Genomic DNA, 57,671 nt, shown 5'->3' on the forward strand with positions numbered 1-57,671 from the left:
TCCGGTACGCCGGCTCCAGCGGCGGGGTGGCGACCGCGCTGGCCGGATACTGCCTGACCGGCGAGCGGATGGCCGGGGTACTGCACATCGGCGCCCGGTCCGACGTGCCGTACCTGAACGAGACCCGGCTCTCCCGCACCCCGGCCGAACTGCTCGACAACGCCGGCTCCCGGTACGCCCCGGCCAGCCCCTGCGACCGGCTGGACCTGGTCGAGTCGGCCGAGGCGCCGTGCGTCTTCGTCGGCAAGCCCTGCGACGTGGCGGCGGTCCGGATGGCCCGGCAGGTCCGGCCGGAGCTGGACCGCAGGCTCGGACTGACCATCGCGATCTTCTGCGCCGGCACCCCGACCACCCGGGGCACCCTGGAGATGCTGGACCGGCTCGGTGTGACCGACCCGACCCGGCTGGAGTCGGTGCACTACCGGGGGGCCGGCTGGCCCGGCTCGGCCCGGGCCCGGCTCACCAACGACCCACCGGACGAGCGGCGCGAGCTGAGCTACGCCGAGTCCTGGGGCGACATCCTCCAGAAGCACCGGCAGTGGCGCTGCTACCTCTGCGCCGACCACACCGGCGAGTTCGCCGACGTGGCGGTCGGCGACCCGTGGTACAGGCCGACCGGCGACGACCCGGGCCAGTCCCTGGTGCTGGCCCGCACCGAGCGCGGCGTACGGCTGGTCGAGGCGGCCATCGCCGCCGGGGCGCTGGTGCTGACCCCGGTGACCGCCGACATCCTGCCCGCCTCGCAGCCCAACCTGCTCCGGGCCCGGGGCGCGGTGTGGGGGCGGCTCCGCACGCTCCGGGCCGCCGGCCTGATGACGCCCCGGCTGCGCCACCTGCCGATGGCCGGGATCTGGTGGCGGCACCTGTCGACGGTCGAGAAGCTCCGCTCCACCCTCGGCACGCTGCGCCGGATCGGTCGCAAGCGGCTGCGGGAGCCGGCCGTGCTCAACCCGTACCAACCCAAGTAAGGAAGGGCCCCTTCTTATCGCTTTCGGTAGATGCGGGGGCCCTTCCTAACGGGTCAGACCACCGGCTGACCGTTGTCGAAGTAGACGTTGGTGGCGCGCTCCCAGGTGACTCCGGCGCGGTTCCAGCCGGAGACCACCCCGTACCGGTAGTCGCGGCCGTACTTGTTGTTCCGGAACAGGATGCTGGAGCCGATCAGCCGGGGACTGATCCCGATCGAGTAGTTCCCGCCGTTGCAGTAGTTGTCCTCGAAGGTCAGGTTCGTCAGCGACGGGGCGGTCTCCGAGCCGATGGTGAGGCAGGAGTTGAACGGGTCCCGGGTCACCGGGTTGTACGACAGCAGCGTGTTGTGCCGCACGATGATGTTGTTGCCGCCGGTGCTCTGCAACACGTCGTTGTGCGAGCCGACGACCCGGGCCAGGCTGTGCAGGTACGAGTCGAAGATCCGGGTGTTGCTGGCGAGCCGCGGGCCGTCGATCATGTTGTAGACGTTGCCCCGACGCAACGTGTAGTCGCCGCAGCAGATCGAGGCCGAGTTCGTGGCCGTGCCGTTGATCTCGACGTCCTGGACCAGCAGGTTGGTCGCCCCGGTCAGGGTCCGGATCGAGTAGGTGGGGCTGTTGCAGGTGATCCTGGACTTCAGGATCTGCACGTTGGCGGCGGCGACGGTGACGCAGCCGACGATGTTGAGCCCGGTCACCACCTGCCCGGCGGTACGCAGGCTGAGTGATCCGGAGTTGCGCAGCGCCGTACCGGCCGGCACACCGGTGTTGGCCGGCCCGGGCCAGTACGTGATCGGCGTCGGCGGGGCGGCGGCCGGCGCGTACGGCGGTCTTTCCGCCATCGCCCGGGAGTCGGGGTCGGGAGCGGGCGGCGGTACCGGCCCGCTCGGCACCCCGCCCGAGTACGGTTTCCCGTCCTGCGAGGCCTCCACGATGGTGGCCGGGTTGGCGTCGGTCTGCCGGAACGCCTCGCGGCAGCCGGTGACCCGGACCCGCAGCGCCGAATATCCGCCCGGCGCCACGCCGTCGGTGCCGGCGGAGGTGCAGCGGATCTCGGTGTCCTCGATCAGGGTGCCGACCACCCCGGGCCGGATCACGATTGCGGCGGTGCCGCCGGTGCGGACCTTCACCCGCCGGATGGTGACGTTGTCGGCCGCGACCTCGATCGGACGGTTGACCGTCTGTCCCCAGAGGACGGTCGCGGGCTGGTCGAGCACCATCGGCGCGGCCCGGACCGGCTGTCCGGCGACGTTGAGCACGAGATAGCCGCTGGCGGCGAGCAGAGCGGCCGTGGCGCCGAAGGTCGCGGCGATGGTGGCGCGGCGACGATTGCGGTGTGGCGGGCGGGCGAGGCTCGCTGGCTCGATCGGAGGTCCGGCGTTGGTGTCGGTCACGGCTACCCCCCACGGGCGCGTCGCACACGAGCGGGGGCCACCGCTCCTGCGCTCCGAGGCGCCCACCGCCGATTTCGGCCTGTCGGCGTCGACTCCCCCCGAGTCGACACGATCGTGCGGTCGAGGCACCTTCCCTGGTCAGGAGGGGTGCGATCCCGATCGTCTCGATCTACCGGCCATGAATGAATACTACAAGCCGTATTGAAGGGGTTACTATTCTCGATTCAGACGGATTGCGGACAGAAGTTGCCGGTCTGGCGGGTCAAGATCCCCACTCTGCGCCGGGCGGAGTCGCCTCGGCGGGCAGCGGAGGGCACTCGATCCGGGAAGCGTCCGGCCCGGATGCGGCGGGCGGGCCGGGTCAGCGGTGTTGTTGGCGGGGGAGGACCACCTCGCGGAGGACCAGTTGGATCGCCGCTACCGCCGGGATCGCCACCAGTGCGCCGATCACCCCGAAGAGAGCCACCCCGAGCAGGGCCGCGACGATCGCCGCCACGTCGGCGACCTGCACCGAGCGGCGCATCACCCGGGGATAGACGAGGTAGTTCTCCAGCTGCTGGTAGATCAGGAAGAAGACCACGCAGCCGATCCCGGTCGGCACGTCGGTGGCGAAGCCGACCAGGCTGACCACCACCGCCCCGATGGTCGCGCCGATCTGCGGGATGAGGTCGCAGATCGCCACCACCACGGCGAGGGCGAACGGGTACGCCAGGCCGACGACGACGGCGAAGACGAAGGTGCTCACCCCGGCCAGCAGCGCGATCGCCAGCGCACCCACCATGTAGGCGCCGACCTTGGCGAGGATCTCGTCGCCGATCAGCCGGACCCGGTCCCGCCGACTCGCCGGGACCAGGCCGTAGCCGAGGTCGCGGAGCCGGTCGAAGGTGGCCATGAAGTAGATGGTCAGCACGATCACGGTGACGATGTTGAAGACCGCGCCGAAGATGAACCCGGCGGCCCCGAAGACCCCGCCCAGGGCCCGGGTGATGTTCTCGGTGGTGGCCGCCGACTCGATCTTGCCCGCCAGGTCGTACTGCTCGATCAGGTCGTTGACGGTGCCGTTGCGGCGCAGTTGGGTGACGTAGTCCGGCACCTGCCCGATCAACTCGCCGGTCTGGCTGACGACCGGCGGGACCAGCGCGTACACCGCGCCGGTGATGATCGCGAGCAGGGTCAGCGTCACCGCCGCCACCGCGAGGCCCCGGGGCAGCCCCCAGGAGCGCAGCCGGACCACCGCCGGGTGCAGCCCGATCGCCAGGAAGAGCGCGATGAAGACCAGCACCAGCACCGAACCCGCGTTGCGGACCGCGAGAAAGATCGCGTACGCCACCAGCACGCCCAGCCCACCGGTGAGTCCGACCAGGAACGGGCTGAGTCGCAGCGGCTGACCGGGCCGGCCGAACCGACCGCTCCGGTCACCGGTCGGCTCGGCCGGGTCGACGGGGCCGGCTGGACGCCCGGTGCCACCCGGGCGCGGCCGTGGTGCGGTCGGCTCCGGACCTGACGGAGCGTCGGCGGAACCGACGGCTGCGCCGTTCGGCGCTACCGGCTCCGGCCCGGCGGCCTTCTCGGCCGGGTGGTCCGGCTGCTCGCCCCGCGACGCTGGCTGCTCGCTTCCCACTCCGGGCCTCCCGCCGATCGATTTCGGCAGAGGTTATCCCGACCGTCCGCGACAATCCGCACCCCCGGCACGTGTTACCGGGTCGCGGTCCGCCCCGCGACACCAACCGGGAGGTCAGGTGGACGTGATGGGGAAGCTCGGTGAGCCGACTTCGGGGTTGGCCCCGCCGACCGGCCCGAACCGGACGCCAGCGGCGGCCACGAGTTCGACGAGGTCTACCACGCGCACTTCCGGTCGCTGACCGTGCAGCTCGCCGCGTACTCCGGCGACGTCGGTCAGGCGCAGGACCTGATGCTGAACGGACGGGACCCGGATCGAAATTCGTCGCAACGATCCGCCGACCCTGGGGCGTGATACCGGGGTGGCTCCGACGGGGCCGGTAGGGGAGGACGAATGAGCAGCAGGATCGCGGAGCGGCGCCGGGTCGGCGCGGCACTCGCCGTGACGGTCGGGATGGGGCTCGCGACGCTGGCCCGGCAGCGCCGGCAGCGGCGGAGCCGACGACCGGACGCCTCGGGATCAGCGCCACCCCGCCGGTGTACGGGCCGGCGGACGCGAACGGCGGACGCTACTCCGAGTCGACCGTCACCTTGTTCGACTTGGTGCCCTGGTCCTCGACGGTCGGCTTGCCGCTGCGCTTGCCGGAGTCACCGGTACTGGTGATCCGGGTCGGCATCGGCTCCCGCCCACCGGTGCCAGGCACCGCCGCCACGGTCGGCTCGCCGTCGATGCCGCCACCGTCGGCCCCGCCGGTCACCGGCTCGGTCACCCGGTTCGACCCGGTCTTACCGCCACCTGCCGCGTGCTGGTCGGCGGCGACCTGCTCGGCGGCGGCCTCGACGATCTGCTGCATGTCCGCCTCGGCCTGCGCGAGCTGCTGCTCGGCCTGCTGGGCCGACTGCTCCGTGCCGGTCAACCGGTCTCGCTCACCGGCGAGCTGGTCCCGCGCGGCGGCGAGTTGCCGCTGGATCCGGTCGGACTCCTGCCGGGACGCGACCGTCTCCTGCCGGATGTCGGCGAGCGACTGCTGCGCCTCGGCGATCTCCTGCATCACCTCGGCCAACTGCTGCCGGCCGGCGGCCGCCTCCTGCTGGGTGCTCGCCAGGTGCTGCTGGGTGGTGGCCAGGTGCTGCTGCGCCGTGGCCATGTACTCCTCGAACTGCCGGCGCGACGTGGCGGCCTGCTCGTCGGCCTGCCGCTGCAACTCGGCGAGACGCTCCTCGGCCTCCCGCCGGACCTCGACGGCGTGCTCGTCGGCCTCCCGGCGCACCCGCTCGGCGTACTCGTCGGCCTCCTGGCGGACCCGGTCGGCACCGCCCTCGATCTCCGCCCGGCGGGTCTCGTACGACTCCTCCAGCTCCGCGCGGCGCTGGTCGAACTGCTGCTCCAGCTCGGCCTGCCGCTCCTGGAACTGCTGCTCCAGCTCGGCCTTGCGCTGGTTGAACTCGCGGTCGGCTCCGGCCCGGTAGGCGGCGAGTTCCTCCTCCAGCGCGGCCCGGCCGGCGGCGAGTTCCTGCTCGGCCGCGCTCCGCTGGGCGGTGATCTCCGCCTCGGCCGCGGTACGGCGCCGGTTCACCTCCTGCTCGACACCGGAGCGCCAGGCGCCCAGCTCCTGCTGCGTCTCCGCCCGCACCTTCTGGGCGTACTCCTCGACCTCGGCCCGGGACTTGCGGACGTACTCGGCGGTCTCCTCGTTGATCCGGGCCGCCTCCTGCTGGGCCTTGGCGTGCGCCGCCTGGCCGGCCTCGCGGAGCTGGGTCGCCTCGTGCTTGGCCTTCGCGTGCAGTCCCTGCCCGGCCTCGCGCAGCCGGGTGGCCTCCTGCTTGGCCAGCTCGATCATGCGGTCGGCCTCCTGGCTCGCCGCGTCGGTGAGCCGCTGCGCCTCCTGCTGGGCCTTGACGTGTGCCGCCTGGCCGGCCTCGCGCAGCCGGGTCGCCTCCTGCTGCGCCGCGTCGCGCAGCCGGTTCGCCTCGTGCTGGGCCGCGTGCCGCAGCCGGGCCGACTCCTGGCGGGCGCGCTCGACGACCTGCTGGCTCTCCCGCTCGGTCCGCTCGGTCAGCTCCTGAGCCTGTCGGGCGGTCAGCTCGGTGAGCCGGTTCGCCTCCTGCTCGGCGGTGTCCCGAAGCTGCTTCGCCTCCTGCACGGCCTTGGCGTGTGCCGCCTGGCTCGCCTCGCGCAGCCGGTTCGCCTCCTCGGCGGCCCGGTTGCGCAGCTCCGAACCCTCCTGCTTGGCCTTCTCCAACGCGGCCTGCGCGGCCTCGCGGAGCCGGGTGGCCTCCTCGGCGGCGGCGGTGACGGCGGCGTCCGCCTCCGCCCGGCGGGCCGTGTTGACCTTCTCCTCCTCCGCGCGGCGGGCCGCGAGGGCGAGTTCGAAGTCGCGCAGCGCGTCGGCGGCCTGCGTCCGGGCGTCCTCGAGCACCTGCTCCGCCTCGGCCCGGCGGGCCTCGATCTCCTGGAGCGTGTCCCGGTGGATGATCTCGGCCTGTTCCTCGGCGAGCGTCAGGATCTGTTCGACCACCGGACCGAGGTGCCGGAACGACGCCCGGTCGACCACGCCGACCTGGCGGCGTACCGCCGTCAGGTCACGTTGCAGCACCTCGACCTGGCCCGCCAGGTTGTGGATCTGGGTGTACGCGTGCTCGCGCTGGGCCGCCAGGGTGGCGATCTCGTTCTCGGCGCGAGCGACGTATCGGTCCACCTGCCCCTTGTCGTAGCCCCGAAAGGCCGGCTCGAAGCTCGGCTCCGTAGCCACGTCCCCGTTCAGGGCAAACAGTTCCTCGCCGTGCGACATGCTCCCATCCTCACACGCGGTGGCTGGTTCTGCGGCGATACCCGGCGGGGCTGATGGGACGAAGCTCACTGTTGTTGACATTGGCAGATCTATCGGACCGTACGCCGCGCAGCACTCGGGGCCGTACCGGAACTTCCGGTACGGCCCCGGCCGTGCTGCTGCCCCGCAGTCCGACCCGCGCCCGTCGTCGGGTCAGCTCGTCGCGTCGGCGGGGACCCGCTCCTCCGCCTCGGTCTTCTCGGCGGCGGCGGCCGGCTTGGCCTCCGCCTCGGGCTTGGCGGCCGCCCCACCCACGCCCGGCACGATGCCGGCCAGGCCGGAGAGCATCTGGCCGAGCTGGGAGGTGACGGCGTCCTTCTGCCGGGTGAGGTCCTCGACCTCGCGGCGGGCCGCCTGCGTGGTCAGGTCTGCCTCGGTACGCGCCTCGGTGAGCAGGCGGTGCGCCTCGGCGCGGGCCTCGTTGAGGGTCTTGTCAGCGAGCGCCTTCGCCTTGTCGATGGTCTCGTTGGCGTTCCGCTCCGACTCCACCCGACGGGCCTCGGCGCGCTGCTCGATCTCCTTGGCGCGGTCCTGCGCCGCCCGGGCCCGCTGCTCGGCCTCGGCGACCAGCTTCTGGGTCTGGGCCACCTGTGCGGCGTGCCGCTCCGACTCCTCGCGCTCGGCCTTCTCCCGGCGCTCGGCGAGCTGGAGCTCCAGTGCCTGGAGGTCCTTGTCGCGCTTGTCCCGGGCGTCGGTGAGCAGCTTGGTCGCCTCGGCGCGCTTCTCCTCGGCCTCCCGGGCCGCCTTGGCGCGCTGCTGGGTGATCTCCCGCTCGGCGGTGGCCCGGAGGGTGGCGACCTCCCGCTCGACGGTGGACTTGAGTTCGGCGACCTCGTGCGCGGTCACCGTACGGAGCTGCTTGGTCTCCCGCTCGGCGTCGGCGCGCAGGGTGTCCGCCTCCCGGCGGGCCTGCACCCGGACCTCGGCGGCCTCCCGCTCGGCGGCGGTGCGTACGCTGCCCGCCTCCCGCTCGGCGGAGGCCTTCATCGCGGCGGCCTCGGCGCGGGCCTTGTCGGTGATCTCCCGCGCCTCCAGCCGGGCGGCCGAGAGGATGCCCTCCGACTCGCGCTTGGCCTCGCCGCGGTGGTCGTTCGCCTGCTCCTCGGCGAGGCGGAGGATCTGCTCGACCCGGGTGCCCAGGCCGGAGAGGGTGGGGCGGTTGTTCTCCTCGAGTTGCTTGTTGGTGTCGGTGAGCTTCTGCTCGACCGACGCGAGGCGCTGCTCGGCCTGCCGGAGTCGACGCTGGGCGTCGTTCATCCGCTGCTCGGCCTCGGCGCGGGCCTGCTCGGACTGGTTCAGAGCGGCGTTCAACCGGCCCAGGTGGCTGTTGACCTGCTCACGGTCGTAGCCGCGCAGGGCAACCGTGAAGTCTGGCTGCGAGTTCGCGTTGTCGAAGAACGCGAGAGGGGAGGACTGCTGCTGGGGCATTGGGACATACTTGCAGACTTACCGGGGTGCTTCGCAAGGGCCGAGCCGTACTATCGCGCCCAGTTCACAAGGTCAACTCAACCCGCCGGACGGCGCCGCTGTTTGCCGGATCTACTGTGCTCGAAGCGCCCCCGGAGAATCTCGAGGCGACTCCGGAGAACGTCGTCGTCGCCGGGTCCGCAGGCCCCACCCGCGGCCGGAATCCGCCGCGTTCATCGTCCCGCCAGCCGGGCCACGATCGGTGCGGCGGCGTCCAGGTTGCCGCCGAGGTGCAGATAGCTGACGCCGTACCGGTCGCGGAGCGCGAAGAGCTTGTCGACGCACTCGTCCACGCTGCCGTGCAACACCGCTGGCGAGCCGGCCAGCGCGGCCGGGTCGACCTTCCGGGCGTGGCTGGACGAGGCCCGGTGCTCCACGCCCCGGTGCAGCACCCGTACGTCGAACATCCGGGACTGGAACTCCAGGTCGGCCGGATCCCGCCCGGCGGCCGTCGCGGCGTCCCGGGCCCAGGCGACCTTCCGGGCGAAGCGCTCCGGACTCAGCTCGGCCAGCGCGGCCAGCGGGTCGACGTCCGGGGCGAGTCGCGGGTTGATCCCGACGATGTCGGCACACCGGCCGGCGAGTTCGAGGATCCGCCGGCTGCCGCCACCGACCAGTAGCGGCGGCCGGGGGCGCCGCACCGGTGCCGGCAGCCCGAGCAGTCCGGTGATCCGGTAGTGCCGACCGGTGAAGTCCACCGGCTCGTCGCCGAAGAGCCGCAGCAGGATCTCGATCGACTCGGCGAGCCGCTCCACGCGTACCCCCGGGGGGTCGAACGGCAGTCCGGCCGCGTCGTGGTCGGCGCGCAGCCACCCGGCGCCGAGCCCGATCTCCACCCGGCCGCCGGAGAAGACGTCGAGATTGGCCAGCGCCTTGTGCAGGAGTACCGGATGCCGGAAGTCGTTGCAGAAGACCATGCCCAGCACCCTGAGCCGGCTGGTGGCCTCGGCGGCCACCGTCATCGCCACCAGCGGGTCCATCGCCCAGCCGCCGGTGAGGTGGTCGGAGACCGAGACCGAGTCGAAACCGAGGTCCTCGATCCGGCGGATCTCGTCCCGCCACCGCGCCGCCGGCCGGTCCAGCCCGGGCATCGCGGCGGTGAACCGGAACGGGCGTACCCCCGCGGGGCCGGGGCCCGGTGCGGCGGACGACCCGGTACGCGGTGGCGGCGACGCCGGTGCGGCGGTGGGCGCGAGGGGCTGCGCGGGCGGCATCGCCCGACTCTATTGGTCGCGGGGCGCCGCACCCGGCGTTCCCGGCCGGTCACCGGGGCGAAGTCGGATTGTCGACACCGGCGCCGGCCCGACCGGACGGCGCATTCCGGGCCGTCGGCCGGCGGCCTACCGTGACCGCTGCGCAGACCCAGCGTGACCCGCTGGGCCCAGACCTACCGGGAGCTACCGCAGGAGGCCGCAGTGACGGTGCTGCACTTCGACTCGCCGATGTCCGACGACGAGCGTCGGGCACGGCTCTTCGCCGGGGACCTGTTCGTCTACTCGCCGACGCCGCACTCGATGGCGCTGGTCGCCTTCGCCCGGCAGATGACCGAGACCGCGTTCGCGCCGCACTTTCCGCCGGAGGCGCAGCACCACCTGGCCGGCCCGGACTACGTCTCGGTGCTGGCCGAGCTGAAGCCCAGCTTCATCAACCACCCGCGCAGCGCCGAACTCGTCCGGGGGCTCCTGTCCGACCTCGGCGCCGACCCGGTGCAGACCTACTTCGACGTACCCCGGCTGCGCTCGATGACCAGCGAGTACCTCAACGCGGGACTCACCCTCCAGTTCGAGTCGCACCGGGACACCTGGTTCTCCGCACCCATGTCCCAGCTCAACTTCTGGATCCCGGTGTACGAGGTGACCGGGGCGAACGTGATGGCCTTCCACCCGAGATACTTCGACACCGGGGTGCGGAACAGCTCCCGGGACTACAACTACGCGCAGTGGGTGGCGCACGGCCGGAGCGCTGCCGCCGCGCAGGTGCACGCCGAGACCCGCAGGCAGCCCGGGCTGGAGCAGGAGCTGGAGCGGGAGCCCGACCTGCGGGTACTCACGCCGCCCGGCGGAGTCCTGGTCTTCTCCGGTGCCCAGTTGCACACCACCGTGCCGAACACCTCGGGCCGGACCCGGTTCTCCATCGACTTCCGGGCGGTCAACCTGCGCGACGTACGGGCCCGGGCCGGCGCCCGCAACGTCGACTCGGAGTGCACCGGCACCACCCTCGGCGACTTCCGCCGGGCCACCGACCTGGCGCCGATGCCGGCCGAGCTGGTCGAGGCCTACGACACCGTGCCCGCCTGAGGTGTTAGGAAGGGCCCCCGCTACAACAGAAAGCGATAACGGGGGGCCCTTCCTTACACCTCGTCCTTAGGCTGGTTCGACCAGTTCGACGAGTACGCCGCCGGCGTCCCGGGGATGCACGAAGTTGACCCGGGAGCCGGCGGTACCCCGCTTCGGCGTCTCGTAGAGCACCCGTACGCCCCGGTCGCGCAGCGCGGCGCAGGCGGCGTCGACGTCCGCGACCCGGTACGCGACCTGCTGCACCCCGGTCCCGCTGCGGTCCAGGAACTTCGCGATGGTGGAGTCCGGGGTCAGCGGCGCCAGCAGTTGCACGCAGCCGCCGTCCGGTGTCGGGCCGACCTGGAGCATCGCCTCCCGGACCCCCTGCTCGGGGTTGGTCTCGGTGTGCACGCAGCGCATCCCGAAGACCCGCTGGTAGAACTCGATCGCGGCGTCGAGGTCGGCCACCGCCACCCCGACGTGATCGATGCCGAGCAGGCCGATGCCTGTGAGATAGTCGGCAGCCGGGCTGTCCGGCTTGTCGTCGTCCACCAGGATAGTCTGACCTAACCGACGTTAAGGCGCTCCGCCAGGTCCCCCCGGAGGCGACAGTTCCCATGGCATCCGTGATCGTCAACGGCGCCCGTACCCCGATGGGTCGGCTGCTCGGCAACCTCAAGGACTTTTCGGCGACCAAGCTCGGTGGCATCGCCATCCGGGCCGCCCTGGAGCGCTCCGGGGTCGCCGCCGACCAGGTGCAGTACGTGATCATGGGGCAGGTGCTCCAGGCCGGTGCCGGCCAGATCCCGGCCCGGCAGGCGGCGGTGGAGGCGGGCATCCCGATGTCCGTGCCGGCGCTGACCATCAACAAGGTCTGCCTCTCCGGCCTGGACGCGATCGCCCTGGCCGACCAGCTCATCCGGGCCGGCGAGTTCGACATCGTGGTGGCCGGCGGCATGGAGTCGATGACCAACGCCCCGCACCTGCTGCTCGGCCAGCGGGCCGGCTACAAGTACGGCGACGTGACCGTGAAGGACCACATGGCGCTGGACGGGCTCACCGACCCGTGGGACTGCTGCGCGATGGGCGAGTCCACCGAGCGGCACAACGCCCGGCACGGGATCAGCCGGGCCGAGCAGGACGCGTTCGCCGCCGCCAGCCACCAGCGGGCCGCCGCCGCGCAGAAGAACGGCGCCTTCGCCGAGGAGATCGTCCCGGTGACGGTGCCGCAGCGGAAGGGCGACCCGCTGGTGATCGCCGAGGACGAGGGCGTACGCCCGGACACCACCGCCGAGTCGCTGGCCCGGCTCCGCCCGGCGTTCACCCCGGACGGGACGATCACGGCCGGCAGTTCGTCGCCGATCTCGGACGGCGCCTGCGCGGTGGTGGTGATGAGCAAGGCGAAGGCGACGGAGTTGGGGCTGACCTGGCTGGCCGAGGTCGGCGCGCACGGCAACGTGGCCGGTCCGGACAACTCGCTGCACTCGCAGCCGGCGAACGCCATCGAGCACGCGCTGCGCAAGGCCGGGCTGACCGTGGGCGACCTCGACCTGATCGAGATCAACGAGGCGTTCGCGCAGGTCGGCGTCAAGTCGGCCCGGGACCTCGGCGTCTCCGACGAGATCGTCAACGTCAACGGCGGTGCGATCGCGCTGGGCCACCCGATCGGGATGTCCGGGGCCCGCCTGGTGCTGACCCTGGCGATGGAGCTGCGTCGCCGGGGCGGCGGCACCGGTGCGGCCGCGCTCTGCGGCGGCGGTGGCCAGGGTGACGCGCTGATCGTGCACGTGCCGGTACAGCCCGGCGGGCGGGAGTGACGGCGGAGTCCGCCGCGGACCGGCCCGAGTCGGAACCGGCCGGGTCGGCGCGGCCCGAGTCGGAACCGGCCGGGTCGGCGCGGCCCGATCCGGAGCCGGCCGGGTCGGCGCGGCCGGAGCCGCAGCCGGCCGGGTCGGTGCGGCGCAGCCGGGACGTGCCGATGCTGGTCGACCGGGCCCGGCAGGGCGATCCCCGGGCGGTGGCCCGGCTGATCACCCTGGTCGAGTCCGGTGACGAACTGCTGCCGCAGGTCGCGGCGGCGCTCGCGCCGTACACCGGGCGGGCCCAGGTGATCGGGCTGACCGGTTCGCCCGGGGTGGGGAAGTCGACCACCACCAACGAACTCGTCCGGGCGTTGCGGGCCCGGGACCACCGGGTCGGTGTGCTCGCGGTCGACCCGTCCAGCCCGTTCACCGGCGGCGCGATCCTCGGCGACCGGGTCCGGATGCAGGACCACGCCACCGATCCGGGGGTCTACATCCGCTCCATGTCCAGCCGGGGGCACCTGGGCGGGCTGGCGGCGGCGACCCCGCAGGCGGTCCGGGTGCTGGAGGGGGCCGGCTGCGACGTCGTACTCGTGGAGACCGTCGGGGTAGGCCAGGCCGAGGTGGAGGTCGCCTCGCTCGCCGACACCACCCTGGTGCTGCTGGCGCCCGGGATGGGTGACGCGATCCAGGCGGTCAAGGCCGGCATCCTGGAGATCGCCGACGTCTTCGTGGTCAACAAGGCCGACCGGGACGGCGCCGACGCCACCGTGCGGGACATCAACGGCATGATCGCGTTGGGTGAGCGCGGGCCGGGGGAGTGGCGACCGCGGGTGGTGCGCACGGTCGCGACCCGGGGTGAGGGGATCGACGACCTGGTAACGGCGGTGGAGAAGCACCGCGGCTGGCTGGTCGAGCACGGCGAGCTGCGCCGCCGCCGCGAGGCCCGGGCCGCCGCCGAGGTCGAGGCGATCGCGCTGGGCACCCTCCGGGACCGGATCGGTTCGCTCCGCGCGGGTACGTCGCTCGCGGCGCTCGCCGCCCGGGTGGCCGACGGCTCGCTCGACCCGTACGCGGCAGCCGGCGAGCTGCTCGACCAGCTCGGCCGGTCCGCCGGCTGAGCGACGTCGCGGTCAGGGGTGCAGGACGGCGCCCTTGAGTACCTTGTCGACGGCGTTCCTCGGCCCGTGCACGGCCAGCCCGACCAGGTCGAGCCGGTCCCGCCCGACCGCCCGGACGGCGGCCCGGTTGTCCCGGTCGTTGCCGGTGCCGAAGAGCTGCTCGGTGAAGATGGCGGCCCGCATCCCGCGCTCGACGGCCCGGCGGTGCGCCGCCACGACGACGTCCCGGCCGCCGGTGAAGACCAGCACCGGCTGGCGGAACATCGGCAGGTAGCGGGTGTCGTCGGCGTCCAGGTAGTCGGCGCCGAGCAGCTCCGGCTCCGCCCCGGCGACGCCGCTGGTCAGGAAGGCCGTGACGTTGAGCCGTTGCCAGGTCGCGAGGTCGTCCCGGAGCAGAATGGCGATCTTGGTGTCGAAGCGGACCCGTGCCGGCTCCGGTCCGGCCGTCGGACGGCTGCGGTCATGGGAGATCCTCCTCGGTCGGTCGTCGGACCGATCCTGTCCCGTTCCCGGCCGCGAATCTTGTACGTTCCTCGCACCCCGTACGCCGGCTCGCGGGGTCAGACTCGGCGGAGCCGAGAATGTGTCAGTTCCGCCGCTGGTTTGCCGACGGCGGATAGGCTCCGTCAACGCCGACGGCGCCGTGCAGGCCGTCGAGACCAGGGGAGAGAGACGAGAATGACCGAGGTTCACAACGATTCCGGCCAGGCCACGGAGACGGCACCGGCGGCAGCGCCCGCGGCGGCGCCGAGGGGTGGCACCGAAGTGTCCGAAGAGGTCATCGAGAAGATCGCCGGTACGGCGGCCCGCTCGGTGCCCGGCGTCGCCGATCTCGGTGGCGACGTCGCCCGGTTCTTCAACAGCGTGCTGGACAAGGTCGGCCTGGACGAGGTGGGTGACGCCGGGCGGGGCGTCTCGGCCGAGGTGAAGGGGACCAGCGCGACCATCCGGGTGGTGCTGGTGATCGAGGCCGGTCACGTCGTGCAGGAGGTGACCGAGGCGGTCCGGGCGAAGGTCATCGAGGCGGTCGAGAAGTACGGCCTGACGGTCGCCGAGGTGAACGTCAAGGTGGACGACATCGAGCTGAACACTCCGCCGGCCGCCGGGGCCTGACCGTGGTGGTGGTCCGGCCGCGATTGCCGTGATCAGGGATCTTCCGCCCGGAAACCGCACCGCCCCGGGCTGGAAGGTCCCCTGATCGCGGGACACCCCGCCTTGATCGCGGGCTACCTTAGCGATCGTTCAGGGTCCCCCTCTACACTCGGGCTCAGTCGAGGAGCACGAGGAGGCCCCCACCGATGAACGCCGAGGAGATTGCCGCCGGCCGAGCCCGCTGGCAGGCCCGGTACGACGCGGCACGCAAGCGGGAGGCGGACTTCACCACCCTCTCCGGGATGCCCGTCGAACCGGTCTACGGCCCGCCCGAGGGGAGCGCCGATCCCCGGTTCGCCCGGATCGGCTGGCCGGGCGAATACCCGTACACCCGGGGGTTGTATCCGACCGGCTACCGGGGACGGACCTGGACGATCCGGCAGTTCGCCGGCTTCGGCAACGCCCGGCAGACCAACGAGCGCTACCGGATGATCCTCGGCGCGGGCGGCGGCGGGCTCTCCGTCGCCTTCGACATGCCGACCCTGATGGGCCGGGACTCCGACGACCCGCAGGCGCTCGGCGAGGTCGGGCACTGCGGCGTCGCCGTCGACTCCGCCGCCGACATGGAGCTGCTCTTCGACGGCATCGACCTCGCCGCCGTCACCACCTCGATGACCATCTCCGGGCCGGCGGTACCGGTCTTCTGCATGTATCTCGTCGCCGCCGAGCGGCAGGGCGCGGACATCTCCAAACTGGACGGCACCCTCCAGACGGACATCTTCAAGGAGTACATCGCGCAGAAGGAGTGGCTCTTCGATCCCGAGCCGCACCTGCGGCTGATCGGCGACCTGATGGAGTACTGCGCCCGGGAGATCCCGCGCTACAAGCCGCTGTCGGTCTCCGGCTACCACATCCGGGAGGCGGGGTCGACCGCCGCGCAGGAGCTGGCGTACACCCTGGCGGACGGGTTCGGCTACGTCGAGCTGGGCCTGAGCCGGGGCCTCGACGTCAACGTCTTCGCGCCCGGGCTGAGCTTCTTCTTCGACTCGCACGTCGACTTCTTCGAGGAGATCGCGAAGTTCCGGGCCGCCCGCCGGATCTGGGCCCGCTGGCTGCGCGAGGTGTACGGCGCCACCGACGAGCGGGCACTCTGGCTGCGCTTCCACACCCAGACCGCCGGGGTCTCGCTGACCGCGCAGCAGCCGGTCAACAACGTCGTGCGGACCGCCGTCGAGGCGCTGGCGGCGGTGCTCGGCGGCACCAACTCGCTGCACACCAACGCGCTGGACGAGACCCTCGCGCTGCCCAGCGACTCGTCGGCGGAGATCGCGCTACGCACCCAGCAGGTGCTGATGGAGGAGACCGGCGTGGTCAACGTGGCCGACCCGCTCGGCGGCTCCTGGTACGTCGAGGCGCTGACCGACCGGATCGAGGCGGAGGCGGAGGAGATCTTCGCCCGGATCCGGCAGCTCGGCGGCGACGGGCCGCACCCGATCGGCCCGATGACCTCCGGCATCCTGCGTGGCATCGAGGACGGCTGGTTCACCGGTCAGATTGCCGAGTCGGCCTTCACCTACCAGCAGGCGCTGGAGAAGGGCGAGAAGAAGATCGTCGGCGTGAACTGCCACACCGGTACGGTCGCCAAGGAGCTGGAGATCCTGCGGGTGTCGCACGAGGTGGAGCTGGAGCAGCGGCGGGTGCTCGCCGACCGCAAGGCCGGCCGGGACGCTGTGGCGGTCACCGAGGCGCTGACCCGGATGGTCGAGGTCGCCCGGTCCGGCGAGAACATGATCCCGTCGATGCTCGCCGCCGCACGCGCCGAGGCCACCCTCGGGGAGATCTGCGACGCGCTCCGCGCCGAGTGGGGCGTCTACCGCGAGCCGGCCCGGTTCTGAAGCGTCGGGTACCCGGCCGGTCCGTGCCGTCGGCGGACCGGCCGGACGACGCTGTCGGCCGGTGCCCGGTCGGCCGGGTTGGCATCTGTCGGGCAGCGGCGCTTGGGCAGGGTTCGTGGCGCCGCGTGCGAGACTAGGGAACCATGAGCGACCCACGGATCACCTCGTCGATCTTCACCCGCGGCGCGGTCGACCTCGGCGCACTGCGCGCCGCACAGACCCCCGCGCAGCCGGCGGCGGCAGCGACCCCGCCGGGCGGCCCCGGCACCCCCGGCGGGACGCCGCCGAGCACACCTCCCGGGGGCGGGGGCGGAGTCGCGGTGATCGACGTCACCGAAGCCACGTTCCAGTCCGAGGTGCTGGAGCGCTCCCTCAACACGCCAGTGGTCATCGACTTCTGGGCCGAGTGGTGCGAGCCCTGCAAGCAGCTCTCCCCGGTGCTGGAACGGCTCGCCGCCGAGGGCGCCGGTGCGTGGGTACTGGCCAAGGTCGACGTCGACGCCAACCCCCGGCTCGCGCAGATGTTCCGGGTGCAGAGCATTCCGATGGTCTACGCGGTGGTGGGCGGCCAGCCGGTCGACGCCTTCGCCGGAGTGGTGCCCGAGGCGCAGTTGCGGCAGTGGATCGGCGCCGTGCTCAAGGCCGGCGGTGTCTCGGTGGAGGCACCGGAGGACCCCCGGCTCGGCGAGGCCGACGAGGCGCTGATCAGCGGCGACCTGGACGCGGCCGAGCGGGCGTACAAGAAGATCCTCTCGGACGCGCCGTCGGACGCGGCGGCCGAGGCGGGGCTGGCGCACGTCGCGCTGGCCCGCCGGGTGAGCGGTGCGGACCCGGCGGCGGCGCTGGCCGCGGCCGAGGCGGGTCCCGACGACGTACCGGCGCAGTTGCTCGCCGCCGACATCGAGGTGCTCAGCGGTCAGGCCGAGCAGGCGTACGCCCGGCTGGTCGACCTGGTCCGTCGGACGGCCGGCGATGACCGGGAGGCCGCCCGACAGCACCTGGTGTCCCTGTTCACCATCGCCGGTCCGGACGATCCTGCGGTGGCCAACGCGCGGAGGGCGCTCTCGCGTGCGCTCTTCTAGAAAATAGGCAGCTACGAGCAGCGCGCGTGCCGGCCTGGCAGCCGCGATACCGGACGGGAGCACACTATGCGCCGGATCGCCGTTCTGGACGCCCCGTCCAACCTGGGCCTGCGTCCGCCGACCCCCACGTCGGTGCCGGGCTGCGCCAAGGCGCCGGGCGCGCTGCGTGACCACGATCTGATCGCCCGGCTCGCCGCCCGGGACGCCGGCTGCCTCACCCCGCCCCGGTACGACCCGGGCGACTGGCGTCCCGGGGACGGGGTGTGTCACGCCGGCTCCATCGCGCGGTACTCGATGGATCTGGCCGAGCGGATCGGCGGCATCATCGACCAGGGCGAGTTCCCGCTGGTGCTCGGCGGGGACTGCTCGATCCTGCTCGGCTCGGCGCTTGCCATGCACCGGCTCGGCGAGGCGGTCGGCGGCCGGATCGGGCTGGTCTTCGTGGACGGCCACTCCGACTTCCGGCACCCCGGCAACGCCTCCTACGTCGGTGCGGCGGCCGGCGAGGATCTCGCCCTGGTCACCGGGCGGGGCCAGGCCGACCTGGCCGCGATCGAGGGGCGCCGGCCGTATTTCCGGGACATCGACGTGGTGGTGCTCGGCATCCGGGCCCACGACGAGTACCGGCTCGACCTCCAGGCGGCCGGCATCACCACCCGGCCGGTGCCGGCGCTGCGGGTCGAGGGGGCGGCCCGGACCGCCCAGTGGGCGCACGACCAGTTGACCGACTGTGCCGGGTACTGGGTGCACGTCGACGTCGACGTGCTCGACCCGGCGGTGATGCCGGCGGTGGACGCGCCGGACCCGGGCGGGATCGCCTTCGCCGAGCTGGAACTGCTGCTGGCCGGGTTGGTCGACACCCCGCACTGCCTGGGTGTGGAGATCACCGTCTTCGACCCCGACTACGACCCGGACGGGGTCTACGCCGCCGAGATCGTCGACACGCTGGTCGCCGGCCTGGCTCCGGTCTCCGCGCCCGAGGCGGTGCCGCCCCGGCTGGCTCCCGGGCGGCCCGCCGCCCACGGGTGGGACCCGCCGGTCCCGGGGCCGCGTACTGTTCCGCCCACCGTGCCGAGCCCGCCGGTCCGGCAGGCGGCGGTGCCGTCGATCGGGGCCACCGCCCGTCGGGGCGTACCGGCGGTCGAGTTGCCGACCTTCGTCCGTCCCTCTCCGGCCGCCGTACGGGAACCGACCGGCTTGGTGGCCGAGCACGCCGAGCCGCAGCCCGGCGAGTCGGAACCGGCCGAGCCGGGCGGTTCCTCGGCCGGGGAGTCGACCGTCGTCGGGTCCGTCGAGTCGGGTGGTTCGCCGGAGGTGCCGGCGGTGCAGCCGGAGGTGCCGGCGGTGCGGCGGGTCGAGTCCGGGCGCAACGGCGTGAGCCGGTCCGAGGTAGGCGATCTCGCCGCCCGCTGGTCGGAGCCGGTGGGTCCGCCGGCCTCGGCCGGTCCGGGGCGGCTCCGGCGCAACCCGGCGCCGGAGGCGGAGCCAGCCGTCGAGGCCACGCCGGGCGCCGCCCCGGCCGAGGGTTCCCGGCCGGGCGGCGAGCCAGCCGACGAGCAGCGGCACGGGGCGGGCGGGGCACCGGCCGACGACCCGGGGCCAGGGTCGACGGCGGAGAGCGCCTGAGCACCGGCGTACGGTCGTGGTGGCTGGCACAGTGCGATCGGACCGGCCCGGATGTCCGGGACCCTCAGGGGTGAGCGGCGACGGTTCGGCTTGACAGTGGCTAGCTATGGTAACTAGCTTCGACGCTATGGAAGATAGCAAGTTGCCCGCTCCAGGGAGAGCCTGGCACAGGTCGCCCGGTGCCTAGGGCCGGACTCTCCACGGCGGCGGTGGTCAGCGCGGCGATCGAGGTGATCGACGAGCAGGGCGTCGACGCCCTGACCCTGGCGGCCGTCGCCGCACGCACCGGGGTCGCCCCGCCCTCGCTCTACAAGCACGTCGCCGGCCTCGCCGAGCTGCGCACGCTGGTGGGCATCCGGCTGATGACCGAGATGACCGACCGGGCCGTGGCGGCCGTACTCGGCCGCAGCGGCGACGAGGCGGTGGCGATGCTGTTGCGCACCTACCGCGCCTATGTCCGCGAGCACCCGGCCCGGTACGCGGCGCTGCCGCCCGATCCACTGCACGAGCCGGCCATGGTCGAGGCCGGTACCCGGATGTTGCAGGTCTTCCTCGCCACGCTGCGCGGGTACGGGCTCACCGACTCGGCGGCGATCCACGCCGTACGGTGCGGTCGGGCCATCGCGCACGGGTTCTCCTCGCTGGAGGCCAGTGGCGGCTTCGGACTGCCGGAGGACCTGGACGAGACGTACGAGCAACTGATCGCGATGTTCGTGGCCAGCCTGCCGCGCCGGTGACTTTCGGCTGATCACGAGGGCAGCCCGGGACAGCGGCTCCGGCCGGATTCCGGTAACGTGCGCGAGCGCTGTGCTGTTCCTGAGAATGTCCTGAGAGGAATAAACCATGTCCACAACCGCCGCCGGTCCGGCCGTCGGGCAGAAGTCCTGGATTGCCGCGCTGCTGCTCTGCCTCTTCCTCGGCACCATCGGCGTGCACCGGTTCTACGTCGGCAAGGTCGGCACCGGCATCCTGATGATCCTGACGTTCGGCGGGTTCGGCATCTGGACCCTGATCGACCTCATCATGATCGCGGTCGGCAAGTTCACCGACAAGCAGGGCCAGGCGCTCGCCCGCTGAGCGGACGCGCAGCGGCCGGGGCGGTCCGGGGGATACCCCGTCGACCGCCCCGGCCGGCGCGTTTCCGGGCTGGGTACCCGCGCTCAGCCGAGGCCGCGGAGGAACTTCTCGGCGATCGGCACGGCGGTGGCGGTACTCGATCCGCCCTTTTCGACGAAGACCGCGAACGCGACGTCGCCCTGCCAGCCCACGAACCAGGCGTGGGTGTGCGCCGGGTTGTCGTCGTACTCGGCGGTGCCGGTCTTGCCGTACACCGGGTCGCCCGGCACGTCCGCCAGGGCGCTGCCGGTCCCCTTGGTGACCACCTCGCGCATCATCGTGCGCAGCGGCTCGACCGAGCCGCCCTTCAGCTGCGGGCCGGGCGGGGCGGGCTCGCCGGGCGCCGGCTCCAGCACCAGCTTCGGCTGCTGCCACTGCCCCCGGGCCACCCCGGCGGTCGCCGCCGCCATGGCCAGCGGACTGACCACGGTGGTGCCCTGGCCGAACGACGCGGCCGCCCGCTCGGCCGCCGAACCGCCGGCCGACACCTTGCCGGTGAAGGCGTCGACGCCGAGTTTCCACTCGGCCTCCAGCCCCAGGCTCCGGCCGGCGTTGGCCAACCCGTCCGGCCCCAGCTTCGGGGCGAGCGCGGCGAACGCGGTGTTGCAGGACTTGGCGAAGTCGGTCCGGAACGGCACCGTGCCGAGGGCGAAGTTGTCCGAGTTCTTGAACGAGCGCCCGTCGACGGTGAACGTCTTCGGGCAGGCGACCGGCGTGTCCAGGGTGACCGCTCCGGCGTCGAGCAGGCCGAGTGCGCTGACCATCTTGAAGGTCGAGCCGGGCGGGACCTGGGCGGTGAAGGCGAGGTTCTCGGCGCTGCTGCCGTTCGCCGCGGCGAGAACCGCGCCGTCGCTGATCCGTACCGCGACCAGAGCGGCCCGCTGCCGGGACCCGCGTACCGCGTCGTCGGCGGCGTTCTGGGTGGCCACGTCGAGGGTGGTCTTCAGGGATACCCCGGCCTGCGGCTCGCGCCGGAACACCTCGGTACCGGTCGGCGTGACCGTACCGTCCGGGCGCTTGCTCGCGATGATCACGCTCAGCCCGGTCCCGCCGCGCAACTGCTTGTCGTAGCGGCCCTGGAGGCCGCCGTGTCCGACCAGGTCACCCTCTTCGTAGAGGCCGGGGTTGGTCGCCATGTCGTCGGCCTGCACCGGGTCGACCGAGCCGAGCAGGGCTCGGGCGAAGTCCCGGGTCGGCGCGAGTTCCCGCTCCTCGTCGCGGAACTTCGTCCCCGGCAGTCCGTGGATGCGCGGTTTGATCTGGAGGTACGCCTCCCGGCGCAGGGTCACCACGTCGACGAAGTGTTCCGGTTGCGCCTCCCGGATCCGGGCCGGCAGGTCGGTCAGGTCGACCGGCGGGGTGATCGGGGGCCGGATCGCCCTGAACGCCGCGTCGAGCTGCCTTACCAGGCCGGGTAGGTCGGTGACCTCGTTGGGCTGTACCCCGACCAGCACCACCGGCCGGGGCGCCACGATGGGTTTGCCGGCCCCGTCGGTCAGCGCCGCCCGCTTGGCGGGGAGCCGGCGCACGGCCAGCTCGTCTCCGCTGGTGAGGCGCGGCTCGACGACCTTCGGTTCCCAGATGACCTGCCACTCGTCGTCCTCGCCACGCTTGAGGTGGATCTCCGACGGGTACGTCCAGTGCGTGTCGCCGGGCAGTGTCCAGTCCACCCGTACCGTCGCGGTCGCGGTGTCCTCCGTGATCTTCGGGTCCCCCTCCCGACGGAGCTTGGGTGGCGTCTTGGCCAGCTCGCCGGAGAGCTGTTTGATCTCCTCGGCCACCTCGTCGGCGGGTACCCGCTCGCCCGCCGGGTTGCGGAATCCGATCTTGTTGAGGTCGCCGCCGAGCCAACCGGCCAGGAACGCGTCGACCGCGCGGTCGGGACCGTCCGAGTCCGAGCAGCCGGCCAGGCCCCCGGCGGCGAGCAACACGCCGGCAAGAACGGTGACCGTCCCTCGACGGGCGGTTTGCCGGAAGAGGGGGCGTTGGGAGGGATTCGGAAAGCGCATGCCGCGGTTACCTTCCAGCTCAAGACACCGCCGGACGTTGCTCCGGCGGCAGACCGACCGTAGTACGCCGTGCCGAATCGGGGCTGCCCCGGTGCTGTCCGGGAGGGGTGGAGCACGGCCGTCTGCGATCCGTCTTGACGCGCTCCGTCGCTGGTCAGGGCCGGTATGGCTGCCGGATGAGCGGTCTGGTCACCGGTCCGGCGAGGTGGATCGGGTGATGGCCGAGCGTGCGTGGGTACTCCGAGGCGGGCGTGTCGGGCGTCCGCAACGGATGAAAGGACAGATCTCAGATCCGACATCCGGCCGCCGGTCCACCGGCAGAGGGGCTTATCGGTAGGGCCTAGTCTGGGCGGAGAGTGACCCACGGCGTGGTGGGTCGAGGGGAGTGGCACGATGGACCGGCGTCCGGCGATCAAACCGGAACCCGTTCTCCGGCCGGCGGATGCCGACCGAGACGACAGTTACGACGCGGCGATCGACGACGACGGGGCGGGCTCTCGACTCGCCTCTGGCGCGACCGGCGTGCCGGGAGCCAGCATCGACACCCTCTATGACCTGGGACTGCCTCCGGAGGCCCTCGCCGACGACGTCGAGGACGCGGATCTGGACGAGCCGGTACCGAACGCCGAGCGGCTGGTGGCCCAGGCGGTGGCGCTGGCCGGCGACGACCACGACGCGGCGACGCTGGTCGACCGGTTCTGGCGGTTCGCTCCGGACGAGGAGCTGATCGGTTTCACCCCGGCGGAGATGCTCGTCGCCGCCAAGGAGCACCGGGATCTCGCCCAGCAGCGGGTACCGGGCGAACTCAAGCTGCGGATCCACGAGCCGGACGAGGAGCAGCAACGCACCGTAATTGAGATAGTTACGGACGATATGCCCTTTTTGGTGGATTCCGTCACGGCGCTGCTGACCGGACACCACCTCGACGTGCACATGCTGGTCCACCCGCTGGTGGTGGTCCGCCGCGAGCCGCTCGGCCGGCTGACCGAGGTCGCCGCCGACGTCGAACCGGACGACGCGATCGACGGCGACATCGTCGAAAGTTGGATGAGGATAGAGATCGATCCGGTACGCGGCGCGGCGGACCGGGACCGATTGCGCGCCGAGTTGCAGCGGGTGCTCACCGACGTACGCGAGGCGGTGGAGGACTGGCCCAAGATGCGGCAGCGGGCCCTCTCCCTCGCCGACGAGCTGGCCGCCGCGCGGACCTCGGACAACCGGCCACCAGTACCGGAAAAGGACATCACCGACTCGGTGGAACTGCTCCGCTGGCTGGCGCACGAGCACTTCACCTTCCTCGGCTACCGGGAGTACCGGCTGATCCAGACCGAGCAGGGGCCGGCGCTGGAGGCGATCCTCGGCACCGGGCTGGGCATCCTCCGTCAGGACTCCACCACCCCCCGGGCGCTCTCCTCGATGACGCCCGAGGCGCACCAGAAGGTGACCGAGAAGCGACTGCTGATCATCACCAAGGCGAACTCGCGGGCCACCGTGCACCGGTCGGCCTATCTGGACTACATCGGTTTCAAGGTCTTCAACGCCGACGGCGAGGTGGTGGGGGAGCGCCGCTTCCTCGGCCTGCTCGCCACGGCGGCGTACCGGACCAGCGTCCGCGAACTGCCGGTGGTGCGACGCAAGGTCGCCGAGGTGCTGGACCGCTCCGGGCTCAGCCCGCGCAGCCACTCCGGCAAGGACCTGTTGCAGATCCTGGAGACCTATCCCCGGGACGAACTCTTCCAGATCAAGACCGACGACCTCTACCACGCCGTCGTCGGGGTGTTGCGGATGGCGGGCCGCCGCCAGCTCCGGGTCTTCCTGCGCCGCGACGGGTACGGCCGGTTCATCTCCTGCCTGATCTACCTGCCCCGGGACCGGTTCACCACGCAGAACCGGCTGCGGATGCAGGAGATCCTGCTCCGCGAGCTGAACGGGATCGGCGTCGACTACACCACCCGGGTCACCGAGTCGATGCTGGCCCGGGTGCACTTCATCGTCCGGACCGACCCGGCCAGCCCGCCCGGCGAGGTGGACGCGGACCTGCTCGCCGAGGAACTCGCCGACGCCACCCGGCTCTGGGACGACGACTACCGGCTGGTGCTGGAGCGCAAGCTCGGCGACGAGCAGGCGAAGCGGCTCTTCACCCGGTACGCCGACGCGTTCCCGGAGGGCTACAAGGACGGGCACACCCCGTACGAGGCGATGAAGGACCTGGCCAAGCTGGAACTGCTGGAGGAGCCGGGCCAGCTCGAGATGCACATGTTCCGCAAGCAGCAGCCGGTCCGGCCGGGCGGCCCGACCCCGGCCACCACGGTCGAGGACGTCCGGTTCAAGGTCTACCGGTACGGCGAGCCGATGGTGCTCTCCGCCGTGCTGCCGGTGCTGCACTCCCTCGGCGTACGGGTGGTCGACGAGCATCCGTACGAGGTGGACCGGATCGACGGTCGGATCTACCTCTACGACTTCGGCCTCGAACTGCCCGAGGGCGCCCGCGAGCTGGGCGAGGTGCGCCCGCACGTGGAGAACGCCTTCTCCGCCACCTGGCGGGGTGAGGCCGAGGTCGACGGCTTCAACGAGCTGGTGCTGCGCGGCGGGCTCACCTGGCGGCAGGTGGTGGTGCTCCGGGCGTACGCGAAATACCTGAGGCAGGCCGGCACGGTCTTCTCGCAGGACTACATGGAGTCCACGTTCATCGCGTACCCGCAGGTCGCCGCCTCGCTGGTGGAACTCTTCGAGGTGCGGTTCTCGCCGACGCTCGGACTCGGCGCCGAGGAGCGCAACCTGCGGAGCAAGGAACTGGTCACCTCGATCAACCAGCAGCTCGACGACGTGAGCAGCCTGGACCAGGACCGGATCCTGCGGTCGTACCTGACGCTGATCCAGGCGACCCAACGGACCAGCTTCTACCAGCGGCGCACCGACGGGCGGCCCAAGCCCTACGTGGCGTTCAAGCTCGACCCGCAGATGGTGCCGGACCTGCCGGAGCCCCGGCCGAAGTACGAGATCTTCGTCTACTCGCCGCGCTTCGAGGGCGTACACCTGCGGTTCGGGCCGGTGGCCCGGGGCGGCATCCGCTGGTCGGACCGGCGGGAGGACTTCCGGACCGAGGTGCTCGGCCTGGTCAAGGCGCAGATGGTGAAGAACGCCGTGATCGTGCCGGTGGGCGCCAAGGGCGGCTTCGTGCTCAAGCAGAAGCCGGGTGACCGGGACGAGGCGGTCGCCTGCTATCAGGGCTTCATCTCGGCCCTGCTGGACGTGACCGACAACCTGGTCGGCGGGCAGATCGTGCCGCCGTCCGACGTGGTCCGGCACGACGCCGACGACCCGTACCTGGTGGTGGCGGCGGACAAGGGTACGGCCAGCTTCTCCGACACCGCCAACGAGATCTCGGTGCGCAACGGCTTCTGGCTGGCCGACGCGTTCGCTTCCGGCGGCTCCGCCGGCTACGACCACAAGAAGATGGGGATCACCGCCCGGGGCGCCTGGGAGTCGGTGAAGCGGCACTTCCGGGACATGGGGATCGACACCCAGACCCAGGACTTCACCGTGGTCGGCGTCGGCGACATGTCCGGCGACGTCTTCGGCAACGGGATGCTGCTCTCCGAGCACATCAAGCTGGTGGCCGCCTTCGACCACCGGCACATCTTCCTGGACCCGGATCCGGACCCGGCCGTCTCCTACGTGGAGCGGCGCCGGCTCTTCGACCAGCCGCGTTCCTCCTGGGCGGACTACAACGCCGAGCTGATCAGCGACGGCGGCGGGGTACATCCGCGTACCGCGAAGTCGATCCCGATCAGCCCGCAGGTCCGCGCGGTGCTCGGCCTCGGCGACGGCGCCGAGTCGATGTCACCGCAGGAGCTGATGAAGGCGATCCTCTCCGCCCCGGTCGACCTGTTCTGGAACGGCGGGATCGGCACCTACGTCAAGGCGTCGTCGGAGTCGAACGCGCAGGTCGGGGACAAGTCCAACGACGCGATCCGGGTGGACGGCCGGGACCTGCGGGCCCGGGTGGTCGGCGAGGGCGGCAACCTGGGCTTCACCCAGGTCGGCCGGATCGAGTACGCCCTGGGCGGCGGCCGGATCTTCACCGACTTCATCGACAACGCGGCCGGGGTGGACACCTCGGACCACGAGGTCAACATCAAGATCCTGCTCGGCGCGGCGGTGGCCGACGGCGAGCTGAGCGTGCCGGACCGGGACGCGCTGCTGGCCGAGATGACCGACGAGGTCACCCAGCTCGTGCTCCGGGACAACTACGACCAGGCCCGGGCGATCGGCAACGCGCTGGCCCAGGCGGCCTCGCTGCTGCCGGTGCACCGGCGGATGATCTCCGACTTCGAGCGGGCCGGACACCTCAACCGGGAGTTGGAGGCGCTGCCGCCGGACGAGGAACTGGCCACCCGTACCGACATCGGGCTGACCGCGCCGGAGTTCGCGGTGCTGCTCGCGTACGTCAAGATCGTGCTGGAGCGGGAGATCCTGGCCGACAAGCTGCCGGACGAGGCGTGGACCTTCGAGGTGCTCGCCAACTACTTTCCGACCCCGCTGCGCGAGCGGTACGCCGACCGGATGCCGGAGCACCGGCTGCACCGGGACATCGTCACCACCATGCTGGTGAACGAGGCGGTGAACCGGGGCGGCATCTCCTTCATCTACCGGGTGGTGGAGGAGACCGGCGCGACCCCGGCCGACGTGATCCGGGCGTACGTGGTGGTCCGCGAGGTCTTCGGGCTGCGCGAGATCTGGGCCGACATCGAGGCGCTGGACAACCGGGTGCCGACCGAGGTGCAGACCGCCGTCTACCTGGACACCCGGCGACTGCTCGACCGGGCGGTCCGGTGGCTGGTGACCAACCGCCGGTCACCGATCGACGTGCCGGCCGAGACGGCCCGGCTGCGCGACGGGGTCTCCCGGCTCCTGCCCGAGCTGGGCAACATCTTCTACGGCAGCGAGCGCGAGGCGCTGGAGGCGCACGTCGAGATGTGCGTGCGGCGCGGGCTGCCCCGGGAACTGGCCGAACGCACCACCCGGCTGATGTACAGCTTCGGCCTGCTCGACGTGGTGGAGACGGCGAGGGCGACGGGACGGGACGTCGGCGAGGTGGCGGCGGTCTACTTCGTCCTCTCCGACCGGTTCCGGGTCGACTCGCTGCTGTCGAAGATCTCGCTGCTGCCCCGGGAGGACCGCTGGCAGACGCTGGCCCGGATGGCCCTGCGCTACGACCTCTACGCCGCGCTGGCCGCGCTCACCGCCGAGGTGCTCGGCGGGACTCCTGCCGACCTGTCGCCGGACGAGCGGGTGCAGGAGTGGGAGCGGTCGAACTCCATCTCGATCGGTCGTACCCGCAAGGCGATGGGGGAGTTCGACGAGTCCCGGGCGGACCTGGCCGCGCTCTCCGTACTGCTGCGGCAGATCCGTACCCTGGTCCGGACCTCGGCGGCCGGCAGCCCCGGCCCGGAACGCCGCCGACGCGGCGCCCGTCCGGTCCCCGCCGCAGCGACGGGCGTACGGTCAGGGGATCCGGGTGGCGGAGACGATCACGTTGTTGCGGTAGCTGCCCTTCTTGCGGTCGAAGGTGCCGCCGCAGGTGACCACCTGGAGCCGGGCGGTGTCCGCCGCCCCGTAGACCAGTTCGGACGGGAAGGACGCCTTCGGGTACGACTTCACCGAGTCCACCGCGAACCGGACGACCTTGCCGTCCTGCCGGGTGACCTCGATCCGGTCGCCCCGCTTGAGCGCCCCGAGCCGGAAGAAGACCGCCGGCCCCATCGCGGCCGAGTCGACGTGCCCGACCACGACCGCGTTGCCGAACTCGCCGGGGCTGGCCCCCAGCCGGTACCAGCCGGCGAGCTGGGCCTGCTTGAGCGGGGGCACCTGGACGGTCCCGTCGTCGTTCACGCCGACCGACATGATCTTCGCATTCACCTTGATCTTCGGAATGGTGATTCGGACCGGTTCCGAGCGGGGCAGTTCCGCCGGCCGGGACGGCTCGACGACCGGGCTGGTCGCGGACGGGCTGCCCGGCGTGGGCGACGGCGGGACCGCCTGCGGGGTCCACTGCGCCTCCGGGGTCTCCTCGGGCTGCGGCGGCGACGCCTCGCCGGCCTCGATCTCGGCGGGCTGCGGCGGTTGCGCCGGGGGCGGGTTCAGACCGGCGGTGAGCAGGGCGGTGCCGCCGAGTGCGAGCAGGACGACCAGGGCGGAGCCGGCGGCACGCCACGGTTTCCCGTGCCGGCCGCCGGCGCGCCTGGTCGACACCTCAGGCGGGTGTGCCATCGGTACGACGCCGGCGGATCATCAGGAAGCCGCCGATCGCGGCTGCTCCCAGCATGCCCGCGCCGGCTGCCGTCCGACCCGAGTCGGTGCTGGCGGCGCCGCCGTCACCACCGGGTACGGAACCCCGAGGCAGTACGGCGATCCTGCCCGTTGCCTCGCACGCGCCCCAGGCCCGGTAGTGCCCCGGCTTGGTCTTGTACGGCACCTTGGCCCAGGCCCAGTAGACGGCCTCGTCGCCGTACGCGGCCGCCTGGCCGCCCTGGCCGCCGTCGGGCTGTTCGTCGGCCCCCTCCGGCTGGCCGCCGTCCTCGGGCAGCGGTGGCTGCCCACCGTCCGGCGGCACCGGCGGCTGTCCGTCGTTCGGCGGGACCGGCGGCTGACCGTCGTCGTCGGGCTGACCGTCGTCCGCCGGTGGGCGCTGCCGCTCCGGTACTCGAACGCTGTCCTCCTCGACAGGCTTGAGCCAGAGCTTGCCGGTGACCTTCGAGGAAACCCAGGCCCGCTCCACCGGGTACTCGCACTTCAGGATGACCTTGAACTTGTGTCCCGGCTTCACTCCCTTCGGCACGGTGTGGATGTGGCCCTTGTTCTCCCGCTCGTGCGGGCCGTCGTCCGCCAGGGCGGTTCCGGGCGCGCAGATCAGCATGGACGCGGCACCGAGACCGGCGACGGCCACCACCTTCCCCAGCAACTTCCTACTCATGACTCGTAGTCACTCCTTCCCCGTTTGGTTGTGCTCGACGGCGAGTCGAGCCAGAACCGACGCTAGCTAGTTTGTGAGCGGATGTCGGGATTACGGGTGTTCCTTCCGAAACATCGCCTGTGAGTGGTAGAGAGCTCTTCACGTCGAGCCTGTCCGGATTGATCCCGACGACGGCGCGGGCACGGGTACGGGGGACAGCGGCGTACCGCTGTCCCCCGTACAGACCGGGCCTCGCGGGCGCCGACGTGGCTATCCGGCGAGCCGGGCGAAGGCGATGACGTTGTCCGGATAGGAGCCGGTCCGCTCGTCGAAGTCCCCGCCACAGGTCACCAGGCGCAGCCCCGGTGCCTCCGTCGGGCCGTAGACGAGCTCGGTGGGAAACTCGCTCTTCGGGTACGACTTCACACCCTCCACCGCGAAGGTGGCCAGGCTGCCGTCCTCGCGGATCACCTGGATGCTGTCGCCGGGCAGCAGGGCGCCGAGCCGGAAGAAGACCGCCGGCCCGATCTCCTTCGAGTCGACGTGGCCGACGATCACGGAGTTGCCCGGCTCACCCGGGCTCGGCCCCGGCCGGTACCAGCCGGCCAGCCCCGCCTTGGTCAACGGCGGCACCTGCACCATGCCCTCCGGGGTGAGCCCCACCGGCATGATGGTGGCGTCCACGCCGATCTTCGGAATCGTGATCTTGATCGGTTCCGACCTGGCCAGTACCCGGGCGGCCGGCGCCGGTGTCGCACCGGACCCGCCCTCCGGCGCCGCCGTGGGTGCCGGCGCGGCAGGCCCGAGATCTGTTCCGGTCCCGGTGTCACCGGCAGCCGGCCGATCCGGGTCGTTCGGTGCGGCACCGGCGCTCGGCTGCGGCGGTGCGACCGGGTCCGGCGCGTTCAGTGCGGCCCCGACCAGGCCGGCGCCGACCAGGGCCAACAGGGCGACGAGGACGGTGCCGGCGATCCGCCACGGTCTCCCGTGGCGGCCGCCGGCACCGCTCGCCGTCGCGTCAGACGGCTGACTCATCGGTACGGCGCTGCCGCATCAGCACCAGTCCGCCGAGCCCGGCCAACCCGAGCATCCCGACCCCGGCGACCGCGAGATCGTCGCTGCTGCCGGAGGTTGCCCCGCCGTCACCGCCGTCGACCCAGCCCTTCGGCAGGATGATCAGCTCACCCTCGCCGCAGGAGCCCTTGAGGTCGTACGACCCCGGCTCGGCGTCCCACGGGATGGTGACGCTGGTCCAGTACTCGTAGCCGGCCTTCTTCTCCGTCCAGCCGCCCTTGCTCTCCTCGGCCTTCTTGCTCTCTTCCCAGCCGTTCTTGCTTGGCTCGGCCTTCTCCCAGCCGTGCTTGGAGTCCTCGGCCTTCTTCTCCTCTTCCCAGCCGTTCTTGCTCGGCTCGGCCTTCTCCCAGCCGTGCTTGGAGTCCTCGGCCTTCTTCTCCTCTCCCCAGCCGTAGCCGCCGTCGTCGCGGGCCATCCCGCCGGTACCGCCCTGTTGTCCGGCGGGCGGCTGATACCCCTCGGGCTGCTGAGGCTGGCCGCTCGCCGAGGGCGACGGTGCCGGTACCGCGTCGGCCGACCGGCCGGGTGCCGCGGGTGCTTCCTCGGCGGTCGACGGGGCGGATTCGGCGCCGTACGCCCCGTTCTCCGCCGGGGCCGACCCGTGCTTCTCCTTGTAGCGGCGGTACTCCTGGTATTCCTGGTACTCCTTGTACTTCAGGAACTCCTGGTACTCGCGCTCCTTCTTGTAGTCCTCCCCGCTCTGGTACTCCTCGCCGCCGTTGGAGTGGCCGCCGGACTCCTCGGGCTTCTGCTCGCCCTTGTAGTCGTCCTTGTGCTCGCCCTTGTGGTCGGCCTTGTAGTCGTCCTTGTGGTCCTTCGGGGCGAGGTCCACCTTTCCGGTGACCTTCGACCACAGCCACGCGTGCTGTTGCGCCTCGGGGCAGACCTCGACGAGTTCCACCTTTTCTCCGGGCTTCGCGGCGTGCGGTTTCGCGTACGTCCGACCCGAGTCGTCCCGCTGGTGCCCCTCGGGGTGGTAGCCGCCGTCCGCGAGCGCGGCCGAGGGGGAGAAAACGAGTAGAGAAGCGCCGCCGAGCGCGGCTCCTGCGATCATCCTGCCGAGGAACTTCTTGGACATGACTTTCGTCATCCTTCCCTCTTGCCTCAGCTCGCCGGGAGACGAGCCATGACCGAGATTAGCGAATTTGTGAGCTTTCATCAGATTTTCTCACCATTTCCCCGAACGGGTGCTGAGGTGCCCGGAAGCGCCCCCTGGGGACCTCTGGCGGTTACCGGACGGCTCGGCCCTCGCTGCGTACGCTCGACGGCGGCGGGCGGATTCCGCTCCCCGGTGCCCGGCTCCGCCGGAACGGCTGTTGCGGCCGGTGGCACGGCCCTCGCCCCGGTCGGGCGAATCGTGCATTCCCGTCCGGTTCAGGCCCCGGGTCCCGCGCCATCCAGCGGTGCCGCGCCCCTATGTGGACGCGGGTTCCGGCCGGTCGCCGGGGCGCCCGTCGTCCGCCCTCGACGACCGCACGCGCGTGCCGGTATCCGTACCGGGACGAGGGCTGGATTGCGAGGTAGGATCCGGTCCGGAGCGGGTCCACTGTGCCCGGTCAGTCATGCCGCCGCAGGTCGTGGCGGTGGCCGGCGACGACCGCCACGAGCAGGGAATCGTCATCCATCAGTATCGAGGTGTTGTGATGGAAGCGCTCCCATGCAAGAATTCATCCACTGTGCTGGGGGAGCCACACCGCGCAGCGGACGCCGAGGGCAGCCGGTTCACCGGACGGCGTCGCCACGGTCGCTGACCCGAGCGGCCGGCACCACCACCAGTTCCGCCCGTCCGGGTCGGGCATACCGCAGTCCCCCATGGCGTGCACGGACGTACCACCTGGCGCGTCGACCGTGTGACCGCCGCGCCGGTTCCGCCTAACGTGACCGGCTGGCTCAAGGAGATCAGTGGCATGAATTTACCGAGTAGATTGTCCGTCCGGCAGAAAGCCGTCGCGGTGGCCGGTGCGAGCGCTTTGGTCGCCGCCGGTCTGGTCACCATCCCGGCGTCGGTGGCGCAGGCGGCACCCGGCTGCAGCGTCACCTACAGCGCCAACCAGTGGCAGGGTGGTTTCAGCGCCAACATCACGATCCGGAACGTCGGTGACGCGATCAACGGCTGGACCCTTCGGTTCAGCTTCGCGGACGCGGGCCAGCGGGTGACCCAGGGCTGGTCGGCCAACTGGACGCAGTCCGGCACCCAGGTGACCGCCACGAACGTGTCGTGGAACGGCAACCTCGCCACCGGCGCCTCCACCGGCATCGGCTTCAACGGTTCGTTCAGCGGCAGCAACCCGGCGCCGACGTCCTTCAGCATCAACGGGACGACCTGCAACGGCACCGCGCCGACGACCCCGCCGACGGGCAACCCGACCAACCCGCCGACCAGCAACCCGACCAGCAACCCGGCGGCCCGGGTGGACAACCCGTACGCGGGCGCCCGTGGTTACGTGAACCCGGAGTGGAAGGCCAAGGCGGAGAGCGTCTCCGGCGGCAACCGGATCTCCAGCAACCCGACCGGTGTCTGGCTGGACCGGATCGCCGCGATCGAGGGCACCCCGGACAGCAGCTCGAACGGCTCCATGGGCCTGCGGGACCACCTGGACGAGGCGCTTGCGCAGGGTGCCGGCTACATCCAGCTCGTCATCTACAACCTGCCGGGCCGGGACTGTGCGGCGCTCGCCTCCAACGGTGAGCTCAAGGCGGACGAGCTGCCCAAGTACAAGACGCAGTACATCGACCCGATCGCCGCGATCATGGGTGACAGCAAGTACAGCAGCCTGCGGATCATCGCGATCATCGAGATCGACTCGCTGCCGAACCTGGTCACCAACGTGGCGCCGCGGGAGACCGCGACGGCGCAGTGCGACACGATGAAGGCCAACGGCAACTACGTCAAGGGTGTCGGCTACGCCCTGGCCAAGCTCGGTGCGGTCCCGAACGTCTACAACTACATCGACGCCGGCCACCACGGCTGGATCGGGTGGGACGACAACTTCCGGGCCTCCGCGCAGATCTTCGCCGAGGCCGCCCGCGCCGAGGGCAGCACCCAGGCCAACGTGCACGGCTTCATCGCCAACACCGCCAACTACTCGGCCACCGTCGAGCCCTACCTGAACGTGACCGAGCAGAACCGGCTCTCGAAGTGGATCGACTACAACCGGTACGTGGACGAGCAGCGGTTCGCCCAGGCGCTCCGCACCGAACTGGTCTCGCAGGGCTTCTCGAGCAGCATCGGCATGCTGATCGACACCTCGCGTAACGGTTGGGGCGGCTCGGCCCGGCCCACCGGCCCGGTCACCTCGGGTACCGTCGACGAGCAGGTCGACGGCTCTCGGATCGACCGCCGGATCCACCTCGGCAACTGGTGCAACCAGAGCGGTGCCGGCCTCGGTGAGCGGCCGCGGTCCGCCCCGGCCAGCGGGATCGACGCGTACGTCTGGATCAAGCCCCCGGGCGAGTCGGACGGCTCCAGCACCCAGATCGACAACGACGAGGGTAAGGGCTTCGACCGGATGTGCGACCCGACCTACACCGGTAACCCGCGGAACAACAACAACATGAGCGGCGCGCTCTCCGGTGCCCCGATCTCGGGTGCCTGGTTCCCGGCGCAGCTCACCCAGCTGATGCAGAACGCCTACCCGGCGCTCTGAACCGGCTGGTAAGACTGGGGTAACAGCACGACCTCACCACCATGGCGGTCCCCGTCCGGCGCGGCAACGCGTCGGACGGGGACCGCCGCGGTGTGCCGCCCCGGCGGTCCCCGGTAGGCAGGTCAGGGGACCGTCTTCTCCACCGCGGCCGCCGTACCCTCCCGGTCCAGTTCCTCGCTGGCCCGACGTACGTTCTCCGGTGTCGGGTCGCGGCCCTGTGCCGCCGCCAGGTCCTCCGGTTCCCACGGCTGTTCCGCGCCGGTACGCGTGTCACCCGCGCCGCCCGCGCCCTGCCCGTACGGGTCGCCGAGCAGGTCCTCGGTGGGTGGGAAATCGCCCGGAACGTCCTCCGGGTCCACGAAGTCGGGGTTCTCGGCGCCCGGCCCGCCGTCGGCGGCGAGCTGCGGTACGGCGGCGTCGTCCTCGATCGCGGCGGCCACCTCCGGGCTCTCCTCCAGCGGTCGGTTGCGGGTCGGATCGCGCTCGGTCATGCGTGCTGCCCTCCTGTGGCGGATGCGACGTGCGACTGACCGGTCCTCCGGATCGATACCCCGGAGAACCCGCGCCATGCCTGCCGGCCGGCACCGCCGGTCCGACCGGCCGGCCGGCGGGACCGGGTCACCCGGCGGCAACGGCGAGGCGCGGGCGTTGGGGCGGGCCGGGGCGGGGGCTCACTCCCGGTCGATCGGGCGCAGCCACTGCCAGAACAGGAAGCCCAGGCCGAGCGCGAGCATGGCGAGCCCGGCCCAGAGGTTGATCCGGATGCCCTGGGCCTTCGCCACCGCCGACGCGCCGTCGAAGACGCCGACCAGGCCGACGATCACGCCGTACGCGACGAAGAGCCCGCCGATCACCCGGCGGATGTCGAAGAGCCGGGCCGCGGCCGACCGGCGCTCCTGCTCGGCCGAGTCCACCGGCGTCTCGGCCGGCGGCCGGTTCTGGTCCTCCATCGCCTCGTCCCTTCTCGCTGTCGCACCTGGCGCGTCCCGGTTGGATCCTGCGGTGCGGCGCTCACAGCACCGGCAGGTAGAGCAGTGCGGAGAGGACCACCGCGATCCCGCCGAGCAGCAGCGGTGAGCGGTACCAGCGGGCGTCGCCGGCGAGCAGCCGGCCGTCCGTGCCGGCGAGCCCGTACACCAGGCCGCGCAGCTCGTCGTCGGACTTGCCGGAGGTGAGCGGGGTGAGGACCACCGCGACGATCGCGACCAGCACGAACGCGACGCCGGCACCCCAGAAGCTCTCCTCCAGGTCGGAGTCGAACGGCAGCACTCCGGCCTGGTAGAGCAGATAGGTGGCGAGCGCGCCGAGGGTACCGGTCAGCAGTGACCAGAACCCCGCCCAGGCGGTCATCCGCTTCCAGAACATGCCGATGATGAAGGCGGCGAAGAGCGGCGCGTTGAAGACCGAGAAGAGCACCTGGATGTAGTTCATGATGTTGTTGAACCCGGCCGCGATGAACGCGGTGCCGATCCCGACCAGCACGCCGCCGATGGTGGCGATCCGGCCGATCCGCAGGTAGTAGTCGTCCGGCCGGTCCCTGCGGACGTACGTCTGCCAGATGTCGTAGGTGAAGACGGTGTTGAAGCCGCTGACGTTGGCCGCCATGCCGGCCATGAACGAGGCCAGCAGCCCGGTCACCGCCACCCCGAGTACGCCGGTCGGCAGCAGGTCGCGCATGAGCAGCGGGATCGCGTTGTTGTAGGTCAGGTCGCCGGTCTCGGCGCCGAGCCCGTTGACGGTGACCACCGCGACCAGGCCGGGGATCACCGTGACCAGCGGGATCACCATCTTCGGGTACGCCGCGATGATCGGCGTACGCCGGGCGGCGCTCATGTCCTTCGCCGAGATCGCCCGCTGCACCTCGGCGAAGTTGGTGGTCCAGTAACCGAACGAGAGGACGAAGCCGAGCCCGAAGACGATGCCGATCCAGCTCGCGCCCAGCGGGTTGTCCTGGCTGCCGGTGTCCGCCCAGGTGTGCAGCCCGGCTTCGCCGAGGTCGGAGCCGCGTACCGCGTCCCAGAGCCCGTCGACCCCGCCGACCTTGGCCAGCCCGATCACGGTGATCGGGACCAGGCCGGCGAGGATCACGAAGAACTGGAGTACCTCGTTGTAGATCGCCGAGCTGAGCCCGCCGATCGTGATGTACGCCAGCACGATCAGCGCGCCGACCACGATGGAGAGCCAGAGCGGCCAGCCGAGCAGGGCCTGCATGATCAGGGCGAGCGCGTAGAGGTTGACCCCGGCGATCAGCACCTGGGCGACGGCGAAGCTGAGCGCGTTGAGCAGGTGCGCCGGCCGGTTGAAGCGCAGCCGCAGGTACTCCGGCACGCTGCGTACCTTGGAGCCGTAGTAGAAGGGCATCATCACGATGCCGAGGAAGACCATCGCCGGTACGGCGCCGATCCAGTAGTAGTGCAGCGTCATCAGGCCGTACTGGGCGCCGTTGGCGGCCATCCCGATGATCTCCAGCGCCCCGAGGTTGGCGGAGACGAAGGCGAGTCCGGTCACCCAGGCCGGCAGCGAGCGGCCGGAGAGGAAGAAGTCCACACTGGTCTTGATCGCTCGCCGGGCCGCGAAGCCGACCCCGAGTACGGTGCCGAAATACAGCGCCAGGATCAGATAGTCCAGTGGGTTCATGTCCAGCCGCAGGCCGCCGTCCACGCCGTCACCGTCCGTACGCTCGGTCCCTTGGCCCGGCGACAGGTTCGTCGGGGCGAGGGGCCTACTACCCGAGGTGAAGAGTTTTCACTCCTGCGCCCGGTGTACCCGGTGCCGGATCGCCGACGGCTCCCCGGCGCCCGCCGGTTGGCGGGCAGCGGGGAGCCGTCGGGGCCTGAGCCGGACCGGTCGGCGCCGGCTACCGGCCGAGCAGCCGGTCCAGGAAGTCCCGGTGCCGGCGGACCACCATCCGCAACTGCTCGGTGTCGGCCGCGCCGTCGTCCTGCCAGCCGCCGAGTTCGTCACGCTGCCGGGTCAGGGCGGCGGTGACCGCCTCCACGGACTCCCGCACCAGCCGGTGCGCCTCCTCGGTGGCGCCCGGCGGGTCGTCGACGAACCGGAGCTGCACGTCCCGCCACCGGTCCCGCAGCCCCCGCACCGTCTCCTGGTCGAGGATCGCGACGATCGGCTCGGCCGGCGCGGCACCGGGCGGCAGGTTGCCGTCCGCCGTCCCGGTGGTGCTCGTCGTGGCCGTGTCGTCCGCCGTGGCGGTCCCGTCCGGCCCGCCGGCCTCCGCCTGCGTACGGGTACCGCCGGTCAGCGCATCGGGGTCGCCCGCGCTGAGTACCTCCGGGTTGACCGGATGCGCCACCCCGACCGCCGAGCCCTCCGGCGCGGGCCGGCCGAACGGGTCCACCGGCGGGTCCGGCTCGACGCCGTCGGCGGCCGGTACCCCATCGCGGGTGGCGGTGGCGGCGTCGGCCGCACCGAGGCTGCGATCCGGTACCTCCCGGGTGGCGGCGCCTCCGGCCCGTTCGTCACCGACTCCGTCGATCCGGTCGTCGACCGGCCCGTCCCCGGAACGGACGGTGTCCTCGTTGCGAGGGTCGCGGTGGCTGCCGGCCAGCGCGGAGGCCGCGACCGCGCCGCCGACGCTGGTGGCGCCGAAGCTGGTGGGCAGCGGCGCCGGCTCGTGGAACTCCGGCGCACCGGAGCGGTCCCGGGCATCGCTCCGGACATCGTCGTCGGCCCGCTCGGTGTCGTCGGCCTGCTCGGTGTCGTCGACCCGGGCCGTGGCGTCCGGGTCCGCGGCGGCGTCCTTGCCGGCGTCCGCCCCGGCGGTGGCGGGCACCTTCCGGGTGTCGTCGTCGGCGTGCTCGGCGGTACCGGTGCCGCCGGTGACGTCTGCCTGGCTGGCGTGCGCCTGGCTGGCGTCGGCGAGGTCGCCCCGGTCGCCGGTGCCAGCGCTGTCGCGGTCGGGGTCGCCGGTGCGGCCCGCCGGGGAACGCTCGGTGAGCGCGTCGTCGTCCAGGCCTGCGTCCTCGGCCTGCTCCTCCGCCGACCGGCCCTCGCCGCGCCGGTCGTCCCGCGCCCGGGCGGGCGCGGCCGGGTCGGACGAGAAGGCCGGTCCCGAACCGCTGGTCGCGAGGTCGTTGTCGTAGTAGCCGCGCTCGTCGAGTGCGTCCGGGCCCTGGTCGCCGGTGCCCTCCGGATACCGGTCCCGCTGCCGCCCCTCGACGCCGTCGGCCTCGATCTGGCCGGGGCCGGTCACGGGTACCGGCTCGGAACGGATCACGTCGGTGCCGCCGTTGTCGGTCTGCTGTTCCTGGTGACGCATGGCGAAGTGCCTCCTCACCGGCTCGGTACGTCCTGCGGGGTGTCCGGACGGGTCCCGTCCGAGGACTGCCGTACGGGGTCCTCGCCGAGCAGGTCGGCGAAGAGTTCCCGGTAGTGCACGACGGCCTGGCGGAGTTGCTCGGTGCTGGCCTCGCCGCGCTCGTTGCGCAGCTGGATCTCGTGCGCGTCCCGGTAGTGGGTCAGGGTGCGGGCGTGCTCGACGGAGAGGTGGGCGAGCTGGTCGTCGTACTCGCCGACCGGATAGCCGCGCTCGGCGATCAGCCGGGTGACCAGTTCGTCGGCCGCCCCCACCGCCTCGGCCGGGGAGTCGACGAAGCGGGCCTGGATCTCCTCCCAGTCGGCGGCGTAGCGGCGGCGGGAGTCGGCGGAGAGCGGAGTGAGCGTCAACTCCGCGTGGCGGCGTTCGCGTTCCCGGAGTTCGTGCTCGGCGGCGGACCGGCTCTGCTGCTCGGCGACCACCCGGTCGTACTCCGGGCCGAACTTGCTGCGCAGGGCACGGCGGCGGCTGGCCACCCAGATGGCCGGTACGGCCGCGGCGAGGGCGAGGACCACAAGGACGATGAGGACGACTTCTATGGGCGACATGGCTCCTCCTTCGTCTCCTGCTATTCCCGCCCGGCCCTGATCACCAATCCAGATCCGGCACACTTTCGCGCCGCCAGCGGGAACTGGCGCGCGGTGGCAGGAACCGGTCGCCGGCTGCCTGACCGGGCAGAACGGTCCGAACCGCACGCCGAGCCGGGGGGAGGAAGGGCGTCGTCGTCGTCGCGCGGCACGCCCGTTCCGGGTACTCCAGCCGAGTGGCATGCGCGACAAAACTTGACTCATTCCAGAAAAGGCGGTTGGCTGGTCTGGTGCCGTTCGGGACGGCACCGGTCGGACCGCCCGATCCGCCCGTCCCGACACCCGCTGGTCGCCGGTCGTGACCGACCTGCCGGCGGCCCCCGGCCGGGACGCATCCCGCTCCCCGGTGCCGGACACCACCTCGCCCGCGAAGGCGTGCCCGACGAGCCGGGCCGAGAGGTCGTCCGCCGCGTTGAACCGGACGGAAGATCCGTTTCCCGGGCGGACAAGCACGTACCCGGCCGTTGCCCGACTGCCAGGAAGAGCACGGAGGAGGAGAGCCATGAGTGATCCCCAGGCGAAGAAGCCGACGCTCACGACCCGGCAGGGTCATCCCGTACACAACAACCAGCAGCAGCGGACGGTGGGCTCGCGCGGCCCGGCCACGCTGGAGAACTACCACTTCCTCGAAAAGATCAGCCACTTCGACCGGGAGCGCATCCCGGAGCGCGTGGTGCACGCGCGCGGCTTCGTCGCGCACGGCGAGTTCGAGGCGTACGGGACGATCGGCGACGAACCGGCCTCGACGTACACCCGGGCCAGGCTCTTCCAGAGCCCCGGCAAGAAGACCCCGGTCTCGGTCCGCTTCTCCACCGTGATCGGCGGGCGGGACTCCTCCGAGGCGACCCGCGACCCGCGCGGCTTCGCGGTCAAGTTCCGCACCGACGACGGCAACTGGGACCTGGTCGGCAACAACCTGCCGGTCTTCTTCATCCGGGACGCGATCAAGTTCCCGGACGTGATCCACGCGCTGAAGCCGGACCCGGTCACCTTCCGGCAGGAGCCGAACCGGATCTTCGACTTCATGTCCAACACCCCGGAGTCGATGCACATGCTGAGCTGGCTGTTCAGCCCGCGCGGCATCCCGGCCAACTACCGGACCCAGGACGGGTTCGGGGTGAACACCTACCGCATGGTCAACGCGGCCGGCGAGGGCGTGCTGGTCAAGTACCACTGGAGGTCGCAGCAGGGCATCGAGTCGCTGACCGAGGAGCAGGCCGCCGCCATCCAGGCGACCGAGCTGGGGCACGCCTCGAAGGACCTCTACGAGGCGATCGAGCGCGGCGACTACCCGAGGTGGGAGCTGAACGTCCAGATCATGAGCGACGACGAGCACCCCGAACTGGACTTCGACCCACTGGACGACACCAAGACCTGGCCGGAGGACGTCTTCCCGCTGCGCCCGGTCGGGATGATGACGCTGAACCGCAACGTCGACAACTTCCACAACGAGAACGAGCAGATCGCCTTCGGCACCGGCGTACTGGTCGACGGGCTGGACTTCAGCGACGACAAGATGCTGGTCGGCCGGACGTTCTCCTACTCCGACACCCAGCGCTACCGGGTGGGCCCGAACTACCTCCAGCTGCCGGTCAACGCGCCCCGGCCGGACGTCGCGGTCAACACCAACCAGGACGGCGGGCAGATGTCCTACGGAGTGGACAACCGGGGCGGCAACCCGCACGTCAACTACGAGCCCTCCTCGGTGGCCGGGCTGGCCGAGGCCGACGAGTCGTACCGGGAGTACCGGCCGCACGTCTCCGGGCAGGTCATGCGGGCCCCGATCGAGCGGCAGAACGACTACGCGCAGGCGGGCGAGCGGTTCCGCACCATGCCCGACTGGGAGCGGGAGGACCTGGTGAAGAACCTGGTCAACCAGCTCGGCCAGTGCGACAAGCACATCCAGGAGCGGATGGTCTGGCACCTGAGCCAGTGCGACGAGGCGTACGGGCGCCGGGTCGCCGAGGGACTGGGGCTGGCGGCCGGCGCCTGACCGGGGCGTACCCGGAAAAGCACGTCCCGGCAGTCGGACGGGGCGTTCCCCGGCGCGAGCGCGCCCGGGGGACGCCCTTCCCGCTCCCCACCGCGGCCGCCGACCGCCTAGACTGCCCGGCATGAAGCACCGACATTAATTCCCCACCGGAGGCCGGCCCGGCCCGCGCTGCCGGGGCCCGCCGGGACGTTCGTGACCCGATTTCCGAGTCCGAATCGTCCTCGTGGGAAGGCCTCATGCCCGTCACCTCGTCATCCGCGCCGACCGCTCGCGCGCGGCGCTTGACCACCACCTTCTACCTCTACGCGTTCCTGGACGACTTCGTCCTGCTCTACCCGGTGTACGCGCTGCTCTTCACCGACACCGGGTTGTCGGTCGCGCAGATCTCCTCGCTCTTCGTCGTCTGGTCGCTGACCGGGATCCTCCTCGAGGTCCCCTCCGGGGTCTGGGCCGACGCCGTCTCCCGGCGGCTGCTGCTCGCCGTCGCCCCGCTGCTCGGCGCCGTCGGCTTCGGACTCTGGGTCGCGGCACCCTCCTACTGGGTCTTCGCGCTCGGCTTCGTGCTCTGGGGGGTGCGCGGCGCGCTCCAGTCCGGCGCCGCCGAGGCCCTGCTCTACGACGAACTGGACCGGCTCGGCCTGGCCGACCGGTACGGGCGGGTGATCGGACGGGCCAGCACCGTCAGCCTGCTCGGCGCACTGCTGGCCATCGCGGTCGCCACCCCGGTCTTCGCGGCCGGCGGCTACCCTGCGGTCGGGGTCGCCAGCGTGCTGGCCAGCCTGCTCTGCGCGGTCGTGGGACTGGCGCTGCCGGAACACCGGACGCCGGCACCGGGCGTCGGTGTCCCGACCGGCCCGGAGACCGCCGACCCCGGGCCCGACCGGGCGGCCGACGGTTTCGTCGCGGCGTCCGGAGAGTTGCTCCGGGTCGCCCCGGCGCCACCGGTGGCCGAGGACCGGTCGCCCGGACCCCTCGCGATCCTGCGGGTGGCGCTGGCCGAGGCCCGGAACAGCCCGGCGGTACGCCGAGCCCTGCTGCTGCTGCCGGCGATGCTCGGCATCTGGGGCGGGCTGGAGGAGTACCTGCCACTGCTGGCCGGCGAGGTCACCCCGACGGCCGGCGTGCCGCTGCTGGTGCTGCTGGTCTGGGCCGGGGTGATGCTGGGCGGCCTGCTCACCCCGCTCGGGCAGCGGTTGACGGCGCGGCGGTTCGGCGCGGCGGTCGGGGCGGCCGCGATCGCCCTGGCCGTGGGGGCGCTGGCCGGTCGGCCGGCGGGCTTCGTACTGGTGGCGGCGGCGTTCTGTGTCCTCCAGATGGCCAGCCTGGTGGCCGACGTACGCCTCCAGGAGAGCATCACCGGACCGGCCAGGGCCACCGTGACCTCGCTGGCCGGGCTCGGCACCGAACTGGTCACCATCGGGGTGTACGGCGGGTACGCCCTCGCCGCCACGGTCGCCGGGCACGGGATGGTCTTCGCGCTGCTCGCCTGCCCGTACCTGGTGCTGGCGGTGGCGCTGCGCCGGGCCGGCGCGAGTGGGGAACGGCGGCGTACCGGGGCCGGCGGGCTCGCCGCGGTGGAGTGACATATCCGGCAGGAATTGCTGGTGGGGTGGGTCGGTCCGAACGGCCCACCCCGGGTCGCCGCATTGGCCACGGCGGTTGTCGGAGTGGTCGACGCACTTGCGGCCCCGGGCCGGCGTCCCGCGCGACGGCGGCGCGCACTGCCGGGTTTCCAGTGGTCAGCCGGTGGATGGGATCGGCATGCCTGGATCTGCCCGACCGCGACACCGGACGGCTCCATCGACGGGAGCCGAGATCAATTGGCAAAGACAGTTATCAATTTATTTGCCAGATTGGATCAACCAGAGACCCGTTGTCCGGTAGTGCGCGCGGCTTTGATTACGTATCCTGCCGAAGGCACGCGCGCCCGTGACCCTCGGACTCTGGCCGGAGCCGCGGGCCGCCGGTGCGGGTGTCGACCCTGACATATCCCCTTCCGGCGAGGTCTGATGGAAACCCAGAACTGGCCGATCCGCTCGAAGATCGTCGCGCTGGTCGCCGTGCCGATCCTCGCGTTGTCGGCGCTCTGGATCTTCGCGACCACGCTCACCGTCGGACCGGCGTCGAACCTGCTGGCCACCCAGACCCTGCTGGACGAGGTCGGGCGGCCGGGAGAGACCCTCGTGGTGGAGTTGCAGCAGGAGCGCCGGCTCTCGGTGCGGCAACTGGTCGACCCGAGCACCGCCGCCGTCCTCGCCGACCAGCGGATCCGCACCGACCGGGCGATCGCCGAGTTCCGTCGCCGGACCTCCGACACCGACCTGCGGGACACCACCGGCGCGTTGCTCGACGCCCGGATCGACCAGTTGCTCACCGCGGTCGACGCGCTGCGCTCCGGACGCGTCTTCATCGACCGCCGTACCGTCGACGCCAGCGGAGCGCTCGGTCTCTACAGCGGGATCATCGACGCCGCGTTCCGGACCTTCTCCGCACTGAACACACTGCCGGACGAGACGCTGGCCCGGGAAGCCCGGAGCCTGACCGAACTCGGCCGGGCCCGGGAGGTACTCGCCCAGGCCGACGCGCTGCTCGCCGGGGTGTTCAGCGCGGGGCGCTTCGCGCCGGGCGAGCACGCCCAGTTCGTCCAGATCGTCGGCACCCAGCGCTTCCTCTACTCCGCGGCGACGGCGGAGCTGCCGGACGCCGACCGGGTCGCGTACCAGCAGCTCACCGAGGGGGACGCGTACGTCCGGCTGCGCCGGATGGAGGACGACCTGATCGGCCGGGGTGCCGGCGGCAGCCTGCCGGTGGACGCCCGGCAGTGGCAGGGCAGCTACGACTCGGTCCAGCGGCAACTGCGCGACTTCGAGCTGAGCGGTGCCGACGCGCTCGCCGACCGCAGCCGACCGGTCGCCGCCGGCATCCTGGTCCGGCTGGGGCTCGCCGGCCTGCTCGGCTTCGTCGCCGTACTCCTCTCGGCGGTGATCGCGCTGCGGATCGGCCGTTCGCTGGTCCGGCGGCTGACCAGCCTGCGGGCCGCCGCGCTGAACATGGCCGACGAACGGCTGCCCGACGTCGTCGGGCGGCTGCGCAGGGGCGAGGAGGTGGACGTCGAGACCGAGGCGCCACCGCTCGACTACGGGCAGGACGAGATCGGCCAGCTCGGTCAGGCGTTCAGCGAGGTGCAGCGCACCGCCATCGCCTCGGCGATCGACGAGGCCGCGCTGCGCCGTGGTCTGCGGGACGTCTTCCTCAACATCGCCCGGCGCAGCCAGACCCTGCTGCACCGCCAGCTCGCGCTGCTGGACCGGATGGAGCGGCGGGCGGCCCAGCCCGACGAGCTGGAGGATCTCTTCCGGCTCGACCACATGGCCACCCGGATGCGGCGGCACGCCGAGGACCTCGTCGTGCTCGCCGGGGCGGCGCCCGGCCGGGGCTGGCGCAACCCGGTCTCCATGGTGGACGTGATCCGGGGTGCGATCTCCGAGGTCGAGGACTACGCCCGGGTCGACCTGGTCACGGTGGCACCGGCGGCCACCGCCGGCCGGGCGGTCGGCGACGTCATCCACCTGCTGGCGGAGCTGATCGAGAACGCGACGTCGTTCTCGCCGCCACACACCCGGGTGCAGGTCACCGGACAGGTGGTCGCCAACGGGTACGCGATCGAGATCGAGGACCGGGGCCTCGGCATGGCCACCGAGGCGATCGAGCAGGCCAACCGCCGGCTGGCCGACCCACCGGACTTCGACCCGGCGAACAGCGCCCGGCTCGGGCTGTTCGTGGTCGCCCTGCTCGGCGCCCGGCACGGCGTACGGGTGCAGTTGCGTCCCTCCCCGTACGGCGGGGTGACGGCGGTGGCGCTCATTCCCGGCGACCTCGTGGTACCCGACACCTCCACCCCGGCGACCGACCGGGGTGACGGGTCCGGTCCGGAGCCGGACGGCACGACGCGCGGCGGCGGCCCCCGCCGGATCGGCGGCGGCGCGGACGGATCGGAGACGATCGAATTGCCGACCCGATCCAGCCCGGCCACTGCGGTGGCGGCGGAGGGCGCCGAGCCGGCTGCCGGATCCGGCCCCGCCGGGCTGGGGCCGCGACGCAAGGCGGGCGCGGCCCTGGCGGCGCTGGTCGCCGCCGGCCGGGAGACATCGCCACCCGGCCCGGCGGCCGACGGCGGGACGGAGCCGCCCGCTCCCCGAACCCCCCGGGACACCCCGACACCCGGCCCGACCGACGCCATCGGCCCGACCGACGCCGCCGGCCCGACGGACGCCACCGGCGTCCCGGGCGGCGCCGCCCCGGAGGACGGGCTGGAGAGCACCCCGTCCTCCGGCGTACGGATGCCGAGGGCCGGTGCGCTGCGGCGACGCGGCGCAGACCCGACCACCACCCCGGCACCGGCCACTGCCCCGACCGGCGCCACTGCCCCGACCGCCCAGACCACCCCCGCTCCGGCGGCCGTCGCACCGGCCGGTACGACCACGCCCGCCGGGCCGGTGCCCCGCCCGGCGATGGACGACGACACCGTGATCCTCCCGGCGGTCCCGTCCGGCGGCGGACCGGTACGCCCGGCCACCGGCCCGGTCGGCCCGGACGGCCTGCCCCGGCGGATCCGGCAGAAGAATCTCGCGCCGCAACTGCGCAACGGACCCGCGGCCAACGCCGACCGGTCCCCGGGTGCCGCTGCCGGTGGCACCGCCGACGGGGAGTCGGACGAGCCGCAGCCGCGTACCCCGGAGCAGGTGCGGGCGGTGATGGCCGCGTTGCAGTCCGGCACGGCGCGGGGGCGGCGGGACGCCGAGGAGCTGACGCCGCCCGGCGACACCTCCGATGCCACCGCCCGGGTCGCCGATCCGGGTGTCACGAATTCTGAAGGGGACGGGTGAGTGGTGCACACGACGAAGCCGGGTGCGGACCTCAGTTGGCTGCTCGACGATCTCGTGGAGCGCGTACCGTCCGCGCAGCAGGCCGTACTGCTCTCCGCGGACGGACTGCTGATGGCCGCGTCGCGGGACCTGGGCCGGGAGGCCGCCGAACACATGGCGGCGATGGCGGCCGGCTTCCAGTCCCTGGCGAAGGGGGCCAGCCGGCACTTCCAGGCGGGACCGGTCCGGCAGACCGTGATCGAGATGGAGTCCGCCTTCCTCTTCGTCACCGCCGCCGGCCAGGGCGCCTGTCTGGCCGTACTGGCCAGCGCCGCGTCGGACATCGGCGTCATCGCGTACGAGATGGCGATGCTGGTGACCCGGGTCGGGCAGAACCTGTCCGCGCCGAGCCGAACATCGCGGGCGCCGGCAGATGCGGAGTGACGCACCGGGGCCGCACCACGACTGGCTGGACGACGACGCCGGGCCGGTGGTCCGGCCGTACACGATGACCGGTGGTCGGGTCCAGCCGTCGGCCGGCCGGTTCGACCTGATGGCGTTCGTGGTGGCCGGTCCGCCGGAGGAGGACGGCGACGACGGTCCGCAGCCGCACCCGGAACAGCGGGCGATCATCGCGCGGGCGCAGCAGCCGATCACCGTCGCCGACCTCGCCGCCGACCTCAACCTGCCGGTGGGGGTGGTCCGGGTGCTCCTCGGCGACCTGCTCACCAGCGGCCGGATCTCGATGTACGACCCACCCACCTCGCGCCAGTTCCCCGACGACGACATCCTCAAGGCGGTGGTCAATGGACTCCGGGCTCTCTGACCAGGGGACGGCGAAGCGGCGCATCCCGCTCGCCCTGAAGATCCTGATTGCCGGCGGCTTCGGCGTCGGCAAGACGACCCTGGTGGGCGCGGTGAGCGAGATCCGCCCGTTGCAGACCGAGGAGGTGCTCACCGACGCCGGGGCCGGCACCGACGACCTCTACGGCGTGGAGGGCAAGCAGACCACCACCGTCGCGATGGACTTCGGCCGGATCACCATCAACCCCGATCTCCAGGTCTATCTCTTCGGCACGCCGGGACAGGACCGGTTCTGGTTCCTCTGGGACGAGTTGGCGTTCGGCGCGCTCGGCGCGGTGGTGCTCGCCGACACCCGCCGGCTCGCCGACTGCTTCCCGTCGGTCGACTACTTCGAGCGCCGGGGCATCCCGTTCGTGGTCGGGGTCAACTGCTTCGACGGGGCGAAGCGGTTCGGCCCCGAGGCGGTGCGCAGCGCACTCGACCTGGACCCGGACGTGCCGGTCGTGCTCTGCGACGCGCGGAGCCGGCAGTCCGGCAAGGTGGTGCTGGTCGCCCTGGTGGAGCACGTCGCCGCCCGCCGCGCCGAGCGGGTCTCCGCGAACTGAGCGCCGCCCGCCGTCCCGGCCGGTCGATCCCGTCGACCGGCCGGGCGTCAGCCGGTGACCACCAGCACGTCCAGCCGGCGTGGCCCGTGCACGCCCTCGACCCGGTCGAGTTCGATGTCGCTGGTCGCCGACGGCCCGGAGACCAGGGTGATCGGCCGGGTCGGGTCGGCGAGCCGGGCCAGCGCCTCCGGCACCCCGCCGACCACCTGCGCGGCGTGCACCACGCAGAGGTGGTGGTCGGGTACCAGGCTGAGCAGCCGGCGCCCCTGGTCCGGCCCGCCGTCCAGCAGCAGCGTGCCGGTCTGCGCGATCGCCACCGCGCAGCCGGTGACCACGGCCACGCCCGGTGCGTCGAGGTCGGCCACCGTCAGCGGCTCCGGGTCGCCGTCCCGCCGGATCCGGCCGAGGTACGTCGAGAGCCACTCTCCCGGCACCTGCCCGGGTACGACCACGGTCGGCACCTCGCCCAGCAGTTCGGCCAGCGCCTCGGGCACCTGCTGCGGCCCGCAGCGGCGTACCGTGGCCCGGTAGTCGACGAGGCGGTCGACCAGCAACTCGATCAGCTCCGCGTCGGCGGGTGCCGCCACCTGGTCGCCTGCGGCCGGGGCGGTGCGGTAGTCCCGGGGCACCGGCACGGTCCCGCCGGGCCGGGCGGCGCGGATCCGGGCCAGGATCTCCGCCCGGGCCGAACTCGGCACCATCGTCACCGCTCCTCCCGCGCGCTCGTGGGGTCCCGCCCGGCCCACCAGTCCCGGAACGTCTGGCTGGCCGGCAGTGGGGCGTCCCGGCTGGCGGTCCAGGCCGAGAGCGGCCAGGGCAGCCGGCGTACCTGTCCGCGTCTTCCGGCCGCCAGCCGCAGCGGGGCGGCACCGCGTCGGGCGGCCCGGAGCGCGGCAGCGTACCGGCGGCGGTCCCGCATCGTCCAGGCCAGCGCCCGCATCGCGGTACGTTCCGCCGAGGGCCGGCCCCGGCGCGCGTCCACGCCAACCTGCCGCAGGTGCACCAGCACCTCGGGGATGTCGATCCGGACCGGGCAGGCGTCGAAGCAGGCGCCGCAGAGCGTCGAGGCGTACGGCAGGGTGCGGTTCGCGCCCGCCTCCGGTCCGGTCATCTGCGGGGAGAGGATGGCGCCGATCGGGCCCGGGTAGACCGACCCGTAGGCGTGCCCGCCGACCCGCTCGTAGACCGGGCAGACGTTCAGGCAGGCGGAGCAGCGGATGCAGCGCAGCGCCTGCCGGCCCACCGGATCGGCCAGGGTCGCGGTACGCCCGTTGTCGACCAGCACGATGTGCAGGGTCTGCGGCCCGTCTCCCGGGGTGACCCCGGTCCAGAGCGAGGTGTACGGGTTCATCCGCTCGCCGGTCGAGGAGCGGGGCAGCAGTTGCAGAAAGACCTCCAGGTCGCGGAAGGTCGGCAGCAGCTTTTCCACCCCCACCACGGAGATGAGGGTCTCGGGCAGGGTCAGGCACATCCGGCCGTTCCCCTCGGACTCCACCACCGCCAGCGTCCCGCTCCCGGCGATCGCGAAGTTGGCGCCGGAGATCGCCACCCGGGCGCTGAGGAACTTGGCCCGCAGGTGCCGGCGGGCCGCCTCGGCGAGCGCGGGCGGGTCGTCGGTGAGCGCGTCGAGGTCGACCCCGGGCATCCGGCTGGCGAAGATGTCCCGGATCTGCCGGCGGTTGTAGTGGATCGCCGGTACCAGGATGTGTGACGGGGTGTCGTCGGCGAGTTGCACGATCAGCTCGGCCAGGTCGGTCTCGACCGCCGCGATCCCGGCCTCGGCGAGCGCCTCGTTGAGGCCGATCTCCTGGGTGGCCATCGACTTGACCTTGACCACCTCGGTGCTGCCGGTCCGCTGCACCAGCTCGGTGACCAGGGCGCACGCCTCGGCCGCGTCCCGGGCCCAGTGCACGGTCGCTCCGGCGGCGGTGGCGGCGGCCTCGAACTGTTCGAGCAGCTCCGGCAGGCGGGCCAGTACGTCGTCCTTGATCGCCGCGCCGGCCCGGCGCAGCGCCTCCCAGTCCGGCACCTCGCCGACCACCCGGAGCCGCTTGTCCCGGATCGTGTGGGTGGCCCGGCGAAGGTTGGCCCGGAGCTGCCCGTCCGCCAGTTCGCGCCGGGCCGCCGTCGGAAACGGCAGCGGCGCGACGATGTTCCCGGTACCAGTGCTCATGCCCGCTCCTGAGTGTTAGGAGGGGGCCCTTCTACGACAAAAAGCGATAGGAAGGGGCCCTTCCTTACCGGTCGGCTCATGTGTGCTCCAGGATTTCCGCGTAGTGGATGGCGCGCGGGCCGCCCGGCGCCGAGCCCTCCCGCCGGGAGAGGCCGCCGCCGATGTGCGCCAGGCAGGAGTTGTCCGCCGCCGCCACGTACGCCGCCCCGGTGTCGTGTACCGCCGCGCACTTGTCGGCCAGCATCGCGGCGGAGACGTCGGCGTTCTTCACCGCGAAGGTGCCGCCGAAGCCGCAGCACTCCTCGGCGCCGGGCAGCGCCACCAGTTCCAGCCCGCGCACGGCGCGCAGCAGCCGCAGCGGCCGGTCGCCCAGCCGCAGCATCCGCAGGCCGTGGCAGGTCGGGTGGTAGGTCACCCGGTGCGGGAAGACGGCACCGACGTCGGTCACCCCGAGCACGTCGACCAGCAGCTCGGAGAGTTCGTGGATCCGGGGTGCGAGGTCGGCGACCGCCGCCGCCAGGCCCGGGTCCCCTGCGGCGAGCCGGGGGTACGACTCCCGCACCATCGCCACGCACGAGCCGGACGGGGCGACCACGGTGTCGTACCGGCCGAAGGTGTCGACGAAGCCGCGCACCAGGGGCAGCGACTCGGCCCGGTAGCCGCTGTTGGCGTGCATCTGCCCGCAGCAGGTCTGCTCGACCGGGAACTCGACGGTGTGGCCGAGCCGCTCCAGTACGCGTACCACGGCCCGGCCGGTGCCCGGGTAGACCAGGTCGTTGACGCAGGTGACGAAGAGGGCTATCCGCATCGGGTTCCTTCGAAGAACGGCAGGTGCCGGTCGGCGGCGGCGAGCAGGTGGTCGCGCATGGCGGTGCCGGCGGCGTCCGGGTCGCCGGTGCCGATCGCGTCGACGATCCGCAGGTGCTCCCGGGTGCTGGTCCCGTAGTGCGCGGTGGGGAAGTGCAGCCGGAACAGGTGCAGGTGGGCGCGGAGCCGGACCACGGCCGCGTGCAGCATCCGGTTGCCGGACCGTTCGGCGAGCAGGTGGTGAAAGCGCGCGTCCTGGGCGGTGAAGGCGGCGATCGCGGCGAAGCCCTCGGTCCCGGGCGTCTGGTCGGGCAGCTCGGCCTCGCGGCGGAGTTCGGCCAGCTCGCCGACGAGCCCGGCCGGGGCGTCCCCGGACGCCGCCCGGGGTTCGGCGCTGTCGCCGGACGCCGCCCGGGGTTCGGCGCTGTCGCCGGACGCCGCCCGGGGCTCGGCGGTGCCGCCACCGCCCTCTTCGTCGGTGTCGCCGGCCGGCTGCCCGGCGAAGCGTTCGGCCAGCCGCCGGGCCGAGGCGGTCTCCAGGATCAGCCGCATCTCCACCAGCTCGTCGAACTCGGTCCGGCTGAGCAGCGGTGCGGCGGTGTAGCCGGCCAGCGGCCGCTTCCGGACCAGTCCGTCGGACTCCAGCCGGGCCAGGGCCTCGCGGACCGGGGTCGGCGAGACCTCCAGCCGGCGGGCCAGCGCGTCGATGTTGATCCGCTCGCCGGGGGCCACGGCATGGTCCATCACGAGGGCCCGCACCGACTCGTAGACGTCGTCGGCGAGGGTGGTCCGGCGAGCCGGTCGGAGCAGCCCGTTCACGATCGAAGATCCTATAGGGTTCGGTCCGCAGCCGGAAGATCCTGGACCCCGGCCGGGCGATCGCCGGGCCGGCGGCGCCGGGCTCTGGTTTGATCGTGCCGGAGCGGCCCGACCGTGAGTGGTCGGCCGGGAACGGAGCGAGGCATGTCGAGCGGTGCCGAGATCGTCTACATCGGCTGCTACACGGCGCAGAGCGGAGGACGGGGTACCGGCATCGTCGCCGCCCGCCGGGACGCCGGGACCGGCGGGCTCGACCTGCTCGGCGTGGTGGCCGCTACGCCGTCGCCGTCGTTCCTGGCCCGGCATCCCCGGCTACCCGTGCTCTACGCCGTCAACGAACTGCCGGAGGGTACGGTCAGCGCCTGGACGATCCACTCCGACGGCGCGCTGACCCCGCTCGGGAGCCGCTCCACCGGCGGCGCCGATCCGTGCCACCTCGCCGTCGATCCGGCTGGGGAGTTCCTCTTCGTGGCGAACTACGGCAGCGGCAGTGTCGCCGTACTCCCGCTCGACCCGACCGGGGCGCCCGGTGACCGGACCGACCTGGTCGCGCACGACGGCGGCGGGCCGGTACCGGAGCGCCAGGCCGGGCCGCACGCGCACATGGTCTCGCCCGACCCGGTCGGCACCGGGCTGCTCGCGGTCGACCTCGGTACCGACACGCTCTACCGGTACGACCGCGACCCGCAGGGCCGGCTGCACGAAACCGCCCGGTACCCGACCCGTCCCGGCACCGGTCCCCGGCACCTGGCCCGGCATCCGGACGGTCGGCGCTGCTACCTCGCCGGTGAGCTGGACGCCTCCGTCACCGCGTACGCCCTCGACGGCACCGACGGGCCGGTCGAGCGGGGGCGGGTCGAGGCCAGCGGGCGCCCGGGCCACGTCCAGCCCTCGGAGATCGTGGTCGGCCCGGACGGCCGGTTCCTCTACCTGGCCAACCGGGGTGTCGGCACGGTGAGCGTCTTCGGGCTCGACGACGCGCTGCCCCGCCGGCTGGCGGAGGTCCCCGGCGGCGGGGACTGGCCCCGGCACCTGGCGCTGCTCGGCGGCCACCTCTACGTCGCGCAGGAGCGGGCCGACGCGGTGCTGGTCTTCGCGGTGGACCCCGACTCCGGTATTCCGGCGGCGTCGCCCTCCCCGGTGGCGGTGCCGAGTCCGACGTGCGTGTTCGGCGCCGGGTCCTTAATTCTTGGATAAATATCCATAAGATCTTTTTGGCGGGTGGTGGTCCGATGCTGCCCTGTTGGGCGGCATTCTCGACGTTCCGGGGCCACCCGACTACCTGAAGTGAACGATCTTCGGAAAGTCTGTGCTGCCTCGGTAACATTCCACCGTTCGCCCCTGGCACGACTTCGCAGAAGCCCTCAAGATGGTCAGGTGCCCGGCCGCCATCGCATGCGTAGAAGTATCCGAGGGGCGGGCGCCATCGCCAGCGCGATGGCGCTCGTCCTCGTCGCGGTGGGAGGGTGGTTTGGCTATCAGCAGTGGACGAGTTCCGACTGCTCCGGAGAGCTGACGCTCACCGTCGCCGCGGCGCCGGAGATCGCTCCGGCCATCGAGAAGACCGCCGCCGACCTGAGCGCCGACGAAGTCGAGGTCGACGGTCTCTGCGTCGCCGTCCAGGTCACCGCCAGCGAGTCCGTGGACGTGGCCGCGGCCGTCGCCGGACAGCACGGTGTGTCGCTCTCCGAGGTCGGACAAGCCGGGGGCAGCACCGCGCTCCCCAACGTCTGGCTCCCCGACTCCTCCACCTGGCTGCTGCGGCTGCGCCAGCAGGCACCCGCGTTCGCGCCGCAGAACAACACCTCGGTGGCGCGCAGCCCCGTGGTGGTGGCCATGCCGGAGCCGCTCGCCACCACGGTCGGCTGGCCGGAGAAGAAGCTCGGCTGGAAGGACCTGCTCGGCAGGATCACCAGCGGACCTCAGCTCAAGACCGGTCTCGTCGAGCCGAGCCGGGACGCGGCCGGGCTCTCCGGGCTGCTCTCGCTGGCCACCGCCGCCCAGTCCGGTGGCGGGGCGCAGGCCCAGCAGAAGACCACGGCCGCCCTGCGGGCCCTGGCCACCGGCGCCTCGGCGGTCCGCGAGGAGCTGATCGCCCGGTTCCCCCAGGCGACCGACCAGACGTCCATCGCCCGCGGACTGGGTGCCGCGGCACTCTCCGAAGAGGACGTCATCGAGTTCAACGCCAAGAAGCCGCCGGTTCCGCTCGCCGCCCTCTATCTGGAGCCCGCACCGATCTCGCTCGACTACCCGTACGCGGTGATGCCCGGGACCGAGCCGGCCAAGGCGGCGGCCGCCGAGAAGCTCTTCGCCGCGCTCGACACCGACGCCTTCCGCCGGCAGCTGGCCGGGCAGGGGCTCCGGGCGCCGGACGGCACCTGGGCCGACGGCTTCGCACCGCCCCGGGGCGCGCCGAGCCCCGCCGGCACCCAGCCGGCACCGACCACCGCGGCACCCAACCCCGGCGGTACGGCCGGTGGCGGCGACGGTGCGACCATCGAGCGGGTGCTCTCCAGCTGGGCGGTCGCCACCCAGTCCGGCCGGATGCTGGCGATCATCGACATCTCCGGCTCGATGTTCGAGAAGGTGCCGACCGCCAACAACGCGACCCGGATGCAGGTGACGCTGGAGGCGGCCAAGCGCGGCCTCGCGCTCTTCGACGACTCCTGGGCACTCGGCCTCTGGGTCTTCTCCACCGAGTTGAACGGCTCCCGCGACTACCGTTCGCTGGTACCGATCGGCCCGATGTCCGCGCAGCGGGAGCAGTTGGAGAGCAAGCTCGCCGCCATCACCCCCAAGCGGCTCGGCAACACCGGCCTCTTCGACACGATCCTCGCCGGCTACAAGGCGGTGCAGGACGACTGGCAACCCGGCCGGGTCAACTCGGTGGTGATGCTCACCGACGGGAAGAACGAGGACGAGAACGGGGTCAGCCAGTCGCAACTGCTCGCCGAGCTGAAGCGGATCAAGGACCCGGACCGCCCGGTCCAGGTGATCATCATCGGCATCGGTGCCGAGGTCAGCAAGGCCGAGTTGGACTCGATCCCCAGAGTGACCGGTGGGGCCGCCTTCGTCACCGAGGACCCGGCCAAGATCGGCGACATCTTCCTGCAGGCGATCGCCGCCCGCAGGGAGGCGCCTCCGCGCTGACTCCGGCTCCGGTCGCGGCCGGCCCGCCGGCCGCGATCCCGCTCGACCGCCCGCCCTACCGGCCAGTGCCGGTACGGCGGGCGTCGCGCTTCTCCGGCCGACACCACCGGTCCGAGAACGTGAGCAGCCGGGGTACCGGCGACGCAAACAAATGACAGTAATCTGTCGGAAGCTCTCAGTGATGCCCCCGGTAGGTGAAGATGTCGAGGTGCCTCGGGGGCCGCTCTGCCAGGGCAGCGAGCGGCTGACCGGGTGTCCCCTGGAGCGAGGGAGGGCCGGTGACGTCGGCGACACTGCTGAGCCCCACCACGATGCCTCCAGAGCCCGCCTCGGGCGCATCCGCCTCGTCATCCCGGACACGTCAGCGCGGCTACATCCGGGCACTGCTGGTGCTCGACACCGTCATCCTGGTGCTGGCGGTGATCGGCGGCTACTTCGCCCGGTTCGGCGGTGACGAGCCGCGCGGCTCCGACATCCCGTACGTGATCGTCGGGCCGGCCCTGGTGGTCGCCTGGCTCGTCTCGCTCAAGGCGCTGCGCTGCTACGACCACCGGGTGCTCGGCTACGGCGCCGACGAGTACCGCCGGGTCACCTCGGCCAGCCTGCGGCTCGCCGGGGGAGTCGCGATCACCGGCTACCTCGCCGACGTCGGAGTCTCCCGGGGATTCCTCGGCATCTCGTTCGCGGTCGGCACGGTCGGGCTGGTGGTCGCCCGGTTCGCCGCCCGGAAACGGCTGCACCGGTCCCGGTCCCGGGGCGGCGGCTGGTCCCGGCGGGTGCTGGCGGTCGGCGACACCGCGCACGTACTGGAACTGGTGCACACGCTGCGCCGTGAGCCGTACGCCGGCTACCAGGTGGTCGGTGCCTGCATCCCGGACGCGCTGCTCGCCCCGGTGCCGCAGCGCCTCGGTGACGTGCCGGTGCTCGGCTCGTTCCGGGCGATCGTCGACGCCGCCGCGGCGATCAACGCCGACACGGTCGCGGTGACCGCCTCCAACGAGCTGACCGCCACCCGGCTGCGCCGGCTCGGCTGGCAGTTGGAGGGCACCGGGATCGACCTGGTGCTGGCCCCCGCGCTGACCGACGTCGCCGGGCCACGGATCCACACCCAGCCGGTCGCCGGGCTGCCCCTGATCCACGTCGAGGCGCCGGAGTTCCGGGGCGCCCGGAAGGTCGTCAAGGCCTTCGTGGACCGGGCGCTGGCCGCCACGGCGCTCGCGGTCGCCCTGCCGCTGCTCGCCGCCATCGCCCTCGCCATCAAGCTGGACAGCCGGGGGCCGGTGATCTTCCGGCAGATCCGGGTCGGCCAGGGCGGCCGGGAGTTCGGGGTGTACAAGTTCCGGACCATGGTGGTGAACGCGGACGCGCTCCTGGCCGAGCTGGCCACCAAGAACGAGACCGACGGCCTGATGTTCAAGATGCGGGTCGATCCCCGGGTCACCCGGGTCGGCCGGATCCTGCGCAAGTGGTCCCTCGACGAGCTGCCACAGCTCGCCAACGTGCTGTTCGGGCACATGAGCCTGGTCGGGCCGCGCCCGCCGCTGCCGTCCGAGGTGGCCCGCTACGACGGTGACGTCGCCCGCCGACTGCTGGTGAAACCGGGCATGACCGGCCTCTGGCAGATCAGCGGCCGCTCCGACCTGAGCTGGGAGGACGGCATCCGGCTGGACCTCTACTACGTGGAGAACTGGTCCCTCGCCGCCGACCTGACCATCCTGTGGAAGACCTTCGGCGCGGTGGTCCGGACCCGCGGCGCGTACTGACCCCGGGGCCCCGGACCGTCCCGCCCCGCCGGTGGTGCGGTCAGCTTCCGTACCAGTCCAGGCAGACCACCACGGCGTCGTCCACCAGGTCGCTGCTGCCGACGTACGCCCGCAGGTCGCCGAGGAGTGACCGTACCGCCTCCAGCGGTGCCATCGACCTGGTCCGCCGGACGGACCGGTACACCGTGGTGTCGCCGTACCGGCCGGTGCGGGAAGTCGCGTCGAGGACGCCGTCGCTGACCACGAAGAGCCGGTCACCCGGCATCAACCGGAAACTCTGCGACTGATAGATGGTGCCGTCGAACATGCCGAGCGGAAACTGGTCGTCCAGCGGCTGGTCGAGCACCTCGCCCTCGCGCAGCACGAGCAGCCGGGGCGAGCCGGCATCCACCGCGGTCACCGCCCCGGTGTGCAGGTCCAGCTCCAGCAGCAGCGCGGAGAGGTGCTGGATGCCCTGGTGGTAGGCGTAGATCGCCTGGTCGGCCAGGGCGGCCTGGTCGGCGAGTTCGAGACCGGCCCGGCGGGCGTTGCGCAGCGCGTTGGTGCCGAGGCAGGTGAGCATCGAGGCGCTCACCCCCTCACCCATCCCGTTCATCGTGGAGAGCCAGAGCCGTTGGCCGTCGTCGGCCCAGTCGAAGCTGTCGCCGCGCACCGCGTACGCCGGTTCGAGCTGCCCGGCGAGGCTGAACGAGGGACGGATCCGGCTCCGGCCGGGGAGCAGCTCCCACTGCATCTCGGCGGCGAGGGTGAGCCGGCGGGTCCGGGCGCCGACCGCGTACTTGTCGGTGCCGGGCCGTACCGCGACCAGCTCGTGCGCCAGCGCGGTGGCCGCCTGCGCCAACTCGTCGTGCCGCTGCGGGTCCTCCGGTGCCGGCCTGAGCCGGAGTACGCCGAGCCGCTCGCCGCGCATCGTCACCGGGAGGTGGAGCGCCCCGTCCTGGAGCACCGGGGTCTGGTGGTCGAAGCACCGCCAGGCAGGGGTGCCGGCCCCGACCACCGGGTCGCCAGCGTGCAGCGGCACCAGGGCGGCCAGCCGGTAGTCGACCTGGAGCAGTTCGGTCTCCGCCGTCCCGTACGCCCTGTTCAGCTCGGTGCCGAGCCGTTCGACGACGAGATCCGCCGGAGCCTCGGCCAGGGTACGGCGGATCTCGGCCAACCTGTCGGTCATCGGCGGCCCGCCGCTCGGGGGGCCGTCCGGGCGTACGGTTCCGGATGATCCGGATGGGCTGTGCCGGAACGCACCGGTGCGGCCGAGTGTGTGACGGCGGTAGGGTCAGGATCACCATGGCTGAATCCGGCGGTCCTGGCGGACCGGATCCGACCCTCGCCACCGCGGTGGACACCGCCGCGGCGGCGCTGCTGTCGGTCTGGGACGCGGCCCGGGAGCAGACGAACGGGCGACTCTCCAGCTCGCAGTTGCGGGCGCTGATGGTGGTCGAGCAGTTCGACGGGATCAACCTGCGGGGGCTGGCCGGGATCCTCGGCATGCTGCTCTCCTCGGCGAGCCGGCTCTGCGACCGGCTCGTCGCGGCCGGGCTGCTGGAGCGGGAGCCGGGCCGGGCGGATCGCCGGGAGATCTCCCTGCACCTCACCACGGTCGGTCAGAAGCTGCTGGCCGAGATCCGCGCCGACCGCCGGGAGCGGCTGGCCGAGACGCTCGCCGGGATGAGTCCGGCCGGCCGGCAGGCGCTGCTGCGTGGGCTCGTCGAGTTCGACCAGGCGTTCCGGGCGAACGTGGAGCCGACCGAACGGTCGGCCTGAGCGGGCCACCGGCCGCCCGTCGGCGCGGCCCGGACG

41 protein-coding genes and 2 pseudogenes (1 of these 43 running past the window's edge) are annotated in these 57,671 nt (G+C 72.3%); 22 read left to right on the forward strand and 21 right to left on the reverse strand.

Going from position 1 to position 57,671, the window contains the following annotated elements; genetic code table 11:
• Positions 1 to 968, forward strand: partial view of a Coenzyme F420 hydrogenase/dehydrogenase, beta subunit C-terminal domain gene (locus tag V1634_RS04625; RefSeq protein WP_331206471.1) — the 3' portion only. 322 nt of this gene lie to the left of the window's left edge; the window shows 968 of its 1,290 coding nt (coding positions 323-1,290); its start codon lies off the left edge, out of view; it ends in the stop codon at positions 966 to 968.
• Positions 969 to 1,021: 53 nt separating this feature from the next.
• Here the strand turns inward: V1634_RS04625 and V1634_RS04630 are convergent, their stop codons facing one another.
• From V1634_RS04630 to V1634_RS04650, 5 genes are all read right to left on the reverse strand, one after another.
• Positions 1,022 to 2,362 carry a hypothetical protein gene (locus V1634_RS04630; protein WP_331206472.1) on the reverse strand — a complete coding sequence of 447 codons (1,341 nt, stop codon included), beginning with the start codon at positions 2,360 to 2,362 and terminating at the stop codon, positions 1,022 to 1,024.
• A gap of 361 nt (positions 2,363 to 2,723) precedes the next feature.
• Entirely contained in the window at positions 2,724 to 3,983 is a 1,260-nt protein-coding gene (locus V1634_RS04635; RefSeq protein WP_331206473.1) for an AI-2E family transporter, read from the reverse strand.
• A gap of 568 nt (positions 3,984 to 4,551) precedes the next feature.
• Positions 4,552 to 6,774, reverse strand: coding sequence for a coiled-coil domain-containing protein (locus V1634_RS04640; RefSeq protein WP_331206474.1), 2,223 nt, complete (start codon positions 6,772 to 6,774; stop codon positions 4,552 to 4,554).
• A gap of 192 nt (positions 6,775 to 6,966) precedes the next feature.
• The gene (locus V1634_RS04645; protein ID WP_331206475.1) at positions 6,967 to 8,241 is read right to left on the reverse strand and encodes a coiled-coil domain-containing protein; all 1,275 of its coding nucleotides are present in this window, start codon (positions 8,239 to 8,241) and stop codon (positions 6,967 to 6,969) included.
• Positions 8,242 to 8,453: 212 nt separating this feature from the next.
• A complete protein-coding gene (locus tag V1634_RS04650) occupies positions 8,454 to 9,494 on the reverse strand; it encodes a TIGR03621 family F420-dependent LLM class oxidoreductase (RefSeq protein WP_331206476.1) in 1,041 nt (346 codons plus the stop codon).
• Positions 9,495 to 9,647: 153 nt separating this feature from the next.
• Between V1634_RS04650 and V1634_RS04655 the strand changes: the two genes are divergently transcribed.
• On the forward strand, positions 9,648 to 10,577 hold the full coding sequence (locus tag V1634_RS04655; protein WP_331206477.1) for a phytanoyl-CoA dioxygenase family protein: 930 nt from the start codon (positions 9,648 to 9,650) through the stop codon (positions 10,575 to 10,577).
• Positions 10,578 to 10,643: 66 nt separating this feature from the next.
• Here the strand turns inward: V1634_RS04655 and mce are convergent, their stop codons facing one another.
• Entirely contained in the window at positions 10,644 to 11,108 is a 465-nt protein-coding gene (mce, locus tag V1634_RS04660) for a methylmalonyl-CoA epimerase (RefSeq protein WP_331206478.1), read from the reverse strand.
• Between the two features lie 65 nt (positions 11,109 to 11,173).
• Here mce and V1634_RS04665 point away from each other — a divergent pair, with 65 nt between their 5' ends.
• On the forward strand, positions 11,174 to 12,373 hold the full coding sequence (locus V1634_RS04665; protein ID WP_331206479.1) for an acetyl-CoA C-acetyltransferase: 1,200 nt from the start codon (positions 11,174 to 11,176) through the stop codon (positions 12,371 to 12,373).
• A 161-nt stretch (positions 12,374 to 12,534) separates the two neighbouring features.
• A complete protein-coding gene (meaB, locus tag V1634_RS04670; protein WP_331206518.1) occupies positions 12,535 to 13,479 on the forward strand; it encodes a methylmalonyl Co-A mutase-associated GTPase MeaB in 945 nt (314 codons plus the stop codon).
• A 12-nt stretch (positions 13,480 to 13,491) separates the two neighbouring features.
• Here the strand turns inward: meaB and V1634_RS04675 are convergent, their stop codons facing one another.
• Entirely contained in the window at positions 13,492 to 13,950 is a 459-nt protein-coding gene (locus V1634_RS04675; protein ID WP_331206519.1) for a DUF2000 domain-containing protein, read from the reverse strand.
• Positions 13,951 to 14,244: 294 nt separating this feature from the next.
• On the opposite strand from V1634_RS04675, the gene V1634_RS04680 reads away from it, so the two are divergent.
• The 6 genes and pseudogenes from V1634_RS04680 to V1634_RS04705 all read left to right on the forward strand — a co-directional run bounded on the left by V1634_RS04680 (position 14,245) and on the right by V1634_RS04705 (position 20,251).
• Positions 14,245 to 14,592 (forward strand): Asp23/Gls24 family envelope stress response protein, encoded by a 348-nt coding sequence (locus tag V1634_RS04680; RefSeq protein ID WP_331206480.1) that lies wholly within the window; start codon positions 14,245 to 14,247, stop codon positions 14,590 to 14,592.
• 185 nt (positions 14,593 to 14,777) lie between these two features.
• On the forward strand, positions 14,778 to 16,466 hold the full coding sequence (locus V1634_RS04685) for an acyl-CoA mutase large subunit family protein (RefSeq protein WP_331206481.1): 1,689 nt from the start codon (positions 14,778 to 14,780) through the stop codon (positions 16,464 to 16,466).
• 143 nt (positions 16,467 to 16,609) lie between these two features.
• The gene (locus V1634_RS04690; protein WP_331206482.1) at positions 16,610 to 17,548 is read left to right on the forward strand and encodes a tetratricopeptide repeat protein; all 939 of its coding nucleotides are present in this window, start codon (positions 16,610 to 16,612) and stop codon (positions 17,546 to 17,548) included.
• A 66-nt stretch (positions 17,549 to 17,614) separates the two neighbouring features.
• Positions 17,615 to 18,547 (forward strand): annotated as a pseudogene (locus V1634_RS04695) (arginase family protein); the annotation flags it as partial.
• Between the two features lie 806 nt (positions 18,548 to 19,353).
• Positions 19,354 to 19,911: a TetR/AcrR family transcriptional regulator gene (locus V1634_RS04700; protein WP_331206483.1), complete on the forward strand. Its 558-nt coding sequence runs from the start codon at positions 19,354 to 19,356 to the stop codon at positions 19,909 to 19,911.
• Between the two features lie 106 nt (positions 19,912 to 20,017).
• Entirely contained in the window at positions 20,018 to 20,251 is a 234-nt protein-coding gene (locus V1634_RS04705) for a TM2 domain-containing protein (RefSeq protein ID WP_107260331.1), read from the forward strand.
• 83 nt (positions 20,252 to 20,334) lie between these two features.
• On the opposite strand, the gene V1634_RS04710 is transcribed toward V1634_RS04705, so the two are convergent.
• Entirely contained in the window at positions 20,335 to 22,299 is a 1,965-nt protein-coding gene (locus V1634_RS04710; protein WP_331206484.1) for a penicillin-binding transpeptidase domain-containing protein, read from the reverse strand.
• A 393-nt stretch (positions 22,300 to 22,692) separates the two neighbouring features.
• Between V1634_RS04710 and V1634_RS04715 the strand changes: the two are divergent.
• Positions 22,693 to 27,738 (forward strand): annotated as a pseudogene (locus V1634_RS04715) (NAD-glutamate dehydrogenase); the annotation flags it as partial.
• Between the two features lie 69 nt (positions 27,739 to 27,807).
• On the opposite strand, the gene V1634_RS04720 reads toward V1634_RS04715, so the two are convergent.
• From V1634_RS04720 to V1634_RS04730, 3 genes are all read right to left on the reverse strand, one after another.
• Positions 27,808 to 28,554 carry a class F sortase gene (locus V1634_RS04720; RefSeq protein ID WP_331206520.1) on the reverse strand — a complete coding sequence of 249 codons (747 nt, stop codon included), beginning with the start codon at positions 28,552 to 28,554 and terminating at the stop codon, positions 27,808 to 27,810.
• A 970-nt stretch (positions 28,555 to 29,524) separates the two neighbouring features.
• Positions 29,525 to 30,289 carry a class F sortase gene (locus tag V1634_RS04725; protein ID WP_331206485.1) on the reverse strand — a complete coding sequence of 255 codons (765 nt, stop codon included), beginning with the start codon at positions 30,287 to 30,289 and terminating at the stop codon, positions 29,525 to 29,527.
• Positions 30,273 to 31,406, reverse strand: a complete 1,134-nt coding sequence (locus tag V1634_RS04730; protein ID WP_331206486.1) for a hypothetical protein — start codon at positions 31,404 to 31,406, stop codon at positions 30,273 to 30,275. The genes V1634_RS04725 and V1634_RS04730 overlap by 17 nt, the downstream gene beginning before the upstream one ends.
• An 829-nt stretch (positions 31,407 to 32,235) precedes the next feature.
• On the opposite strand from V1634_RS04730, the gene V1634_RS04735 reads away from it, so the two are divergent.
• Positions 32,236 to 33,975: a glycoside hydrolase family 6 protein gene (locus V1634_RS04735; RefSeq protein ID WP_331206487.1), complete on the forward strand. Its 1,740-nt coding sequence runs from the start codon at positions 32,236 to 32,238 to the stop codon at positions 33,973 to 33,975.
• Positions 33,976 to 34,097: 122 nt separating this feature from the next.
• On the opposite strand, the gene V1634_RS04740 is transcribed toward V1634_RS04735, so the two are convergent.
• The 5 genes from V1634_RS04740 to V1634_RS04760 form a co-directional block, all read right to left on the reverse strand.
• The gene (locus V1634_RS04740) at positions 34,098 to 34,466 is read right to left on the reverse strand and encodes a hypothetical protein (RefSeq protein ID WP_331206488.1); all 369 of its coding nucleotides are present in this window, start codon (positions 34,464 to 34,466) and stop codon (positions 34,098 to 34,100) included.
• Positions 34,467 to 34,646: 180 nt separating this feature from the next.
• Positions 34,647 to 34,925: a hypothetical protein gene (locus tag V1634_RS04745; RefSeq protein WP_331206489.1), complete on the reverse strand. Its 279-nt coding sequence runs from the start codon at positions 34,923 to 34,925 to the stop codon at positions 34,647 to 34,649.
• A gap of 61 nt (positions 34,926 to 34,986) precedes the next feature.
• The gene (locus V1634_RS04750) at positions 34,987 to 36,612 is read right to left on the reverse strand and encodes a sodium:solute symporter family protein (RefSeq protein ID WP_331206521.1); all 1,626 of its coding nucleotides are present in this window, start codon (positions 36,610 to 36,612) and stop codon (positions 34,987 to 34,989) included.
• Positions 36,613 to 36,832: 220 nt separating this feature from the next.
• On the reverse strand, positions 36,833 to 38,251 hold the full coding sequence (locus V1634_RS04755; protein WP_331206524.1) for a hypothetical protein: 1,419 nt from the start codon (positions 38,249 to 38,251) through the stop codon (positions 36,833 to 36,835).
• Between the two features lie 14 nt (positions 38,252 to 38,265).
• Entirely contained in the window at positions 38,266 to 38,856 is a 591-nt protein-coding gene (locus V1634_RS04760) for a hypothetical protein (protein ID WP_331206490.1), read from the reverse strand.
• Between the two features lie 541 nt (positions 38,857 to 39,397).
• Here V1634_RS04760 and V1634_RS04765 point away from each other — a divergent pair.
• The 6 genes from V1634_RS04765 to V1634_RS04790 all read left to right on the forward strand — a co-directional run bounded on the left by V1634_RS04765 (position 39,398) and on the right by V1634_RS04790 (position 47,162).
• The gene (locus tag V1634_RS04765) at positions 39,398 to 40,888 is read left to right on the forward strand and encodes a catalase (protein WP_331206491.1); all 1,491 of its coding nucleotides are present in this window, start codon (positions 39,398 to 39,400) and stop codon (positions 40,886 to 40,888) included.
• 236 nt (positions 40,889 to 41,124) lie between these two features.
• Positions 41,125 to 42,471, forward strand: a complete 1,347-nt coding sequence (locus tag V1634_RS04770; protein ID WP_331206492.1) for an MFS transporter — start codon at positions 41,125 to 41,127, stop codon at positions 42,469 to 42,471.
• A 426-nt stretch (positions 42,472 to 42,897) separates the two neighbouring features.
• Positions 42,898 to 45,774 carry a sensor histidine kinase gene (locus tag V1634_RS04775; protein ID WP_331206493.1) on the forward strand — a complete coding sequence of 959 codons (2,877 nt, stop codon included), beginning with the start codon at positions 42,898 to 42,900 and terminating at the stop codon, positions 45,772 to 45,774.
• Positions 45,775 to 46,197: a roadblock/LC7 domain-containing protein gene (locus V1634_RS04780; protein WP_331206494.1), complete on the forward strand. Its 423-nt coding sequence runs from the start codon at positions 45,775 to 45,777 to the stop codon at positions 46,195 to 46,197.
• A complete protein-coding gene (locus tag V1634_RS04785) occupies positions 46,187 to 46,579 on the forward strand; it encodes a DUF742 domain-containing protein (protein WP_107268755.1) in 393 nt (130 codons plus the stop codon). Before V1634_RS04780 ends, V1634_RS04785 begins: the two co-directional genes overlap by 11 nt.
• Positions 46,560 to 47,162: a GTP-binding protein gene (locus V1634_RS04790; protein ID WP_331206495.1), complete on the forward strand. Its 603-nt coding sequence runs from the start codon at positions 46,560 to 46,562 to the stop codon at positions 47,160 to 47,162. Before V1634_RS04785 ends, V1634_RS04790 begins: the two co-directional genes overlap by 20 nt.
• Before the next feature lie 47 nt (positions 47,163 to 47,209).
• Here V1634_RS04790 and V1634_RS04795 read toward each other — a convergent pair whose 3' ends face one another.
• From V1634_RS04795 to V1634_RS04810, 4 genes are all read right to left on the reverse strand, one after another.
• Positions 47,210 to 47,863, reverse strand: a complete 654-nt coding sequence (locus V1634_RS04795; RefSeq protein WP_331206522.1) for a LutC/YkgG family protein — start codon at positions 47,861 to 47,863, stop codon at positions 47,210 to 47,212.
• A gap of 2 nt (positions 47,864 to 47,865) precedes the next feature.
• Positions 47,866 to 49,335 (reverse strand): lactate utilization protein B, encoded by a 1,470-nt coding sequence (locus V1634_RS04800; RefSeq protein WP_331206496.1) that lies wholly within the window; start codon positions 49,333 to 49,335, stop codon positions 47,866 to 47,868.
• Positions 49,336 to 49,411: 76 nt separating this feature from the next.
• Complete coding sequence (locus tag V1634_RS04805; RefSeq protein ID WP_331206497.1) at positions 49,412 to 50,143, reverse strand: (Fe-S)-binding protein; 732 nt, start codon at positions 50,141 to 50,143, stop codon at positions 49,412 to 49,414.
• The gene (locus tag V1634_RS04810) at positions 50,134 to 50,961 is read right to left on the reverse strand and encodes a GntR family transcriptional regulator (protein ID WP_331206498.1); all 828 of its coding nucleotides are present in this window, start codon (positions 50,959 to 50,961) and stop codon (positions 50,134 to 50,136) included. The genes V1634_RS04805 and V1634_RS04810 overlap by 10 nt, the downstream gene beginning before the upstream one ends.
• Before the next feature lie 144 nt (positions 50,962 to 51,105).
• Here V1634_RS04810 and V1634_RS04815 point away from each other — a divergent pair, with 144 nt between their 5' ends.
• The 3 genes from V1634_RS04815 (at position 51,106) to V1634_RS04825 (ending at position 55,874) form a co-directional block, all read left to right on the forward strand.
• Positions 51,106 to 52,158 carry a lactonase family protein gene (locus tag V1634_RS04815; RefSeq protein ID WP_331206499.1) on the forward strand — a complete coding sequence of 351 codons (1,053 nt, stop codon included), beginning with the start codon at positions 51,106 to 51,108 and terminating at the stop codon, positions 52,156 to 52,158.
• A gap of 198 nt (positions 52,159 to 52,356) precedes the next feature.
• Complete coding sequence (locus tag V1634_RS04820) at positions 52,357 to 54,111, forward strand: substrate-binding domain-containing protein (RefSeq protein WP_331206500.1); 1,755 nt, start codon at positions 52,357 to 52,359, stop codon at positions 54,109 to 54,111.
• Between the two features lie 278 nt (positions 54,112 to 54,389).
• Entirely contained in the window at positions 54,390 to 55,874 is a 1,485-nt protein-coding gene (locus tag V1634_RS04825) for a sugar transferase (protein WP_407951712.1), read from the forward strand.
• Positions 55,875 to 55,914: 40 nt separating this feature from the next.
• On the opposite strand, the gene V1634_RS04830 is transcribed toward V1634_RS04825, so the two are convergent.
• Complete coding sequence (locus tag V1634_RS04830) at positions 55,915 to 57,042, reverse strand: PP2C family protein-serine/threonine phosphatase (RefSeq protein ID WP_331206501.1); 1,128 nt, start codon at positions 57,040 to 57,042, stop codon at positions 55,915 to 55,917.
• Between the two features lie 116 nt (positions 57,043 to 57,158).
• On the opposite strand from V1634_RS04830, the gene V1634_RS04835 reads away from it, so the two are divergent.
• On the forward strand, positions 57,159 to 57,635 hold the full coding sequence (locus V1634_RS04835) for a MarR family winged helix-turn-helix transcriptional regulator (protein ID WP_107260285.1): 477 nt from the start codon (positions 57,159 to 57,161) through the stop codon (positions 57,633 to 57,635).
• The last annotated feature ends 36 nt before the right edge of the window (positions 57,636 to 57,671 follow it).

Source organism: Plantactinospora veratri (assembly GCF_036421995.1).
Taxonomy (GTDB): domain Bacteria; phylum Actinomycetota; class Actinomycetes; order Mycobacteriales; family Micromonosporaceae; genus Plantactinospora; species Plantactinospora veratri.

Excerpts from the sequence above, each read along its gene's own strand:
- V1634_RS04640 (WP_331206474.1), bottom strand. The coding sequence starts at position 6,774 with ATGTCGCACGGCGAGGAACTGTTTGCCCTGAACGGGGACGTGGCTACG.
- V1634_RS04645 (WP_331206475.1), bottom strand. The coding sequence starts at position 8,241 with ATGCCCCAGCAGCAGTCCTCCCCTCTCGCGTTCTTCGACAACGCGAAC.
- V1634_RS04650 (WP_331206476.1), bottom strand. The coding sequence starts at position 9,494 with ATGCCGCCCGCGCAGCCCCTCGCGCCCACCGCCGCACCGGCGTCGCCG.
- V1634_RS04665 (WP_331206479.1), top strand. The coding sequence starts at position 11,174 with ATGGCATCCGTGATCGTCAACGGCGCCCGTACCCCGATGGGTCGGCTG.
- meaB (WP_331206518.1), top strand. The coding sequence starts at position 12,535 with ATGCTGGTCGACCGGGCCCGGCAGGGCGATCCCCGGGCGGTGGCCCGG.
- V1634_RS04685 (WP_331206481.1), top strand. The coding sequence starts at position 14,778 with ATGAACGCCGAGGAGATTGCCGCCGGCCGAGCCCGCTGGCAGGCCCGG.
- V1634_RS04690 (WP_331206482.1), top strand. The coding sequence starts at position 16,610 with ATGAGCGACCCACGGATCACCTCGTCGATCTTCACCCGCGGCGCGGTC.
- V1634_RS04705 (WP_107260331.1), top strand. The coding sequence starts at position 20,018 with ATGTCCACAACCGCCGCCGGTCCGGCCGTCGGGCAGAAGTCCTGGATT.
- V1634_RS04710 (WP_331206484.1), bottom strand. The coding sequence starts at position 22,299 with ATGCGCTTTCCGAATCCCTCCCAACGCCCCCTCTTCCGGCAAACCGCC.
- V1634_RS04725 (WP_331206485.1), bottom strand. The coding sequence starts at position 30,289 with ATGAGTCAGCCGTCTGACGCGACGGCGAGCGGTGCCGGCGGCCGCCAC.
- V1634_RS04730 (WP_331206486.1), bottom strand. The coding sequence starts at position 31,406 with ATGTCCAAGAAGTTCCTCGGCAGGATGATCGCAGGAGCCGCGCTCGGC.
- V1634_RS04735 (WP_331206487.1), top strand. The coding sequence starts at position 32,236 with ATGAATTTACCGAGTAGATTGTCCGTCCGGCAGAAAGCCGTCGCGGTG.
- V1634_RS04740 (WP_331206488.1), bottom strand. The coding sequence starts at position 34,466 with ATGACCGAGCGCGATCCGACCCGCAACCGACCGCTGGAGGAGAGCCCG.
- V1634_RS04745 (WP_331206489.1), bottom strand. The coding sequence starts at position 34,925 with ATGGAGGACCAGAACCGGCCGCCGGCCGAGACGCCGGTGGACTCGGCC.
- V1634_RS04750 (WP_331206521.1), bottom strand. The coding sequence starts at position 36,612 with ATGAACCCACTGGACTATCTGATCCTGGCGCTGTATTTCGGCACCGTA.
- V1634_RS04755 (WP_331206524.1), bottom strand. The coding sequence starts at position 38,251 with ATGCGTCACCAGGAACAGCAGACCGACAACGGCGGCACCGACGTGATC.
- V1634_RS04760 (WP_331206490.1), bottom strand. The coding sequence starts at position 38,856 with ATGTCGCCCATAGAAGTCGTCCTCATCGTCCTTGTGGTCCTCGCCCTC.
- V1634_RS04765 (WP_331206491.1), top strand. The coding sequence starts at position 39,398 with ATGAGTGATCCCCAGGCGAAGAAGCCGACGCTCACGACCCGGCAGGGT.
- V1634_RS04770 (WP_331206492.1), top strand. The coding sequence starts at position 41,125 with ATGCCCGTCACCTCGTCATCCGCGCCGACCGCTCGCGCGCGGCGCTTG.
- V1634_RS04775 (WP_331206493.1), top strand. The coding sequence starts at position 42,898 with ATGGAAACCCAGAACTGGCCGATCCGCTCGAAGATCGTCGCGCTGGTC.
- V1634_RS04785 (WP_107268755.1), top strand. The coding sequence starts at position 46,187 with ATGCGGAGTGACGCACCGGGGCCGCACCACGACTGGCTGGACGACGAC.
- V1634_RS04790 (WP_331206495.1), top strand. The coding sequence starts at position 46,560 with ATGGACTCCGGGCTCTCTGACCAGGGGACGGCGAAGCGGCGCATCCCG.
- V1634_RS04795 (WP_331206522.1), bottom strand. The coding sequence starts at position 47,863 with ATGGTGCCGAGTTCGGCCCGGGCGGAGATCCTGGCCCGGATCCGCGCC.
- V1634_RS04800 (WP_331206496.1), bottom strand. The coding sequence starts at position 49,335 with ATGAGCACTGGTACCGGGAACATCGTCGCGCCGCTGCCGTTTCCGACG.
- V1634_RS04805 (WP_331206497.1), bottom strand. The coding sequence starts at position 50,143 with ATGCGGATAGCCCTCTTCGTCACCTGCGTCAACGACCTGGTCTACCCG.
- V1634_RS04815 (WP_331206499.1), top strand. The coding sequence starts at position 51,106 with ATGTCGAGCGGTGCCGAGATCGTCTACATCGGCTGCTACACGGCGCAG.
- V1634_RS04820 (WP_331206500.1), top strand. The coding sequence starts at position 52,357 with ATGCGTAGAAGTATCCGAGGGGCGGGCGCCATCGCCAGCGCGATGGCG.
- V1634_RS04830 (WP_331206501.1), bottom strand. The coding sequence starts at position 57,042 with ATGACCGACAGGTTGGCCGAGATCCGCCGTACCCTGGCCGAGGCTCCG.
- V1634_RS04835 (WP_107260285.1), top strand. The coding sequence starts at position 57,159 with ATGGCTGAATCCGGCGGTCCTGGCGGACCGGATCCGACCCTCGCCACC.